This is a genomic window from Rhizobium changzhiense (assembly GCF_013087625.1).
Classification (GTDB): Bacteria; Pseudomonadota; Alphaproteobacteria; order Rhizobiales; family Rhizobiaceae; genus Rhizobium; species Rhizobium sophorae.
Map to the genome: position 1 here is coordinate 55,499 of NZ_JABFCQ010000010.1, position 55,914 is coordinate 111,412.

Here is a 55,914-nt window from a genome sequence, read left to right on the forward strand (position 1 = left end):
GCCACGGCACCGTAAAGGACGACGAGCCCGATCAGCAAAGCGGGGGACGTCGGGTGGAGCAGGAAGATCAGCAGGCCGGCAAGGGCGGCGATCCCCGACATGGCGGCGAGCACGTAACGCCGGTCGATGCGATCGGAAAGCCGGCCGGCCGGCAGCTGCATCACCGCCCCGGCGAAGATGGTAGCGCTCATCATGACGGCGATGCTGGCGTCGGAGAGGCCGGCGCCGGCGCCGAATACAGGGGCGAGCGTGCCGTAGGCACCGTTGGCGATGCCGACGAGCAGGATGCCGAGGCAGGAGACCGGCGAGTTGCGATAGAGCGCCGGCAGATCGAGGCGCACCGCCTTCAGCGGCTGCGGCGAAGCGGCGGTCGACAGCGTCGTCGGCAGCATCGCGATGCAATAGAAGATGCCGCAAATCATGAACAGCACCGGCGTGCGCACATCCTCGAGCGGGATCATCATCTGGCCGCCGACGACGCCGATGAGTGTGATGCCGATATAGAGCGAGAAGATCATGCCGCGGCTCTCGTTGCTGGCGCGCTCGTTCAGCCAGCTTTCAATGATCATCGACGTGCCGGCGGTGGAGAAGCCGGTGACGGCGCGCAGGACCACCCACCAGATCGGATCGATGATGATACCGCTGACCAGCGCGATGATGGCGATGATCGAGATGAAGCCGGAAAAGGCACGCACATGGCCGACGCGGCGCACGATCTTCGGTGCAACCAGGCAGCCGATGACGAAGCCCCCCGCCCAGGAGGTGCCGAGCAGGCCGAGCGTCGTCGTTGCGTAGCCTTCAAGATTGCCGCGCACGGGAAGCAGTATGCCCTGCAGGCCGTTGCCCATGAAAAGGAAGAGCGTGCCAAAAAGCAGCGCGGCGACGGACAGCAGATTTCTCTTCATTTCCCCAGACTCAGTCTTAGCGATTTGCAATGACATAAGGCAGGACCTGCGTCAGCCCAGCCTCAAGATGATTGATTGTGCCCCGGAATGTCTTTACGGCGTGTCGAGATCCTCTTGTTCGCGCGGAAAAATGTCCGTCCTGTGACATTCCGAAAAACGGAAAAAATAAAGCATGACAAAGCTGATAGCCTTGCTGCTCATCCTTGCCATGGCGATACAGGTGATCAAACCGCTCGGGCTTCCCGGCCTCAGACGGCGGATGGATTTCTGGAAGCTCGCGCTGATCGCTTTCGCCGTCTGGGCAGTGGCTCTGCTTTCGCGCGACTTCCTGATGTAATCCTTGGATTGCGGTCCGACCTGCGACCGTCAGTCTTGCAAGCCAATTTCGCCGCGCATGACGGAAACACAGCTTCCCGAAATGACGACATCGGTGACGATGCCGTTGGATTTCAGAACATCAAGGGTGATGACGCTGCGGCGGCCCATTTCGACGCCCTGTTCAATGGTGATGCGGACGTTCATATCGGCCTCCGGCGCAAGCGAGACGAGATAGGCGCCGAGCGCCGCCGAAGCGCTGCCCGTTGCCGGATCTTCGGGCACATTGTCGAGAGGCGCGAACATGCGGGCGCGAATATTCCATGGATTTTCGACTGTCCTCACATAAAGGAAGAGCGAGAAATCGTGGCCGCTGGTCGCCTGGCGGCCGGCAGCTGCCTGGAACCCGGCAAGGTTCGGGCGGGCGCCGGCCAGAGCTTCGAGCCCGTTCAGCTCTGCGATGGCGAAGTTCAGGCCGACGGATGCAAAGGCCGGGGCATGTGTGGTGTCGACGATGACGCCGGGGTCGAGCGAGACGCAGCCGGCGATGGTTTGCGCGGCTATGGTGTCGCCGATCGTCAGTGGCTGCGGCGCGCGGATGGCGGCAGCAGCAACCTTTCCGCCGCTGCGTTTCAGGCTGACTTCGACGATGCCGGCCTTTTCCTCGAAACGCAGCGTATCGCCGACCGGCTTGCCGAAAATCTCCGCCTGCTGGCCGAGCACATAGGCAGTGCCGACGTTCGGATGGCCGGCAAAGGGTATTTCCATCGTCGGGGTGAAGATTCGCACGCGGGCGGAATTTTGCGGGTCTTCCGGCGGCAGGACGAAGGTGACCTCGGAATAGTTGAACTCGGTGGCGATCTTTTGCATCGCCACATCGCTCAGACCGCGCGCATCGGAAATGACGGCAAGCGGATTGCCCTCGAAGCGGGTGGAGGTGAAGACATCGACGGTGACGTAGGAGAGGGTGTTCATGGCGGCTCCTGTTGTGACAGGGCGCTATGAGTAATCACGGTTTTTCGCGGAACGAAGCGGTTTCTTGTCGCCGTGACAATGAGAGGGATGTGCGCTGGGCTGATTTCCCCAGAGGCTCGTTGGCGGAGGAGAGCATCTCCCCGGACTCCTTCATTCCTGTGCCTGTCACAGGAATCCAGCCACCGCGCGTCTGCGCGGTGAATGAATCAATACTTCAGGGGAAAAGTCTTTCGCGCCCAAGGACTTGGGCGCACTGGATTCCTGTGACAAGCACAGGAATGAGGGAGGCGAAGGGATTTGGACAAGAGCGGCAACGTTGTGGTTGCCACTCCGCCCGGAATCCCGGAGCAAAAACTCAGGCGGCCTTTTCCAGGTCTTTCTTCCAGTTGCCCTTGGCGGCGAGGCTGTTCATCTCGGCGCGATGGGTGAACTCGCGTTGGCCGGCAGCGACGTTTTCCTGCTTGCCATTCCAGGCCCGGAGCGCGCTGTCCTGCAGGGCGCGGCCGTAGGAGAAGGTGACGAACCAGGGCAGGTCGCCGCTGGCATTGATCGCCGAAAGATGGGCTGTCGCTTCTTCGGTCGTCTGACCGCCGGAGAGGAAGGCGATGCCGGGAACGGCGGGCGGAACGGTCGCCTTCAGCACCTTGACGGTGCGCTCGGCAACTTCGGCGACCGAGGCCTTGCGGGCATTCTTGCCGTCGATCACCATGTTCGGCTTGAGGATCATGCCTTCGAGGTTGACGCGGGCCTCGGCCAGTTCCTCGAAAACGATGCGCAGCGTGGATTCGGTTACTTCGGCGCAGCGGTCGATATTGTGGTCGCCCGGTTTGCCGTCCATCAAGCATTCCGGCTCGACGATCGGAACGATCCCGGCTTCCTGGCAAAGTGCGGCATAACGAGCAAGCGCCTGAGCGTTGGCGCGGACGGAACCGCGGGTCGGCAAGGTCGGCGAGATGGCGATGACGCCGCGCCACTTGGCGAAGCGGGCGCCGGCTTCATAATATCTGGCAAGACGCTCGCCGAGGCCGTCGAGGCCTTCGGTGATGGTTTCAGCGGGATACTTGGCCATCGGCTTGGCGCCGGTATCGACCTTGATGCCGGGAATGGCGCCGGCTGCGCGGATGATGTCGACGAAAGGCGTGCCGTCCGCGGCCTTCTGGAACAGGGTCTCTTCGAAGAGGATGACGCCGGAGATATATTTCTTCATCGCCTCGTCGGAGCGGAAGAGCATTTCGCGATAGTCGCGCCGGCTGGTTTCGGTCGATTCGAGATTGATCGCGTCGAAACGCTTCTTGATGGTGGAGGTCGATTCATCGGCGGCGAGCAGTCCCCGGCCACCCGTAACCATCTGCACTGCAATGTCTTCCAGTCGTTCGCTCATTTTCGTTCTCTCCACAACAATAAACATCGGCACTTCAGGAATATAGAACGCGGATAACAGAAGTTTATAGCGAGGAAAATGGAAGGCTAAGTCATTGAAACGATTGAATTCAATTCAATCGTTTGAAAGTTGGGATTTTTTTCGTCCTCTGAGCAAAAGACCGCGGAAGCTGTTTTTCTTCCACGGTCTATCCACATGTAAAATCTGCGAAATCAGTCTTGTCGATTACCTTGCAGCGTTGAGGACGGCGACGCCGGGAAGCTCTTTGCCTTCCATCCATTCGAGGAAGGCGCCGCCGGCGGTCGAGACATAGGTGAAATCGTCGGCAACGCCGGCATGGTTGAGTGCCGAGACGGTGTCGCCGCCGCCGGCAACGGAGGTGAGCTTGCCGGCTACCGTGCGCCCAGCGGCGAATTTCGCAGCAGCGACCGTCGCAGCATCGAAGGGTGCGATCTCGAAAGCGCCGAGCGGGCCGTTCCAGACCAGGGTTGCGGCGCGCTCGATCCAGGCGTTGATGGCCTCGACGGATTTCGGGCCGACATCGAGCACCATGGCATCGGCAGGAATGGCGTTGATATCGACCGTCTCGTTGGCGGCACCCGCCTTGAACTCGCGGGCAATCACGCCATCCTCGGGCAGGATAATGGCGCAGCCGGCGGTCGCGGCCTCGATCATGATCTGCTTGGCGGTTTCGGCGAGATCATGTTCGCAAAGCGACTTGCCGACATTGGTGCCGCGGGCGGCGATGAAGGTATTGGCCATGCCGCCGCCGATGACGAGCGCATCGACCTTTTTCACGAGGTTCATCAAGAGGTCGATCTTGGTGGAGACCTTGGCGCCGCCGACGATCGCGACGACAGGGCGAGCGGGATCACCGAGGCCCTTCTCCAGCGCCTCCAGCTCGGCCTGCATGGTGCGGCCGGCATAGGCCGGCAGGTGGTGGGCAAGACCCTCGGTCGAGGCATGGGCGCGGTGGGCGGCCGAAAAGGCGTCGTTGACATAGATGTCGCCATTGGCGGCAAGCGCCTTGGTGAAGTCGGGGTCGTTGTTTTCCTCGCCCTTGTGGAAGCGGGTGTTTTCCAGAAGCAGGATATCGCCGTCATTCATCGCGGCAACCGCGGAGGCGGCGGCTTCACCGATGCAGTCGGAGGCCGTCAGCACGGCATGATCAAGGACTTCCTCGACGGAAGGGGCGATCAGCGACAGCGACAGCTCCGGCGAAGGGCCATCCTTCGGCCGGCCAAAATGGGCCAGCAGGATCACCTTGGCACCCTTTTCGGACAATTCCAGGATCGTCGGCGCCACACGCTCGATGCGCGTCACATCGGTGACCTTGCCGTCTTTCACCGGGACGTTGAGGTCGACGCGGACGAGAACGCGCTTGCCGCGGATGTCGGAAAGATCGTCGAGGGTCTTGAAAGAAGGCATGGGGAGGATCCTGTCGTGGTTGGCGAAAGTTGCGCCGAACATAGCAAGGATCATTCGAGACGCAAGGCGTTCAGCGGCCGTTTTCGCGTGTGCCTTCGTCGCGTCCGGCCGGCGGTTTCTGCGTGCTTTCGGAGGCTGCGGTTTCCCGGTTCCGGCGTCCGTTCAGTCGGTCGCGGATGCGCTGGATAATGTCCTTGAGATTGAGGAAGATCGGCAGCGTAATTGCCGGTTCGACTGCTTCGAGCGACATGCCGACGGAGGTGATGTGGTCGTGCTCATCGAGATCGCGGACGATGAGGATGATCGAGCCGAGGCGGACGCGGTCGGCATAATCGGCCTTGCCGCCGAGGCGCTGCCGCATCAATTCGGCGATCGTCAGGCCCTTTTCGGATTCGTTGAGCAGGCCGGGGCCATAGGCGGCGTCGAGATCCGCGGCAGGACGGGCGGGAGAGAGCGCGAAGGCCCCGAAGAATTCGGCATCGTCGTCATCGACCGGAGCACGGCTGGCGAAAAGCCGGTCGAGCAGGCGGGAATAACTCGGGACGATGAAGAGATAGACGAGATCGTGCTCGCGCAGCCGCCCGGCATATTGGTAGCGCATCGATTTGCCGTCGCGGATGACGAGGGAGGGTGTCGCCCAGCGCGGAATGCGCTCGCCGCGCAGCACCGGGCTGTCCTTGATGACGCGGTAGGAGAGCAGTTCGTGGTGGGCTGCGCCCGGCAGGTCGACCTCGACCTTGTCGACGGCACCGATGCGCGGTGGAATGATCAGCCCGAGCTTCTTGGCGACGGGTTTGATCGTCCAGCCTTGGACGAGCAGCGAGACCAGCACGATGATGAAAGCCGTATTGAAATAGATCTGGCCGTTCTCAAGCCCCCCGAGGATCGGCATGATGGCAAGCAGGATGGAGACGGCGCCGCGCAGGCCGACCCAGGCAACGAAGCCGATTTCCTGCTGCGTGTAATCGAAGGGAAGCAGCGACAGCCAGATCGCCAACGGCCGGGCGACGAAGATCAGGAAGAGGGCGAGCAGGATGGCCGGCACGATGATCGCAGGGAATTGCGACGGCGTGGCAAGCAGGCCGAGCACCAGGAACATGATGATCTGCGCCAGCCACGTCATGCCGTCCTGGAAACGCTTGATGGTGCCGATCGCGTGCATCTTGCGGTTTCCGGCATAGATACCGGCGACATAGACGGCGAGGAAGCCGCTGCCGCCGACAGCGCCGGTGAAGGAGAAGACGAGAAGGGCGAGCGCCAGCACGAAGATCGGCGTCAGGCCGCGATCGGTATCGAGCTTGCTGACGATCAACACGATCATCATTCCGCCGAGCAGGCCGAGGATGACGCCGAGGCCCATCTGCTGCACGAACATGGCGAGCATGCCGATATTGATGCCGGCATAACGTTCGCCGCTCGCCAGCACCTCGACGAGGGCGATGGTGAGGAAGATCGCCATCGGGTCGTTGGTGCCGGATTCGACTTCCAGCGTCGAGCGCACCTTGTCGCGGATGTTGATGCCGCCGATGCGCAGCAGGAAGAAGACGGCGGCGGCATCCGTCGACGCGACGATCGAGCCCAGCAGCAGTCCTTCCAGCCAGGTGAAGTTCAAAAGCCACATCGCGGCGAAAGCAAAGAGCGAGGCGGTGATCAGCACACCGACCGAGGCGAGCGCCAGAGAGGGCACGGCCGCGAGCCGGAAGGCCTGCATCGGCGTGCCGAAGCCGGAATCGAACAGGATGATGGCCAGGGCGATGGAGCCGAGAATATAGGCGAGATAATTGTTGCTGAACTCGATGCCGAGGCCATCGACGCCGGCAGCAAGGCCGATCATCAGGAAGAGCAGCAGCAGGGGGGCGCCGAAGCGGAAGGCGAGCAGGCTCGAAAAAGCGGCAAGAAGCACGAGCGCCGTCGAAACCAGCACCACGATATAGAACGCTTCCATGCCCACCCCTTTCCATCGACTGCTTCGCGAACACGGCCGCCCCGGCCGATCCGCCTTTATTCAACCCCCTCCGTCACGCGCGGCAATCCATCAGTAAACGGCAAAACGCCAGAGAAGGGTAGGCCTTGCGGCTTAACCTCGTCGCGATGCTGCTTCATGCTGCTGAACGGCTGCCGGACGGCCAACCGACACGGAATGCTACGGGAGAAAGTCTCTATAAAGAATGTATAGGAAAATCAGGCGAGAGCAGGGCAAAAGAGACAGGCACGGATTTTTCCTGCCGGTATCTGCGAATGGCAACAGCATAAGACACGCTCCTGCCACGCGGCGCGTTTGCCTTGTCCAATGACGGGAAGACTGGATTACACGCGCGGATGCGGAGAGCGAGGAAATCCACGCTGAGATTTTTCGATATCGGGTAGGAAAATGCCGGCCGAGAGCAGCCGGCTGTAGTCTTGTGTCAGAAGCGGCCGGCCGGCCCTTGCTCTGCTATCCCAACACTGCCTGAAGTATGACGACGGCGAGAAACGAGAGGCCAATGAACGCGGCAACCCAGATGACCAGACGATTAGCCTTTGCCAGCACGGCAGGTCTGACGTCCCGCTTGGGGTGAAACCGCTGCCGCCGTTTGAGGGTGGTGTGGGACAAGCGTTTTTGTGCCTCTGCCATTTATCACCTCTACTTGGCTCATTTTAGCCATTGTGCAGCGCTGTGCATGTCCTCAATCTAGCACGCTTGGCCAGCGGATTGCCAACTCGCTCAGTCTTGCGTGTCTTCGCCCTCGTCGGTCAGATCCGCGACCGGGACCAGGAAAACGACGAACTCGTCCTCGATCGTCCGTTCGGGATCGTCGTCGAATTCATAGGCGTGCTCGACTTCGCTTGCTTCCTCAGCCGTTGCCTTGCGCAAGCTCAGGGCCGCTTTGCGGTCCCAAAGAGGCTTGCCTTCGGATTCCAGGATGGTCAGATCGTCGCGAAAGTCTTCAGCCTCGAAGAAATGCGTCGCTTCCTCGTGATTTTCCGAGCGAAAACTGGCAACGGCGCGGCCGGCGATTTCAACGGTAAAGTAATCCATCCATCTCTCTTTATCTCCCCCAGACGACGATGCGGCTGCAGGGGTTATCGATGACGCCATAGCCGGCTTCGGAACCGAGGCGGTACTGGCAGTCTGTGCATGTCGAATGCCCAAGGCCGCCTATCCTACCAGATCCGGTGCTGGAGATGGGAAATCATGCGGCACGAGCGCGTATGACAAAACGGCCCGGTTTCCCGGGCCGCTTGCGATAGTCGATAGTCAGGCTCTTAGATCAGCTTGGCAAACGCGACGGCGGTGTCGGACATGCGGCTGGAGAAGCCCCACTCGTTGTCGTACCAGGACAGGACGCGCACGAAGTTGCCTTCCATGACCTTGGTCTGATCGGTTGCGAAGATCGAGGAGTGGCTGTCGTGGTTGAAGTCACGGGAGACGAGCGGCTCGTCGGTGTAGCCGAGGATGCCCTTCAGCTTGCCGTCTGCCGCAGCCTTGATGGCTTCGTTGATTTCGCCGACGCTGGTTGCCTTCTTGGCGACGAACTTGAAGTCGACGACGGAAACGTTCGGGGTCGGAACGCGGATCGAGGTGCCGTCGAGCTTGCCCTTGAGGTGCGGCATGACGAGGCCAACGGCCTTTGCAGCGCCCGTCGAGGTCGGGATCATCGAGAGGGCAGCAGCACGGGCGCGATACAGGTCCTTGTGCATCGTGTCGAGCGTCGGCTGGTCGCCGGTATAGGAGTGGATGGTCGTCATGAAACCGTGGTCGATGCCGACGGCGTCGTCGAGAACCTTCACGACCGGCACCAGGCAGTTGGTGGTGCAGGATGCGTTGGAGATGACCATGTGCTCCTTGGTGAGCTGGTCATGGTTGACGCCGAAGACGACCGTCAGGTCGGCACCATCGGCAGGCGCCGAGACGATGACGCGCTTGGCGCCGGCCGTCAGGTGGGCGGCAGCCTTGTCGCGGGCGGTGAAGATGCCGGTGCATTCCATGGCGATGTCGACGCCGAGTTCGCGGTGCGGCAGCGTTGCCGGATCCTTGATCGCCGTAACCTTGATCGGCTTGCCGTTGCCGACGATGATCGAGTCGCCTTCGACCTTCACGGTTGCCGGGAAACGGCCGTGGATCGAGTCGTAGCGCAGCAGGTGGGCGTTGGTTTCGACCGGGCCGAGGTCGTTGATGGCGACGACTTCGATGTCGGTGCGGCCGGATTCGACGATCGCGCGCAGGACGTTGCGGCCGATGCGGCCGAAACCGTTGATGGCAACCTTGACTGTCATGTTCATTCACTCCCGATAGAGTAGGGCCCGATAGTGAGGGCCTGGATTGAGGAGATGGAGAGCGCCTCAAGGCGCCCTCATTAAAGCTTTGCTTCCGCGGCCGCAACGACGGCGTCGGCGGTGATGCCGAAATGCTTGTAAACGTCCTTGACCGGGCCGGAAGCGCCGAAGCTCTTCATGCCGATGAAGGTGCCTTCCGGGCCGATGAACGCATCCCAGCCTTCGCGAACGGCGGCTTCGACGGCGATCTTGACCGGCGAGTTGCCGAGGATCTCCCTGCGATAGGCTTCCGGCTGCTCGAAGAAGAGTTCCGTGCAGGGAACCGATACGACGCGGACGGTGACACCCTTGGCTTCGAGTGCCGTACGGGCTGCAACGGCGATTTCGACTTCGGAGCCGGACGCGAAGATCGTCACCTTGGCGTCGGCATTGCCGGCCAGCGTGTAAGCACCCTGTTCGCACAGGTTCTTTTCGCTGTATTCGGTGCGGGCTGCAAGCAGGTTCTGGCGCGTCAGAGCAAGGCCTGAAGGACGGTTGTGCGTTTTGATGGCGATTTGCCAGCATTCCGCCGTTTCCGTGGCGTCGGCCGGACGGAAGACCATCAGGTTTGGGATGGCTCGCAGACCGGCGAGCTGTTCGACGGGCTGGTGCGTCGGGCCGTCTTCGCCGACGCCGATCGAGTCATGCGTCAGGACGTGAATGACGCGGATGCCCATCAGCGAAGCAAGGCGGATCGGCGGGCGGCAATAGTCCGAGAAGATCAGGAAGCCGCCGCTATAGGGGATGAGGCCGCCATGCAGCGCAATGCCGTTCATGGCAGACGCCATGCCATGCTCGCGGATGCCCCAATGCACGTAGCGACCGGCGAAATCCGTCGGCGTGATCGAGTGCATCTGGCTGGTCTTGGTGTTGTTCGACGGCGTCAGGTCGGCGGAGCCGCCGAGCGTTTCCGGCAGGAAGCCGTTGATGACCTCGAGCGCGTCTTCCGAAGCCTTGCGGGTCGCAACCGTCGGCTTGGTCTCGGCGAGCTTCTTCTTATATGCGCTGATCGCGGCGTCGAAGCCTTCCGGCAGCTCGCCTGCCATGCGGCGGGTAAATTCGGCCTTGGCGGCGGCTTTGGCGAGGGTTTCCTCCCACGCCTTGACGATATTGTCAGAGCGGGTGCCGGCCGCGCGCCATGCGTCCAGGACGTCGGAGGGGATGACGAAGGGCTCGTAATCCCAGTTCAGCGCCTTGCGGGTGGCGGCGATTTCCTCGGCGCCGAGCGGGTTGCCGTGGACCTTGTGGGTGCCCTGCTTGTTCGGGGCGCCGAAGCCGATGACGGTCTTGCAGGCGATGAAGGTCGGGCGGTCGGACTTGTGGGCGGCTTCGATCGCGTCAGCGATAGCGGCCTGATCGTGACCGTCGATCTCGATGGTGTTCCAGTGAACGGCCTTGAAGCGGGCGATCTGGTCAGTCGAGTCCGACAGCGAGACGGCGCCGTCGATGGTGATCGAATTGTTGTCCCAGAACAGGATCAGCTTGTTCAGCTTCAAGTGGCCGGCAAGCGCGATCGCCTCATGGCTGATGCCTTCCATCAGGCAGCCGTCGCCATTGATGACATAGGTGTAGTGGTCCTGCAGATCGGAGCCGAACTCCTCGCGCAGCTTGCGCTCGGCAATCGCCATGCCGACGGCATTGGCAATGCCCTGGCCGAGCGGGCCGGTCGTCGTTTCGATGCCGGTCGCGTGACCATATTCCGGATGGCCGGCGGTCTTCGAGCCGACCTGACGGAACTGCTTCAGATCTTCGACCGTCATGTCGGGGTAGCCGGTCAGATACAGCAGCGAATAGAGCAGCATCGAGCCATGGCCGGCCGACAGCACGAAGCGATCGCGGTTCGGCCAGTGCGGCTTCTTGGGATCGAAGCGCAGATATTTGGTGAACAGGACCGTTGCCACGTCAGCCATGCCCATCGGCATGCCCGGGTGGCCGGAGTTCGCCTTTTCGACGGCGTCCATGGCGAGAAAACGGATCGCATTCGCCATCCGGTCGTGTTGTTCGGGAGAGGTCATGGCTTTTCCGCAAGTTCCGGGTGTCGGGGGATGGCCTCGAGCCTCCAAGACCATCGAGTGAAAGCGGCAGAGACATAGCAGTTGGGACGGGCAAGTCAATAAATGGCAGGCCAAATCCGGGCAAGCAGCGGCGATTTTTGACATTTGATCGCGCGATTGTACAAATGACGAATCTGCTGTGACGAGCCTATGTAAAACGCTCATCCACAGGATAGGCCGGTGGGCAAGTGACAGGATTTATTGACGGGCCGTCGGCGAGCTGCATATCCTTTTGAAATCGCAGGATCGGCGCGGCGTGCCGATTCGCGGATCCTGCGCGGGAATCGGAAAGACATGATGCCCACAGGCAAAACCATGGAAGCAGCGCTCAACGAATTGAGACAGGCGATATCGAGCCTCGAAAACGCCGTCGACATGCGCGTCGAGCGGCAGCGCGAGCAGGGCGAGATCGAGGGCGAGGTGCGGCGTGTGCACGCCGACCGTTCGCGGCTGGCGCAGGAGCTCGACCAGGCCGAATTCCGCGCCAACCGGCTGGAAGAGGTCAATCGCGAGGTATCGCGGCGGCTGGTGACGGCGATGGAAACGATCCGCGCAGTTCTGGATCGCTGATGAGAGAGAGTTTGGCATGGCGCAGGTGACGGTAACGATCGACGGCAAGGCCTATCGTATGGCCTGCGAAGAAGGGCAGGAGGATCACCTGACCGATCTCGCCAACCGCTTCGACGGCTATGTCGGCCATCTCAAGGATCAGTTCGGCGAAATCGGCGATCTCAGGATCACCGTCATGGCCGGCATCATGGTTGTGGATGAAATTTCCGAACTCACGCGCCGCGTCGCTGGATTGGAATCCGAACTCGAGTCGCTGCGCGGCAACCGCGATACGGTGCTTGCAGCGACCGCCCGCACCGAGGAAAATCTTGCGGCGGCGCTGAGTGAAGTGTCGAGCCGCATTCGCGGCATCACCGACAAGCTGAACGGCCGGTCTGCCCCGGAACTCAATTGATCCCAAATAAATAGGGGCGGCCTTTCGTCACCACTGGCGCGTCAGCACAAACGACCTTATATACCGCCATGCGGTCTGCGCCTCTCGACAGGAACCACAATCCCTGGGGCCATACTCGATCCAAAGGGAGCTGTCCCTGGCCAGGCCCGTGGGCCTGGACACACGGCGCCCACCTACGTTTGTAGGCACCCAGGATCGTAAACATCCATCGGTGGTCGTGGATCGCACCTTTTCTTTTATCATCGCGATGACGACGAATGTCGGCTCGCGCGTTCGTCCGTTTCAGCACGTCCGCTATTTCTTCAGGCCTGGAAGGGTGACCTGGAACATGGTGTCGACGTCGGCACCGCCGTCTGCCTTGTAAGCTGCACCCACCTGGAAACCATCCTGCGTCAAGAAGTCGTTGTCATTGGAGACGAACAGGAAGTAGTCGTCCGGCAGGTTCGGGTCGAGAACGCTCACCAGACCCATGGCTTCCCATTTTTCCGATAGATTGTTCTGGTCGTTCGGTGCGCCGTTGCGCAGACCGAAGCGGGCGAGATCGGCCTTGTCGTTGAGGTCGATGAGGGCGTCAGCGTCGCCGGCGTCAGCGAGGGATCGACGACGCCCTTCGGCGCGATCGGCTTGCCCGTATTCGTCGCTGACGAACATGGTGCCATCAGCCTCACTGCTCTATCCGACTGGATAAGGCCCCTCGGCGAAGACCTCATCGTGGTAGCCCTTGGAGCCGACATTCAGCGCCAAAGGGCTTCGCCACTCCCTGTTGTCGCGCAGGCAATCGAGCACGAAACGGAAATCATATCGCGGCTGCCAGCCGAGTTCCCGTCTTGCGCGTTCGTTGACATAGACACGGTCGAGTGAAGGAAACATCTCCCATCCGCGGGATGCGTAAAGGGCGCCTGCACCCGGGAACAGTCGTTCGACGACGTGAGGCGCACCGCGCCGGATCGCGGCAAGATCATTTGCCGAAAACGGCGTTGTGGCGGAGATGATGTAGCGGCCAAAGCCGATTGCCGGCGCCTTTTCGAGCGCCTGCAGATGGGCACCGACCACGTCGGCGATATCGACGCGGCGGTGAAGAAGCTCATTGGCCTGGGCGTTCTCTGCCGAATAGCCGCTGCGAATGTCAGGATCGTCGTCGTTTTCAGGAAAGAAACGCGACGTCCTGAGAATGACCACCGGTAGGCCGGATTTGCGGGCGAAGAGTTCGCACAGACCTTCGGCAGCGAGTTTCGTCACGCCGTAGATGTTTTTCGCGACGGGAAGCACGTCCTCGGTCACCCATGCCGCCGGTTCGCCGGCAGCCGGCGTCAATGCCGCGCCGAAGGTGCTGGTGGTGCTGGTGAAGACGAAGCTTGCAACGCCTGCGGCGGCCGCTTCTTCGAGCAGGTTGAGTGTGCCGGCGATATTGGTGTCGAGGAAATCGCGATTGTCGTGGGTTGCCACATGCGGCTTGTGCAGCGTCGCGGCATGGATGACGTGGCTGATGCCAGACATCGCCTGCCGGACGAAGGCGCGATCACTGATCGAGCCGACCATGTCGGTGAAAGCCGAGGGCTTGATATCGATGCCGCGCACCCAGCGGCTTTCGGCCCTCAAGGTTCGCATCAGCGCCTCGCCGAGATGGCCAGCACTTCCCGTTACCAATATCGTCATCACATCGTCTCCTGACCGTTCGGCAGGGGACGCTATAAAGACTGACGTTTCCGGACAACGCATAAATTATGCATAGGCGTGCAGGAAAGCTTGAGGCTCAGCAGATGGTCGTAACAAGGCGGCCGGCGCTGCCGTCGGAAAGCATGATCCGTTCCCAGGTGACGCGGCCGGCGGCGATCGGCAGCAGCGCATTGCCGTTGGCGCCGGTATCGAGGGTCAGCGACGATAGCCTGCCCTCATGCCAGCCGCGCTCTTCGAGCGACTGCTCGGCGGCGGCGATTTCGGCGGAGGCGTAGGAGAACAGAGAACAGCCGAGAAAGGCGCCGAGCGGCGCCCGCCACTCCGCCTGCCGCCGGCGAGAGGCGGAGAGCAGCCGGTGGGTGCGGTCGCAGATCAGATGCACCGGCCGGACGGAATCCTCGACCAGCCGCTTTAGCGCCGCATCGACTGCCGTATGTCGCGGTGAGGCGAAAATCCGTTCCAGCTTGATTGCCTGTTCGGGCGAGAGGGCGAGCTGGTCGCGCTCCCAGCGCGAGACCGTCGCCTGGTTGACGCCGAGGAGTTCGGCGAGGTGTCCCTGCTTCATGCTGCGCAGCAGCCGCATGCGGCGTATGCCGGTCCCCGATATCGTCATCTGCCTGGTCCCATGATGTTTTGGCCAGCATAAGGCTTCGGCCGGCCGGGCAGCAAGCTGTTGGGCGGCCGGATCATTATTCGGGCTGGCCCTCGAGGTCGCCTTTCAGCCGGTCGAGAATCGACAGGGAATGGCCGGCATAGGCGCTGATCCAGCGGTCATAGATGTGCTTGATCGGCAGGCTGTTCAGGTGGTTCCAGCGCTCGCGGCCTTCCTTCCTGGCGATGACCAAGTCGGCCTCCTCCAGGACCTTCAGATGCTGCATTACCGTGCAGCGGTCCATCTGCGGAAACATCTCGCAAAGGGTCCCTGTCGTTCGGGGGGCATCCTTGAGCAGATCGAGGATTTCGCGGCGGCGATGATGCGCCAGCGCCTTGAAGACTGGGTCGTCGGTTGATTCGCTTGACATGTTATATTTTTATAACATAATGGCGCCAAGGACAATGGAACAGACACACTGGAGAAGAGGAGAAGTGTCATGTCTCTCGGAATCCGCGTTTCGGGCCGTGTCGGCCGCCCCGTTGCAGAGGTGTTCGATGCTGTCGTCAACCCAACGAAGCTCAGCAGCTATTTCACCACGATCGGCGGAGCGAGCGCACCGCTCGTGATGGGCACGACGGTGACTTGGTGGAAGGATGCGCCGGTCGAGGTCGTCGAACTCGTGCCGGAAAGCCGCATCGTGCTGCGCTGGGATGGCGGCACCGGCGAAGACAAGACGACCTATAAGACGCTGGTGGAGATGAACTTCAAGCCGCTGGAAGATGGCGGCACGCTGGTGACCATCGCCGAGACCGGCTGGCGCGAGGACGAGGCCGGCCGGCGCGGCACCTATCTCAACTGCGAAGGCTGGACGCAGATGCTTTGCTGCATGAAGGCTTTCGTCGAATACGGCATCAATCTGCGCGAAGGCATGTTCCTAAGCGAAATGAAGGGTGAGCCGGCCAGCGCGCCTGATGTTTGAACGCGTGCGGCGGTGTCAAGAAGATCGGCGGCGCAATCGTCGCATTCGCCAATATCACCGAGACTTCGCTTGCCTGTCACACTGCGGGTGCTAATTTCCGGATTCGATACTTCATTTCGGTTTCCAGGAGATTCATTATGCAGCTTGGCATGGTTGGTTTGGGCCGCATGGGCAATTATATGGTCCAGCGCTTGATGCGAGGCGGTCACGAATGCGTCGTCTACGACGCCAGACCGGAAAGCGTTGCCGCGCTCGCAGGCCTCGGCGCGACCGGCAGTGCCTCGCTCGAGGAGTTCGTCTCGAAGCTCGCCCATCCGCGCGCGATCTGGCTGATGCTGCCGGCAGCGATCGTCGACAAGGTACTGGCGAGCCTGGTGCCGCTGCTTGAGAATGGCGATATCGTCATCGACGGTGGAAACTCCTATTATCATGACGACATCCGCCGCGGCGCCGACCTCATCACCAAGGGCATCCACTATGTCGATGTCGGCACAAGTGGCGGCGTCTTTGGCCTCGAGCGCGGTTATTGCCTGATGATCGGCGGCGAGAAAGGCATCGTCGAACACCTTTCCCCGATCTTCGCGACGCTGGCGCCCGGCGTCGGCAAGACGGAAGCCTCGCCGAACCGGAGCGCCGAGGCGGCTGCTGCCAGCACTGCGGAGCAGGGTTACCTGCATTGCGGTCCACATGGCGCCGGACATTTCGTCAAGATGGTACATAACGGCATCGAATACGGCCTGATGGCTGCCTATGCCGAAGGTATCAATATTCTGAAACACGCCAATATCGGCGCTGCCTCGCACGTGGCCGATGCGGAGACTGCGCCGCTCGCCCATCCGGAACATTTCCAGTATGATTTCAACCTGCAGGATGTCGCCGAAGTCTGGCGCCGCGGCAGCGTCATCACCTCCTGGCTGCTCGATCTCACGGCCGATGCGCTGCATGCCGATCCCGCACTTTCGAAATATGCCGGCCGCGTCTCGGACAGCGGCGAAGGCCGCTGGACGATCATGGCGGCAATCGACGAGAGCGTGCCGACGCCGGTGCTGAGCGCTGCGCTCTACGGTCGCTTCTCCTCGCGCGACAATGACGAATTCGCCAACAAGGTGCTGTCGGCGATGCGCGCGGGCTTCGGCGGCCACGTGGAAAAGCCAGCCGCGAAATCCTGAACCAATGAAAGTGCTACAGCGCCCTGCGGCTCTCGAAAAGACGCGTGGCGCCGTAGCGCGCGCCGTCATAGCCGACGCCGTCAGGCGGCGCAGATGGCGGGCTTGCATCTCGCGCCGCGCCTCATCCCGGCATTGATCTTCGCGGCGGCAACGGTACTGACACTTCTCAGCCTCAGCTGGCCACCGCTCAGCCAGAGCATCGCGATCGTCTGCGTCGTCGCGCTCCTCGTCCGGCGCTTTACGATCTGCTTCGGCGGCGTGCTGGTCGTCGATCTCATCGGGCTGCCGAGGGTGGAGGAAGAACGGCAGGTATCACCGCTGCGATCATGGCCGGGCCGACGGTCGCATTGTTCTGGTACCGGCGCTGTGCGACTTTCGTCTTCTTTCACTTTCGGCTGGGCGATAATTCAGTCGATGATGACGAAGCCCGGCGAGCAATTCGTCATACGCCGCAATGCGCTGGCGGTGATCCGCAATGCCTTCCAGGAAAACGGCATCGAATTCGCCGTGCCGACCGTGCAGGTGGCGGGGCGATCGCGACGCGGAGGTTGATGCTGCCGTGGCGCGCTATGCCGCGCATGCACGGGCGGGCAGCGAGCCGGCGGCGTAAACCCTCACATCGCGCCGGCGGCTGCGATCAGCAGACCGCCAATGATCGCCATGTTGGTTTTCCAGGTATTGATTGCGCTGTCGCGCGCCGTTCCCTGCATATCCCAGAAATTCAGCAGCATGACGGTGGCGGCCAGCGTGAAGATGATGAGACCGAATGCCGCTGCCGTGACGAAAAGTCCCAGCATCAACAGGAGGCCGGCCGCGATCTGGAACAGGCTGCCCGAGAGCAGCACCCATTTCGCGAAAGGAATGCCGCGGGCTTCGATCGCCTCGGTCAGCGGCACGATGACGAAAAAATGATGAATGCCGCCAGCGACATAGATGCCGCCTAGCAGCAGGCGGCCGAGGACAAGCATTATGAAGGCCGGACCATCCTGCATATCGAATTGTTCTCCCGGATCTCAAATCCCATCGCAGGGCCAAGTTCTTTCGAAGCTTACGAAAATGCAATGCACCGTGACGCCCGCCTGCGCAAATTCGCCCCAATTGAGGATAATTGAGGCGCAACGGGCGGGGCGGGTAGCGGCGGCATGGCTTCATAGAGCTTCCATGCCTCCTATGTTACGCCTTTCAAAAATGATTCCCGCCACGCTAGCAGTTGCGACAGGTACGAGATGTCGGGTCACGGCAATTTGGAAAATATGGAAGAATCGGGCGGATTTTCTTTTGGCGGGCTATTCAGACGGTACAGAACTCCGCTGCTGGCAGCCGCGTCACTGGTGGTTTTCTGCCTCGTCGGTTACGCGATCATGCAGCTCACCAACGAGGTGCGCTATGACGACGTCGTCGGTGCGCTGGCCGCGACCAGGCCGAGCGCGATCCTCCTTGCGTTGTTCTTCACGGCGCTCAGTTTCCTCGCGCTGATCTTCTACGATCTCAACGCCATAGAATATATCGGCAAGAAGCTGCCCTTTCCGCATGTGGCGCTGACGGCGTTCAGTGCCTATGCCGTCGGCAATACCGCCGGTTTCGGCGCGCTTTCGGGGGGTGCCATCCGCTACCGCGCCTATACGCGCCTCGGGCTCTCGCCGGAGGATATCGGCCGCATCGTCGCCTTCGTCACGCTGTCCTTCGGATTGGGGCTTGCCGGCGTCGCGGCGATCGCCCTCATCGTCATCGCCGACGAGATCGGCCCGCTCGTCGGCGTGAGCCCCTTCCTTCTGCGGCTGATCGCCGGTTCGATCGTCGCCATGCTGGGCGCGGTGATGATCATCGGCCGCGATGGGCGCGTGCTCGATCTCGGGCCCGTGGCAATCCGCCTGCCGGATTCGCGTACCTGGTCGCGGCAGTTCCTCGTCACAGCCTTCGATATCGCAGCCTCGGCATCAGTACTCTATGTGCTGCTGCCGCAGACGGCCATCGGCTGGCCGGTCTTCCTCGCCGTCTATGCGATCGCCGTCGGTCTCGGCGTGCTCAGTCACGTTCCGGCCGGCCTCGGCGTGTTTGAGACCGTGATCATCGCGTCGCTCGGCAGCGCGGTGAACATCGATGCGGTGCTCGGATCACTGGTGCTCTACCGGCTGGTTTACCATGTGCTGCCGCTGCTGATCGCGGTGCTCGCGGTCTCGGCGGCGGAGCTGCGTCGTTTCGTCGACCATCCGGCCGCCTCCAGCATGCGGCGCATCGGCGGACGGCTGATGCCGCAGCTGCTGTCCGCTCTCGCGCTGCTGCTCGGCGTCATGCTGGTGTTTTCGAGCGTCACGCCGACGCCGGACCAGAACCTCGAATTCCTCTCCAACTATCTGCCACTGCCGATGGTCGAAGGGGCGCATTTCCTCTCCAGCCTGTTGGGGCTGGCACTCGTCGTCGCCGCCCGCGGCCTCGGCCAGCGGCTCGACGGCGCCTGGTGGGTGGCCGTGTTCTCGGCGCTTGCCGCCTTGACTTTATCACTGTTGAAGGCGATCGCGCTCGTCGAAGCCGCGTTTCTTGCCTTCCTCATCTTCGGGCTCTTCGTCAGCCGCCGGCTCTTTACCCGCCAAGCCTCGCTGCTCAACCAGGCGTTGACGGCGTCCTGGCTGATGGCGATCGCCGTGATCGTCGTCGGCGCCGTCGTCATCCTGCTCTTCGTCTATCGCGACGTCGAATACAGCAACCAGCTCTGGTGGCAGTTCGAATTCACGGCCGAGGCGCCGCGGGGCTTACGCGCCGTTCTCGGCATCACCATCATCTCCTCGGCGATCGCCGTCTTCAGCCTGCTCCGGCCGGCAAGCTTCCGGCCTGAGCAGGCGACGGACGAGGCGCTGGCGCGTGCCGTCGAGATCGTCATGAAGCAGGGCAATGCCGACGCCAATCTGGTGCGCATGGGCGACAAGAGCATCATGTTCTCGGAAAACGGCGACGCTTTCATCATGTATGGCCGGCAGGGCCGCTCCTGGATCGCGCTGTTCGATCCGGTCGGCGACCATCGCGCCGTGCAGGAACTTGTCTGGCGTTTCGTCGAAGCGGCGCGCGCCGCCGGCTGCCGGGCCGTGTTCTACCAGATATCGCCGGCGCTGCTGTCGCATTGCGCCGATGCTGGCCTGCGCGCCTTCAAGCTCGGCGAACTGGCGGTGGCCGATCTCAGGACCTTCGAGATGAAGGGCGGCAAATGGGCGAACCTTCGCCAGACGGCAAGCCGCGCCCAGCGCGACGGGTTGGAATTTGCCGTCGTCGAACCGCAGGACGTGTCTTCGGTCATTGATGACCTTGCCGCCGTTTCGACGGCCTGGCTCGAGCATCACAATGCCAAGGAAAAGGGCTTCTCGCTCGGCGCCTTCGATTCCGATTATGTCTCCTCGCAGCCAGTCGGCATCCTGAAAAAGGACGGCAGGATCGTCGCCTTTGCCAATATCCTCGTGACCGAATCCAGACAGGAAGGCACGATCGATCTCATGCGCTTCTCGCCGGACGCGCCGAAGGGCTCGATGGACTTTCTCTTCGTGCAGATCATGGAATATCTGCGCGGGCAGGGTTTCACCCACTTCAATCTCGGCATGGCGCCCCTCTCCGGCATGTCGAAACGCGAGGCGGCGCCCGTCTGGGACCGCATCGGCAGCACCGTCTTCGAACACGGCGAGCGCTTCTATAACTTCAAAGGCCTTCGGGCATTCAAATCCAAGTTTCATCCGCACTGGCAACCGCGCTATCTTGCGGTCTCCGGAGGGGGCAATCCGATGATCGCGTTGATGGACGCGACATTTCTGATCGGGGGCGGATTGAAAGGGGTAGTGAGAAAATGATCAGGACAATCCTTCTTGCCACGGCATGCGCCTGCATGCTCGCGGCCGCACCGGCTGATGCTGCCGAAGAGACCACACAGAGCTTCGAAGCCGGACTCATCCCGTCGCCGCACATCTTCCTGCCGGAAGGGGAGGTGAAGGGCACGGTGATGCTGATCTCGGATGCGGCCGGCTGGGGCGACTATGAGAAGGCCGAAGCCGACAGGCTGGTCGCCGAAGGCGCCGTCGTCATCGGCGTCGACTTCCCCTCCTATATCCAGGCGCTCAACCGGTACGACGTCAGCCTCAATGACGGCTGCGTCTACATGGTCTCGGACATCGAATCGCTGAGCCAGCAGGTGCAGCGCGCGACCGGCAACAGTGCCTATCACCTGCCGATCGTCGCCGGCATCGGCGAGGGCGGGGCCTTAGCGCTGGCGATTGCCGCGCAGACGCCGGATGCGACGATCGGCCAGACGCTTGCTGTCGATCCGAAGGCCGGCATTCCACTCGCCCAGGGACTTTGCACGCCGGCTTCCAAGCAGGTCGTTGGCCAACGCACCATGTATGGCCTCAGCGACGGCGCTCTGCCGGATCCGATCGTCGCCGTCTTTACGCCCAATGCCGACAAGGATGGCAGGGCGCATGCCGAAGCGCTGAAGAAGGCCCATGCCGAGATCGAGATCCGCGAATCCACCGACGATGCGCAGACGGTATTTGCCGATACGCTCGACGATCTCGTCACCGCCTCCGGCGCCTTCGGCAATCCGCTCGGCCTGCCGCTGGCGGTGCTCGAGACAACGCCGGCCTTCGATACGATGGCGGTGATCTATTCCGGCGACGGCGGTTGGCGCGACATCGACAAGGAGGTCGGCGGCACGCTGCAGAAGGAAGGCATTCCGGTCGTGGGCGTCGATTCGCTCCACTATTTCTGGTCGGAGCGCAAGCCGGAGGAGACCGCGGCCGATCTTTCGAAGATCATCGATTTCTACCGCAAGCAGTGGAAGGTGAAGCATGTGCTGCTCGTCGGCTATTCCTTCGGCGCCGATGTCGTGCCGGCCACCTATCAGCTCCTCAAGCCGGCTGAAAAGTCGGCGGTGGTGCAATTGTCGCTGCTGTCGCTGTCACACGAAGTCGACTACGTCATCTCCGTTCTCGGTTGGCTCGGCCAGAAAACGGATGGGGCCGGAGGCGATCCCGTCAGCGATCTGAAGAACATCGATCCGAAGCTCGTGCAATGCATCTACGGCAAGGACGACGATGACGATGTCGCCTGTCCGGCGGTAAAGGAGAGCGGTGCCGAAGTGATCGAACTGCCCGGCGACCATCATTTCGACGAGAATTACGACCTTCTTACCAAGACGATCATCGACGGGCTGAAGAGGCGGCTGCAGAATTAGAGCCCGCCAATCGCCTTTTCCCTGACGAAAACCTGCTCCGGCAGAATGCTTCAATCTAACCCGGAAAGGCTCTAAAGCGTCGCGCGTCCGGTAGGACGCTTAAGCGCGCTTTACCATGAAATCAGCACATCAGCTTCTCTTCACTCCAGCCGAAGTCTGCAAGTTCGCTGCTGCGAAACCGTGCATCGTCGGCGACGATGAATTCGTCGAGCTGCGGCGGGGCGACGCTGGTGCCGGAGAGCATCGCATGCACCTGGCCGCGATGATGGGTCTGATGCTGGAAGAGATGCCCGAGCACGTCCTCCATCCGCTCCTGCTGGATGCGGGCGCCGCGATGGAGGCTGACGGTCGAGGCGAGCCTGTCCGGCGTCAGGGCCTCGCAAAGCGCCACCAGGCGCTGATCGACCTTCGCCTGCGCTTGCGCCAGCGAGGAGACGTCATCGAATGGTTCGTCGATCTCGAAGGCCTTGAGCCCGAGCGTGCCGCCTTCCAGGCCGTCGACATAGAACCAGTCGACCGTGATGATATGGTTCAAGGTTTCCTTGATCGAGGGGAAGAAGCTGGTGCGTGGCGCTTCGAATTCTCCAGGCTTCAATGTCGCGCAGGCCTGCAGCAGCCGGCGGTTGGCAAGGGCGTTGTTATAGGCAAGTTTGCGGAATGGCCTGACAGGATCGAAGGTCGGCATTGGCGCATCTCCTCTTTAAGCGCTTTTGGCTACAGCGCCCGGGCGCCTTTTGAGGCGCGCAAGGACGCTGTAACATTTTCAACTGCTTGCATCAGTCTTTGCCGTCGAGATCGCCGTCCCGCCAGACGAGATGACGTGGCGCAACGGGTAGGGCCTCGATTTCATCGGCGATGAAATAGGGCGGGATGTCGAGTGCGGTCAGGGCACTACGCGTTGCCGGCACCCATTTGAACTCGAGATGGTTGTCGCCGTCCTCGACCCGATGGATGATCTCGCCGGACAAAAAGGGGAATTCCGGCGGGAGGTCCATCAGGTAATAGAGACCGAGTTCATGCCAGTCGCGCCGTTCGTAGCGGAAAAAATTCTCGACAATCCACAGTAGCCGATGGACGGTCACCTCAACGCCCAGTTCCTCCACCATCTCCCGTTTGAGCGTTTCCTCCGACGTCTCGCCGATTTCCGCCCTGCCGCCTGGAAAGGTCCAGAAGGGCTCATGCACGGCGCGATGGACGAGCACGTGGCCGTCGCGAAAGCCGAGGCCGGCGATGCGATAGTTGAAACGCTCAGCGCCCGCATTCAGGCGGATGAGAGTGCGCTTGGCCATGCCATTCTTATCCAAGATCGATCACGACAATTTCCGGCGGCACGCCGAAGCGGACCGGTGCAATGGAGCAGCCGAGGCCACCGGACACGATGATATTACGCCCCTCCTCGAACATATGGCCATAGGCGTAGCGGTTGCCGTAACGCGAGGGGACGATCGGCGAACGGCCGAGGAGGCGGATCTGTCCGCCATGCGTGTGGCCCGAAAGCGTCAGCGAGACACGTTCGGGCACGCGCGGAAAGATATCGGGCTCATGGGCGAGCAGGATGACGGGCGCATCGTCCGTAACCTGAGCCATCGTTCCCTCGAGATCATCGAGGCCGAGCATATGCGTGCGGCCCCACTTCCGGCCCGGCAGCAGCGCCAGCTGATCTTCGAGGCCTGCGAGCCAAAAGCCGCGGCCATCTTTTTCGAGCCGAACGGCGCGGTTGCCATAGACCGGGATGCCGACGTCGGCGAGGGCTCGGTGTCCGAATGTCTCCATCCCGCCGTTCTTCTGGGCGGTCCTGTCCTCCCACCAATCATGGTTGCCCATGACCGCATGGACGCCGAGAGGGGCCTGCAAAGTGGCGAGCGCCTTCGACCATTGGCTCGAATGCACGTACTGCGTCACCATGTTCATGCCGGCGGCATAATCGCCGAGCAGGACGGTGACGTCGCCCTCCAGTTCATTCGCCCTGTGGCAGATCGCGGCAATGCGGCTTGCCGACATCCAGGGTTCGCAGGCATGGAGATCGGCGAGCGCAACGACGCGGAGCTTGAGCCCCGGCGTCCATCCGGGCGGCGTCAGCTGGTAGCGGGTGATGGCAAGCCGCGCGAGCGGTTCATAGGCGAAGGCGTAACCACCGAGCGACATGACGCCTGCGACACCGCCGCCCAGAACCTTGAAAAATCCGCGGCGGGTGATCACTCAGTTGTCCTCCTGGAACAGCCGGAACTGTGCAGCCTCCATATCCTTGGGCGGTTGCATTCCCAGATGTTTCCATGCGATTGCGGTCAGAACACGGCCGCGTGGTGTGCGCTGAATGAAACCCTGCTGGATCATGTAGGGCTCGATGATGTCCTCGATCGCGTCGCGCGGCTCGGAAAGGCCGGCGGCGATGGTTTCGATGCCGACCGGGCCGCCGCCGAAATTGACGGCGATCATGTTGAGGTAACGTTTGTCGAGCTGGTCGAAGCCGACATTGTCGACCAGCAGGCGGGTCAGCGCCTCGTCGGCGATTTCGCGGGTGACGGCTTCCGCCCTTGCCACCTCGGCGAAGTCGCGCACGCGCCGCAGCAGCCGGCCGGCGATGCGCGGGGTGCCGCGGGCGCGTCTTGCGATCTCGCGGGCGCCTTCCTCGGTGATCGGCAGGTTCATCAGCCGGGCGCCACGGCGCACGATCAGTTCCAGCTCCTCGACGGTGTAGAAGCTCAGGCGCACCGGAATGCCAAAGCGGTCGCGCAGCGGCGTCGTCAACAGGCCGAGGCGGGTGGTGGCCGCCACCAGCGTGAATTTCGACAGGTCGATCTTCACCGAGCGAGCGGCAGGGCCTTCCCCGATGATGAGGTCAAGCTGGAAATCTTCCATGGCCGGATAGAGGATTTCCTCGACGGCGGGATTGAGCCGATGGATTTCGTCGATGAAGAGCACGTCGCGCTCCTCGAGATTGGTCAGCAGGGCAGCGAGATCGCCGGCCTTGGCGATCACCGGGCCCGACGTCGAGCGAAAGTTGACGCCGAGTTCTTTGGCCATGATCTGCGCCAGCGTAGTCTTGCCGAGGCCGGGCGGACCGACGAAGAGCACATGGTCCAGCGCTTCGCCGCGGTTTTTCGCCGCCTCGATAAAGACCTTGAGATTGGCGCGCGCTTCCGCTTGGCCGGTGAACTCATCCAGCGATTGCGGGCGCAACGTGATATCAAGGTCTTCGCCCCGCTTTTCCGGCGATATCAGGCGGGCGGATTCGCTCATGAAAGAAGCTCCATACCTGGCACGGTCTTGAACGCGTGCCGGTCAAATGTCTTGGTCGCCGGGCATCCCTCATCCGCGGCGCGGTAGCCGATCAAGGCATCGGCAAAATCGGCGTTTCGCGTTTCCACGGCCCTCAGGGCCTTGATAACGAGGGTCTGGTTCTCGATGTCCAATCCCCTGACGCGTGTCAACTTGCCGATTGCCTCGACAACGTCCTTTTTCTTGAAGCCGAACCGTGCGCGCAGCGCCCAATCCAGTTCCAAGAGGTTCAGAAGCGAGAGAAATCCACGATAATCCCTGCCGATGCCTTCACCGAATTTCAGGGCGGCCGCCCTTTGCTCCGGATCATCGTCGACGATGAGCCTCAGCAGGACGTTTGTATCCAAGCCATAGGCAATCATGCCGCTACATCCGATTTCGATCGCGTGGCTTCGTTGACGACATCGCTGCCCGCAGCGTCGGTGACGGTAGCGTCGATCTCTTCCAGGGAAGCACGACCATTTGGAGGCGATCCCAGAAGGCCTGCAAGATCATTGAAGTTGATCGATTTCGGTGTAATCACGACTTCTCCGTCGATCATCGAGAAAACAAGCTGATCGCCAGGCTGAAGGCCGAGCGTGTCCCGCAACTCTTTCGGAAACGTTATCTGGCCTTTCGGTGAAAGGGTAAATTCTCCCCGCATGGATCAGCAGTCCTATCTATGTGCGTTGGTCGGAAAATTTGTCAATCGGCAGAAAAATGACATTCCATCCTACTCTATCGCGCTAGCTCCTTCAATCCCAGCCTGATCAGCTTGGCACTGTCGGCGCCGTCGCCTGCCGTCTTCATTGCCGTGGCAATCGCGTTCGCCGCCTGGTCGCGGGAATAGCCGAGGTTGGTCAGCGCAGATACCGCGTCGGCGACCGGGGCGGCCGCGACCCCTTCGCCGAGTTCCTGCTTGAGGGCGATATTGATCGCTTCGCCGGCAAAGGCCGGCGCCCGGTTCTTGAGCTCGGTGACGAGACGCATCGCCACTTTCGGACCGACGCCCGGCGCACGCGAGACGGCGGCGCGATCCTGCAGGGCAATCGCATTGGCGAGTTCGCCTGGTGTCAGCGTCGAGAGCACGGCGAGCGCCACCTTGGCGCCGACGCCCTGAACGCTCTGGAGCAGGTTGAACCATTCCCGCTCCAGCGCGGTCATGAAGCCGAAGAGCCTTAGCTGGTCCTCGCGCACATAGGTTTCGATGAACAGCACGCACGCCTCGCCGGCTGAGCCGAGCTTGGACAGGGTGCGGGCCGAGCAATGGGCGACGTAGCAGACGCCGTGCACATCGACGAGCACATAATCTTCGCCGATCTCGTCTATGGTGCCTTTCAGCTTGCCGATCATGGGTCGCGGTCTCTCAAGGATGCGTTTCGGGGGTTATAAGGTCAACGGAGGGGAAATAGGAGCGGTATCCGCTGGGATCGCGGGTCAAAATTCTGTAGCCCCTTATCGCCGCATGCGCGCCGATGAAGAAATCGGGCAATATCCGTTCGCGCCCACCGCCGGCGCGACGGTAAAGCCGGAAGGCCGCAGCAGCGGCGAATGCAGCCGGCCAAGGCAGGTTCTCGCGGCGGAATTCATCCTGCGGCAGCAGTCGATCGACTTCGTCCACGTCGTCGTACCGAACGGAAAATTCGGAATAGATGATCGGGTTTATGAGGACAGGTCCGTCTTTGAAGACGTCAAGCATCTTTCGACGCGACCACCCGTGCCAGTCCGAACCGACTACGGCCAGATCGACAAGTATGTTCGTGTCGACAAGTGTGGCCATCAGCGATCACGGGTCATCGACATAAGGTCTTCGGCATCGATCTCCTGATCGCCAGTGCCCTCGAGACGACGGAGCGTCTGTATGAAACGATCCAGGCGGCCCCGATCCTCGATCTCCTGCTTGCCGTTCTTCGGCGAGAGAACGAGCTTGCCGCCCTCTATCGAGAAAATGACCTCGCTATTGGCCTCGATACCGACAAGTTCCCTGAGATCGCGAGGAATAGTGACCTGCCCTTTGGACGTGACACGCATCTTGTTGCTCCTTCAGAGTAAGAATTATCCTTACCAATGGAACAAGTCAAGAACAAGCTATCCGGCCAGCGCCTGTCGCATCCGGTTGCTGCCGCGATTATGCGCATGGCAGATGGCGATCGCCAGGGCGTCGGCGGCGTCGTTGCCCTTGAATTCGACCTTCGGCATCAGAATCTTCAACATCATGTGGATCTGCTGCTTTTCGCCGTGGCCGACGCCGATGACGGCCTTCTTCACGGCGTTCGGGGCATATTCGGAGACCGGCAGCCCGGCGCGCGCCGGCACCAGCATGGCAATGCCGCGGGCCTGGCCAAGCTTCAGGGTCGCCACCGCATCCTTGTTGACGAAGGTCTGTTCGACGGCGGCTTCATCCGGCTTATAGCTGTGGACGATCTCCGCCAGGCCGTCGTGCAATTGGCAAAGGCGGGAGGCAAGGTCCATGTCGCCATCGGAAGTCACTGTTCCAGATGCGACAAACCGCAGGGAATTGCCCAGCGTGTCGATGATTCCCCAGCCGGTGCGGCGAAGTCCAGGATCAATACCGACGATGCGAATCGTATTTTGCATGGTTCAACCTATAGCGATCGCGAAATAAGTGCCATCGATATGTGAACAAAACAAAAACACTCCCGGATTTAGGGCCCGACATTTACCGCGAATTAAAACAGATGCCTGAATTCTAGTCGTCAATACGAGAGGGGCTTCTTTTCGCGAAGATTAAGCCTCCGATGTTCTGTTTACAGGTCGGTCGATCAGGCATGCGCTGCATGCCCGGCTGGCAAGCGCGTTCAGAAGGGGTTCGTCGTACATGGCACAGAGATTTCAATCCCTGTCCTTCAAGGTCATCGTCACATTCATTCTGCTGACCGTGCTGTCGATCGCGGTCATCGACGTGCTGGCCTATTTTGCCAGCAGCCGCATCTCCGACGAGCAGGCGCTGAAGGCCAAGGAAAGCGTGCTGATCTTCCGCGGCGACATGCTGCAGGACCAGCTGGCGCAGCTTGAAAACCAGGCCAACTCGATTGCGCGCATCGAGGCGCTGCAAATGTCGATCACCAGCCTGAAGAGCGGCTGGAAAACCATCGAGAAAACCTCGGGCGACGCTCGTGCCGAGCTGAAGAAGGTTTTCATATCGAACAATCCCAACCCGGCCGACCAGCGCGAGAAGCTCATGAAGCCGGAAGGGCCGAGCGGTTTTTATTATTCGAACCATGAGAAGACGCAGGGCGAAGTCGCCCGCGACCTCGAGGATACCGCCTTCAGCGACCTGCTGATCGCCGATCTCGAGGGCACGGTCCTCTATTCTTATAAGAAGCAGGACGATTTCGCTGAGAACCTGAAGTCGGACGCCTGGAAGACAACCGGCGCCGGCATCGCTTTCGCCAAGGCGATCGACAATACCGCCAAGGCGACCGATGACGCCGCGCCGACAGGCTTCTCCGGCCTTCGAGTCGATGCCGGCAGCGGCAAATCGGCGATCTTCTATGCCGTGCCGATTATCAAGCTTGGAGCGGCCAAGGGCATCATCCTCTTCAAGGTGCGCGACGACATCGTCACCGGCATCCTCGCCAAGGGCATCGTTCAGGGCAGCACGGCGCGGGCGGCGATCGTCTCCGGCGATGGCTCCGCCGTCGGCCTCGACCGAAGCGGCAAGCTTGCTACGCTCGATGCGACGCCCTTCACCTTCATCAAGAGCGCGCTTGCCAGTTCGGCGATGACGGTTGCCGATTTCGACCGGGCGGACGGTACGGCTCGTGCCTATGTCCGCGGCATCGACTATCGCGGCGACCGCTTCCTAGTGGTCGAGAGTGTGCTCTTGAGCGAGCTCAATGCCGGCTCGATCGAGATCGCTACCTTGCTGACGATGATCGGCATCGGCGTGCTCGTGGTCATGGCGGTCACGACCGGGCTCGTCACCAATCTGCTGTTTTCGCCGCTTGCGCGGCTTGCCGGCGTTACCCGCGATGTCGCCGACGGCAAGCTCGACAGCGAGATCGGCAGCCTGAACCGCAAGGACGAGATCGGCACGATGGCCAACGCGCTCGACCGCTTCCGGCAGTCGCTCATCGAAAGCCGCGAGCTCGAAGCCGCCAGTGAAGAGACGCGCCTGCGGGCCGAGCAGGACCGCCAGCAGAACCTGACCGAGCGTGAGGCCGAGGCGAAGACGCTGCAGCAGGTGGTCGAGGCGATTGACGAGGGCCTGCATCATCTGGCGAGCGGCGATCTTGCTTATCAGATCGATACCCGTTTCCCGAACGAGCTTGAAAGCCTGCGCGTCAATTTCAACGAGGCGCTGGCGACGCTCAGCGAAACTATGACGGCAATCGGCCGCAACTCGATGGCGGTACGCGCCGGCTCCGAGGAGATGCGCACCGGCGCCGACGAACTTGCCGGTCGCACCGAGCGCCAGGCCGGCTCGATCACCGAGACGGCTAATGCGATCAGCGCCATCACACAGTCGGTCCGCCGGCAGATCGAGCGAGCCGAGCAGGCCGAGCGCATCGCCCGCGACGCCAAGAAGGAGACGACAGGCTCCGGCCAGATCATGCGCGAGACGATCGCGGCGATGGAGGCAATCCAGGCCTCCTCGCGCCAGATCAACACGATCATCTCAGTCATCGACGACATCGCCTTCCAGACCAACCTCCTGGCGCTCAATGCCGGTGTCGAAGCGGCGCGCGCCGGTGAATCCGGCAAGGGCTTCGCCGTCGTCGCCATGGAAGTGCGCGAGCTGGCGCAGCGCTCATCAAGTGCGGCCAAGGAGATCTCCAGCCTGCTGCAGAAATCGACGCATGAGGTCGAAAGCGGCGTTACGCTTGTGGAAAAAGCGGGCGTTGCGCTGACGGGCATCGGCGCCCATGTCGAGGCGATCAACGGCCAGATCAACGAGATCATGGGTGCGACCCGCGAGGAGGCCAACACGCTGCGTGAGATCAATAGCGCTGTCGCCGAACTCGACACGATGACGCAACAGAACGCCTCGATGGTCGAGGAGACGACGGCGGCGATCCACCGGCTGGCGACGGAAGCCCTGGAAATGGACCGCCAGCTCGGCAATTTCACGCTGCCGCCCGGCCACCACCAGCCGAGCGCTGAGGTGCATGTGCTGCGCCGTCACCGATAAACGATCGCTTCTGACATTGCAGAAGGGTCGCGCTCGCGCGGCCTTTTTGTTTGCGCGCGTGGTTTGGAATGGTGCGGGCGCGAACCTACATAGACGGCATCGTTCAACCGCCCGGCAGGTTTCCCATGGTTCCCTTCTCCATACTCGACCTTTCCCCCGTTGCCGAAGGCAGCACCGTGCGCCAGTCCCTCGAGGGTTCGGCGCGGATGGCTGTGAAGGCCGAGGAATTCGGCTACAAGCGCTTCTGGCTTGCCGAACATCACGGCATGCCGGGGATCGCCAGCGCTGCCACCGCCGTCGTCATCAGCCATGTCGGGGCTGCGACAAAGCACATCCGCATCGGCTCCGGCGGCATCATGCTGCCCAATCATTCGCCGCTCGTCATCGCCGAGCAGTTCGGCACGCTGGAGGCGCTCTTCCCCGGCCGGATCGATCTCGGCCTCGGGCGCGCGCCGGGAACGGACATGCGCACGGCACAGGCGCTGCGGCGCAATCTCGAGGCCGGCGCAAACAGCTTCCCGAACGACGTGGTGGAACTGCAGCAACTCCTCGGCACACCGGTCGAGAACCAGGCAATTCTTGCCGTGCCGGGCAACAGTTCGCACATCCCGATCTGGCTGCTCGGCTCCAGCCTCTACAGTGCCCAGCTCGCCGGCATGCTCGGCCTTCCCTATGCCTTCGCCTCGCATTTCGCGCCCGACATGCTGCTCGATGCGATCGCGATCTACCGCGACCGCTTCCAGCCTTCGGCGACGCTGGACAAGCCCTACGTGATGGTCGGCGTCATGGGCGCGGTGGCGGCGACTGATGAGGAGGCGCGGTACCATTTCACCTCCGCTGAGCAGCAGTTCGTCAATCTGCGCCGCAATGTCCGCGGCCCGTTCCCGCGTCCGGTGGCTGACATGGACGCTTTCTGGTCGCCGATGGAAAAGATGAATGTCGAACACACGCTGCGTTATGCCGTTGTGGGCTCGCCGAAGACGGCGGAAGCGAAACTGTCGGAGTTTCTGCGGGAAACACAGGCCGACGAGGTGATCATCTCGATGCCGATCCACGATATCGAGGCGCGGCTGAAATCCTTGGAGTTTTTTGCAGGGCTCGGAAATTTCATGCGGGCCGCCGCATAGGGTTTTCAAGCGGCGCCTCGGGCATCTTGGCAGTAAAAAACCCGGCATCGCAGCCGGGTTTTCTATTGACGATCGTCAGAGGAAATTCAGGCCGAGAGCTTCGCCAGAACCTCTTCCGAGACTTCGAAGTTGGAATAGACGTTCTGCACGTCGTCGTCGTCTTCCAGGCTGTCAATGAGCTTCATCAACGACTGGGCCTTTTCCTCGTCGACCGGCACGTTGTTCTGGGCGCGCCAGACGGCCTTGACGGTTTCGGCTTCGCCGAGGCTCGATTCCAGCGCTTTTGCCACTTCGCCAAGGGCTTCGAAGGCGCAGGTGATGTAGTGGCCGTCTTCGTCGGACTCGACGTCGTCGGCGCCGGCTTCGATCGCGGCTTCCATCACCTTGTCGGCATCGCCGACGGAAAGCTTGTAGGTGATTTCGCCGACATGGTCGAAGGAGAAGGAAACGGAGCCGGTTTCGCCGAGAGCGCCGCCGGCCTTGGTGAAGCTCGAGCGGACGTTGGAGGCGGTGCGGTTGCGGTTGTCGGTCAGCGCCTCGACGATGATCGCCGTGCCGCCGGGGCCATAACCTTCATAGCGGACTTCATCATAATTTTCGCCGTCGGCGCCGGCTGCCTTCTTGATGGCGCGGTCGATATTGTCCTTCGGCATAGACTGAGCCTTGGCGTTCTGGATCGCCAGGCGAAGACGGGCGTTCATCGTCGGGTCGGGCAGGCCGGCCTTGGCGGCAACGGTGATTTCGCGCGCAAGCTTGGAGAACATTTTCGACCGCACGGCATCCTGACGGCCTTTGCGGTGCATGATGTTTTTAAACTGTGAATGGCCAGCCATGGCACCCCTGTTCACGTCTCATTGTTCGGAATGGGCCGCCTTATAAGAGCGAAACGGCACCCGTTCAAGGAAAAAGCAGTTCGGAACAAAGGCGAGGGGATGACGTTTCAACCGAACTCCCATCCAACGGAAAGGAACGGTCATGGCAAGTCTCAGCGAGGCGCAGGAACATCCAGCACGTCAGCTCTGGGATCAGGTCAACGGCGTTCATGCCGGTATGCTCGGAATTTCCGGACTGGACATGCACATGCAGCCGATGGCGCCGCATGCCGATCCCACCACCAACACCATCTGGTTCTACACCAAGACCGACGCCGACATCGTGCGCGCCATCAAACCCGGCAGCCGCGCGCATTTCTGCGTTATCGGCAAGGATCACGACTATCACGCCTGCCTCGCCGGTGTGATCGAGGTGCATCCTGACCCCTCCAAGATCGAGGAATATTGGAGCTCGATCGTCGCGGCCTGGTATGACGGCGGCAAGAAGGACCCCAAGCTCACCATGCTGTCGCTCCATGTCGACGATGCCGAGATCTGGGTTTCCACAGGCAACAAGCTGAAATTCGGCTGGGAGATCGCCAAGGCCAATCTTGACGACGACAAGATGCCGGATGTCGGCATCAAGCGCCATCTACAGTTCGCCTGATGCAGGAATTCAAAGCGCTACAGCGTCTTTTGCGCGTCTGAATAGACGCGCGGCGCCGTAGAAGGGAAACCGCCGGGCCTTTTTTACTGCACACCCTTCATGACATAGATCAGCGGCTTTTTCGGCAGGGTACGCATCGAGACGGTGATACTGTCATCGGGCGCATTGGCGACGTCGAAATCCTTTCCGAACATCGAAACGAAGGCTTCGACCGGCGGGCCGCGCCGGTGCATCGGCAGGATCAACGACGAGCACAGCCGCTTGATGACGCGGCTCATGCTGTCGGCGCCCATGGTCAGGCCGCCATCGACGGGGACCATGACGACGTCGAGGCGGCCGATCTCGGTATAATGGGTATCCGTCAGCTCGTAATGCAGGTGGCCGAGATGTCCGATGCAGAGGCCGGCGATCTCGAAGATGAAGATGGAATTACCGTTTTCGTGCGAGCCGCCGAGGCCATAGCTGAAGCGAATATCCGTCGTGACGTTGCGGATATAGGCATCGCCGACGACGAGATTGACATTGGCCTTCTCGTCCGGAACATCGCTCCACCCGTGCAGTACGTGCTTGATGCCCGGATCGGGCGCCAAGGTGAAGTGGGTCGAGTGGGCCTTGTTCATCGTCACGACGTCAGGCATCGTCGCCGGCCTGTACCAGCCATTATAGTCTGTCGCGATGACGATTCCGCCCGGGGTCTCGATCGCGAAGGTGGAGTGGCCGAGGAAGGTGAGTTTGACGTCCTCGCCCTCGGAGACGGCAGGCATCAGCGGCGGAGCGCCGGAAAAGCTTGCGAAGGTCACCTTGGGGATGGTTTGCGCGATCGCCTGGCACTGGCTGACCGGTGGCCGCTGCTCTTGTGCTCCGGCAAGACTAGGCGCGGCGAAGGCCGCAAGGTATGCGATAGCGAGGACAAGATATCGCGGCTTCATGCCACCCCTCCGGCGCTCTATCACCCTTTAATCGGCGCATAATCCTTTCAGAAAATCGATTCCGATTTTCGGGGGTATGCGCGAGTGGCGGGAGGATGCGGCATGAGGCCGCAGGGGTCCAGACGGCGGATGCTCACAATTGCGTGTTGGATGGCCGCTCGTCGGCCGTTACCGCCAGAACTCCGGTACAGTCTCAGCCAACCGCGGTCCGAGCCGGAGCGGCGCGATCTTTTCGGCAAGTCCCGTCGTATCCGAGATTTCCACGCCGACGCCGCAGATCGTCGCGGGGCCGTTCGCTGCCTCCATGCGACCCTTCGGCATCTTGGAGATGAAGCGGTTGAGCGGCTCCTCCTTGTCCATGCCGAGGGAGGAGTCGTAGTCGCCGCACATGCCGGCATCCGACATATAGGCGGTGCCGCCGTTCAGGATCTGTGCGTCGGCCGTCGGCACATGCGTGTGGGTGCCGACGACGAAACTGGCACGGCCGTCGACGAAATGGCCGAAGCACTGCTTCTCGCTGGTCGCCTCGGCATGGAAATCGAAGATGATCGCATCGGCCTGCTCCTTCAGCGGGCAGGCGGCGAGGATGACCTCCGCCGATTTGAAGGGGTCGTCGAGTTCGGGATGCATGAAGACCCGGCCCATGACATTGGCGACGAGCACGCGCGCGCCGTTCCTGGCATAGAAAAGGCCGGAGCCGCGGCCGGGCGTGCCTTGCGGATAGTTGGCCGGCCGCAGGAATTGATCGTGCCGCCCGGCAAAGGCGACGGCTTCCTTCTGATCCCAGACGTGATTGCCCGTCGTCACCACATCGGCGCCGGCATTGATCGTTTCCAGAAAGATGTCCTCGGTGATGCCGAAGCCGCCGGCGGCATTCTCGCCGTTGACGATGACGAAATCGAGCTTGAGGTCGGAAACGAGGCCGGGGAGGCGGTCCCACACCGCCGTGCGTCCCGTCTTGCCGACCATGTCACCCAGAAAAAGCAGCCGCATTCCCTATCCAATCCAAGAGGAAAAAAAGCGAAGGCCGCTTTCTGTCAGGATGGCATCCAGGCTTATGTCATGCGGCTCGTCGGGCACATGTGCCACTTCCTGGCAGTCGAATGCAATGCCGATCAGCTTCGGATGCAGGCCTTTTTGCCTTAGCCGGCTGATGGCTCGATCGTAGTGGCCGGCGCCGTAGCCGATACGGTGGCCGCGGGCATCGAAGGCCGAAAGCGGCACCAGCATGATCTCTGGATCAAGAATGGCGGCATCCGCGCTGGGGCCGACCGTGCCGAAACCGGTATCGACGAGGGGCGCGCCTTCCGCCAGCTCGCGAAAGACGATGGTCTGCCGGTCAAGGATCGCCGGCACGCAGAGCCGTGCACCGCGCACGGCAAAGCGCGCCATCAGCGGCCGGAGATCGGCTTCCGAACGGATCGGCAGGAAGCCGGAGACGATCGTATCCAGCGCAAAACCAACGGCCTCGCCGGCATGGTCGGCCATTGCGAGGCTTTTGGAGGCGCGTTTCTCAGCGGGGATGGCGTCGCGCGCGGACAGCCGTTCGTTGCGCAGCTGCGCTTTCAATTCTCTAGCGGTCATTCGATCTGCCGGTTTTGTGAGATTCGAGCGAGCATAGACGGCCGGATGTCCGATGCAAATGCCAGATGCGACGGCATCACCCTCGTTTCACGCCTCGTCCGCCGGCGGCAGCGGTCGTCAGACGACGATGCTTGTCGGTATTGTCGCCGTGGCGATGGAGAAGCCGGCCATATTGGCCCCGGCCTGCTGCCGCAACTCGCGCATCGCCTTTTCGAGCACTTGCTTGAGTTCACGCACCACCGCCTTGAACTCTTCCATTGTTTCGCGATCATCGGCCGAAATGCCTGAGAATTTCGGGGCATCTTCGGCGACGCTCGCATAGGCGTTGCGGGCGTTGGCGGCGGCGTCCGGTTCCTGCGAGCCGGTCTCGCCGGCCGCAGTTTCTCCTGAAGTATCCGTCAGCGCAGCCGCGGCCCCGCTCGTTGTGACGGCCGCAGCGCCTGTGGTTGCATCCATCGAAACAGCCGCTGCCGGGCTGCCGGTCGCGACTGACGATGCGAATTCGGAGGCGGCGGTGCCAACCTTGCGCGCCAGTTCGGCGGCCAGCCGGGCGACCACCTCAGGAGCCATGTTGGAGCTGCGCAGCATCTCCAGCTGCTGTTTCGCCTCTTCGAGCTTGCGTTGTGCCTTCGCCTTGGCCTCGTCTCCCGAGTTCGCCAAGGTCTGGCGCATCTGCTGCAGCGCCTGGGTGGCGCGCTGCAACTTCAGCACACCTTGATCGGTCTCGCTTCCGGCGGTTGAAATGGCTGCGGTCGAAGACGCGCCGCGCAAGATGATGGAGGCAGACGTGGTTGCGACCTGCATGGAATATTCCCCGATTTTTAATTCGCGCCCCCGATTGCAATTCGGGCGCATTCTGCAACGTCAGACTTGCGTGGACCTGTGCCTTGGGGATTCGGGAAGTGCAACGGCCAGCCGCTGCACCGTCTCCTCGAACAGAGGTGCTCCGCCTGGCGCCCAGCCGAGCGCGCGGATTTTCGCCGTGCTCATGGGGTTGAGTGCTGCGCTATCGGCAGGGGCTGGCAACGCGTGCCGACAGCCCGTCTCGCGGCGGATGGCTGAAAGGATATCGCGCGTGTCGACTGACATGTCCGAGACGTTGAAGACCTCACCGGAGATGCGGGTGCTTTCCGTCTCCAGCATCAGTCTCACCGCCCGACCGAGGTCGCGGCCGTGAACTTCCGTTCCCAGACGGGCGGCAACCGGCCGGCCGGCGAGGTAATCGGCGATGATGCCGTCCCATTTGTTCGGCGAGAGATCGCCATAGACGCCGGTCGCCCTCAGGCTTACGCCGGCAAAGCCCGGCGTGGAGAGGTGGGTAAGCGCGCGTTCGGCATCGAGCTTCACCTGACCGTAGAGTGTTTCGGGCTTGGCCAGCATCGTCTCCGTCAGTTCGGTTCCCGGCGGGTGTTCGCCGTAGGCGGCGCGGCTGGACAGGAAGACGCAGCGGCGCGTGCCGGCGCGTTTGGCGGCTTCGAAAAGCCGGACGGTGCCGTCGAGGTTCAACCTGTGGAAGGTCTTCGGATCGTCGCCCTCGCCGCCGCGATATTTGCCCGGAACATGGCTGAAGGCGGCGTGGACGAAGAAATAGGCGTCGTCGAAGACGTCGATCTGATCCTTGTCGGGATCGAGCGAAAGTGCTGCGAATTCGACCGGGCGGGAGAAGAGGCGGGGCAGCGGCGCGCGACGCCCGCCGACGATCACCTGATATCCGGCGGCCAGCAGTTCCTCGACGACATACCGGCCGACGAGACCCGTTCCACCCGACACCAGTACCTTCATGCTACCCCTTCCGGATTGTTCAGCGCGGTGATCTCAGGCATATCGCCGCCATCGTGGAAACGGTGCCACAGATCGATCAAAGGTTGTAGTCGCGCTGCCTTGGGATGATCCTTTTCCCACGGTTTTTCATACTGGTAATGCAGGATCGAAATGCTCTTCCAGTCCCAAAGCTCCGGCATGGTGAACCATACATATTGCAGCATGTTGAAATAAACCGGCAGGCCGTGCCAATCCGGGAAGAACGTCTCGAGAAAGGTCTGATCGGTTCGCCGCCAGAACGCGTCCGGCCTGTCGAGCCTTTCGAGCATGTGCCGGAACGTGTCATGCGAAGGCGTGGCGACGAAGACGCCGGAATTCATGCGGCGGAAATCGGCGAGGTTTTCGTAGACATTCGGGGCGGCGGAAAATTCCGGATAGAGGAAAAGTTTGTCGACGTTCTTCAGCACGAGGGCATCGGCATCGATGAAGACGCAGCGCTCGTATTCGACAAGCTGCCAGAGCCTGAGCTTGCAGAAATTGTCGAGCGGCGAATGGAAATCCGGTTTGCGACCCTTAGTGAAAGGGGCTGTCGAATGGAGCTGCCCACGCGCATGGCGTTCGGTGAAGGCCGCAGACAGTGGCAGGTGCTCGACCTCGATCAGGCGGCAGTCGAGCGCTTCGATGGGTGCGAGAATGGTTTTGTCGACACCGCCGGTATGGAGAATGACGATGTCGGCCCCAGTGCCGGTTCGGCGTAGGGAGCGGGCAAGCGCGGTCGCGCCCATGGCGTAATCGGCATTGGTGACGAGTGTGACGTAGGCGAAGACGGACGAGCGGTTCATCGGATTCCGCTGCCTCGGTATATCTGGCTACGGCGAAGGAGAGACGGCAAGGCGTTGCTACATGTCTCTTCTCCCCAGCGGGGAGAAGGTGCCGGCAGGCGGATGAGGGGGCGAGCGACGATAGGAGCGAGTGCGCTGAGCGCGAGCGAAGGGCAATGAAGGGCGTGCCGTGTGGCCCCCTCATCCGACCCTACGGGCCACCTTCTCCCCGCTGGGGAGAAGAGGGAGCAAGCCGCGGCCTTCCTAGCCTTCGTCATCTCTCAGCACTCATGAAACCGACTTCAGCCGCTTGCCTTCCGGATCGTGATTGATCGTCGCGGCGATGTCCTTGGTCCAGGCGGAGACGGCCGGCACGCGCGCGCGGTCGACGCGATAGGCGAATTTCTTCGCGACGTCGACGATCTCGCCGAGCAGGCCCGCTTCCAGCGTGATCGGTTCAAGGCCGAGATCGCGGAATTTTTCGTTCCGGACGATCAGCTCGTTCTCTGCGGCTTCCTTGCGCGGGTTGGGCAGCCAGGCAATTTTGGCGCCGCTCATCCTGGCGATCATCTCGGCAAGGTCGCGCACCCGGTGGGTTTCGGTCATCTGGTTGAAGATCTCGACGCGGGCGCCGCGGGCCGGCGGGTTTTTCAGCGCCAGTTCGATGCAGCGGACCGAATCCTGGATGTGGATGAAGGCGCGGGTCTGGCCGCCGGTGCCGTGCACCGTCAGCGGATAACCGATCGCCGCCTGGATGAGGAAGCGGTTCAGCACCGTGCCATAATCGCCGTCATAGTCGAAACGGTTGATCAGCTGCGCGTGGCGGCGCGTCTGCTCGGTGTGTGTGCCCCAGACGATGCCCTGGTGCAGATCGGTGATCCTCAGGCCATCATTTCTGGCGTAGAACTGGAAGAGGAGCTGATCCAGGCACTTGGTCATGTGATAGATCGAGCCGGGATTGGAGGGATAGAGGATCTCCTGGCTGACCGTCTCGCCGCCGGCGGTTTCGATGCCGACCGGCAGGTAACCTTCTGGGATCGCCGCCCCGACCGTCGAATAGCCGTAGACGCCCATGGTGCCGAGATGGATGAGATGGGCATCGAGGTTAAGTTCCGTCAGCGCGTTCAGCAGATTGTGCGTGGCGCTGACATTGTTGTTGACAGTGTAGTTCTTGTGGCGGTCGCTCTTCATCGAATAGGGCGCGGCCCGCTGCTCGGCGAAGTGGATGACGGCATCCGGGCGGTGTTCGGAAAGCCAGTTCTTCAGGAGTTCGTAATCTTTGGCGAGATCGATCAGATTGAAGTGGATGCGGCGCCCGGTTTCGGCGTGCCAGATGCGGGTGCGCTCCTGGATCGAATCCATTGGGGTCAGCGACTGAACGCCAAGTTCGGTGTCGATCCAGCGGCGCGAGAGATTGTCGAGGATATGGATGTCGTGCCCGGCATCGGAGAGATGCAGCGACGTTGGCCAACCAATGAAACCGTCTCCACCCATAACCGCAATCTTCATCGCATCGTCTCCTGATTGGTCGCTCATTATCGGGAATAGTTAGGAATTGTGACAATCATTCAATGCCTGCCGGCCGGGCATTCAATGCTTGCCTGTCCGGAAGCGTTGCGCCAAACAGGGCACCTGAGTTTGGAGAAAATTATGACGGAACGCCCTTTTTCCATTTCGGGAGAGCTGACGGAGGCCGGACACCGCCTCGTGCAGCGGGTCTATTATGAAGACACGGACTTCTCCGGCCTGGTTTATCACGCCCGCTACCTGCATTTCCTGGAGCGCGGCCGCACCGATTATCTGCGCTGCCTCGGCGTCGAGCAGCGCGAACTCGTCAGTGCCGACGAGGAGGGGCTGGTTTTCGTCGTCCACCGCATGGAGATCGACTTCAAGAGCCCGGCGCGCATGGACGATGTGCTGACGATCCTGACGCATACGGAAAAAGCCGGCGGCGCCAAGATGGTGCTCAATCAGCAGATCCGTTCGGGCGAGACGCTGCTGATCGCCGCCAGGGTGATCATCGCCGTCATCAACGCTCGGGGGCGGCCGAGGCGGCTGCCGGAAACGCTGGCGGCGAAATTCCTGGAAGGCAGTCAGCCATTGTAGTCAGAATCGCTTGAAATTCAGCTCTTGTCAGAACTTGAGTTTTATGTGAAGGAATTCCCGCGCCGCAGGATGAGCGCTCTTTCGGCAGCCGGACCTTGCTCCGGTCAAGTAATCCATGGAACGAAATCTTCCAAACACAGGCTTACTGTCACAGTCCGGCACTAACGATCTATTAACCATAATAGTGTCTTACTGGGAAAGTCGGAGTTTGTGCGGTGCACGCCTTCCTTTGACCAAATTTGACGGCAAGAAGGCGGAAGATGAGCTTGGAAGTTTGACCAGGGCTTTGGGCGGCGGCCGCCGGACACTTCTTGCGAGATCAGTTTGTGCCGCCCGGTCCAGCACCGGGCGTTTGGATTCGGGGATTTTGGACCAATGGAACAAGTAGGATTGGCAGCAGCAACGACGGACGTCAGCCTCTGGTCGCTTTTCTTGCAGGCCGGCATCGTCGTCAAGCTCGTCATGCTCGGGCTCATCGCGGCCTCGGTGTGGACGTGGGCGATCGTCATCGACAAATACCTGGCCTATGGCCGCGCACGGCGCCAGTTCGACAAGTTCGAACAGGTGTTCTGGTCGGGCCAGTCGCTGGAAGAACTCTACCGCTCGCTGTCGGAACGCAACAATACCGGGCTGGCGGCAATCTTCGTGGCCGCGATGCGCGAGTGGAAGAAATCCTTCGAACGCGGCGCCCGCTCGCCGATCGGCCTGCAGATGCGTATCGACCGCGCGATGGACGTGACACTCGCCCGTGAAACAGAATTTCTCGGCGCCCGCCTTGGATCGCTGGCGACCATCGGCTCGGCCGGTCCGTTCATCGGTCTCTTCGGCACGGTCGTCGGCATCATGACTTCGTTCCAGGCGATCGCCGGTTCGAAATCGACCAACCTTGCGGTCGTCGCGCCCGGTATCGCCGAAGCGCTGCTTGCCACCGCGATCGGTCTCGTCGCGGCTATCCCCGCAGTTATCGCCTACAACAAGTTCTCTGCCGATGCCGGCAAGCTCTCGGGCCGCATGGAAGGTTTCGCGGATGAATTCTCCGCCATACTTTCGCGCCAGATCGACGAGAAACTGCAGCCGCGCGCTGCCGCTCAGTAACCAACGGAGTATTCTGACATGGGTATGGCTGTTGGAGGCAATGGCGGCGGGGGCGGCGGACGCCGCCGTCGCGGCGGTCGGAACAGGGCCGTGATTTCCGAAATCAACGTGACGCCGCTCGTCGACGTCATGCTGGTGCTTTTGATCATCTTCATGGTCGCGGCACCGATGATGACTGTCGGCGTGCCGATCGACCTGCCGGAAACGCAGGCCAAGGCGCTCAATTCCGAGACGCAGCCGATCACCATCTCCGTCAAGAATGACGGCGAAGTGTTCCTGCAGGAAACGCCGATCCCGGCCGCGGAAATCGCCGCCAAGCTCGAGGCGATCGCGACGACCGGGTACAACGAACGTATCTTCGTGCGCGGTGACGCGACAGCGCCCTACGGCGTCATCGCCGATGTCATGGCCCGTATTCAGGGCGCAGGCTTCAAGAATATCGGCCTGGTGACGCAGCAGAAGAAGGACCAATAGCGCTCAAAATGAAGGCCAGTGTCATCACATCTGCTGTTTTGCACGGCCTGGTGCTCACCTGGGCGATGGTGTCGCTCGGCGCCCCGGAATCCTTCAAGGTGGAGGATTTCGAGGCGATGCCGGTTGATCTCGTACCGGTGGAATCCATTACCCAGATGCAGCAAGGCGACAAGAAGGCTCCGAAGAAGGAGACTTCGGCGCCCGTGCCGACGACACGGCCGCCGATCGCACAGCCGGCCGAGAATGCCGGCGACAACAATGTCGACCTGAAAACGCCGCCGGTCCCGAACGCCAAACCCAGCAATAGCGAAGCGGCCGCGGCGAATTCGAGCGATAAGCCGATGCCGAAGATCGATCCTAAGCCGAATGACGTCAAGGAGATCGTCAAGGAGGAAACGGAAGTCGAGCAGCCGAAGGAGGTCGCTTCAATTCCGCCGCCGAAGCCGGTCGAAGTGACGCCGCCGAAGCCTGAGGAAAAGCCGCCGGAAGAGCAGGCCAAGCCGGAGGAGCCGCCGAAGCCGGATGCCGAGGCGCTGCCTGACAATGTGCCGACGCCGGTTGCCAAGCCGCAGGTAAAGCCGCCTGAGCCGCAAAAGCCCGCCGAAAAGCCGCCGGAAAAGACAGCCGACCAGCCGAAGGCTGCCGAGAAGCCGACCGAAAAGAAGAAGGCCGATCAGAAGCAGGAGACTGCGAAATCTGCCTCATCGATGAAGAGCGATTTCAATGCCGATGAGGTTGCGGCGTTGCTGAACAAGACCGATCCTTCAGCAGGTGGTGCTAAGCGCTCGACGCAGGAGGCATCGCTCGGAGCGAAGAAGAGCAATGGCGGCTCCAAGCTTTCGATGAGCGAGATGGATGCGCTGAAAAGCGCCATCGCCGGCAATTGGTCTGTCATTCCCGGCATGGAAGGCGTGAGCGATGTTCGCATCAAGGTGCATATGAATCTCGATCAGGACGGCAATATCGTCGGCGAACCGGAAGTCGAGGCGGTTGGTGGCGATAACGAATCTACTCGTCGGGCACTCGCCGGCGGCGCTTATCGCGCCATCATGAAATCGGCTCCTTTCTCGTCGCTTCCAAAAGACAAATACGATGCCTGGAGCGAAGTCGTCGTCAACTTCGATCCAAGCGATCTGGGAATTTAAATGCTGAAGAGCCTGTATTATTTCGCGAAGTCTTTCGGGATACGCGCGGTGCTGGTGGGAATCGCGATTGGCTTGGCGTTGCCGCTCGAAGCAAATGCGGAGACGGTTGATCGGGGAAATGGCGGTAAGGAAGTATCCGCTATCAGTTCGGCTACCGCTGTCGCGATGCGAGATGCAATCCAGAGGCAGTTCAATATCGATACCAGTCTGAAAGACATCGGCAGCGTGCGTATGACGATTCACGTAAAGCTTGATAGAGATGGCCAGATCGTAGGCGTTCCTGACGTGGAGGCCAGTGGTGGTAGTGAGAGCACGCGAAAAAGCATTACCAATGCCGGCGTTCGCGCAGTTCGTCGCGCAGCTCCTTTTACGATGCTTACAAAAGATAAATACGATGCCTGGAAGGAAGTTATTTTGAACTTCGACACCAGCGCTCTTACGCAATAAGATGCTGAAAGGCTTGTTTGATATGGTCAAGTGTTCCCTCATCCGCGCGCTCGTCGTCGCCGTCGGCATGGCTGCCGCCGCTCTTGTTGCATCGCCTGCGAACGCGCTCGTGGAGATCAACATCAACAAAGGTAACGTTCAGCCACTGCCGATTGCGGTAACCGACTTCCTGCAGGGCGATATGGGTGCGCAGGTCTCGCAAGTGATTGCCGCGGACCTGCAGCGTTCCGGATTGTTTGCGCCCATCAACAAGTCCGCTTTCATCGAGAAGATTTCCAACCCGGACGCTTCGCCGCGATTCGAGGACTGGAAGGTTATTAACGCGCAGGCGCTGGTTACTGGCCGGGTTACGCAGGAAGCGGATGGTCGTCTTCGTGCCGAGTTCCGTCTCTGGGATACTTTTGCCGGACAGCAAATGACTGGCCAGCAGTTCTACACGCAACCGGAGAACTGGCGGCGTGTTGCCCACATCATTGCTGATGCGATCTACAAGCAGATCACCGGCGAGGAAGGCTATTTCGACACCCGCGTCGTCTTCGTCTCCGAATCCGGCACCAAGCAGCAGCGCAAGCGTCAGCTGGCGATCATGGACCAGGACGGCTTCAACATCCGCATGCTGACGGATGGTAGCGATCTCGTGCTGACGCCCCGCTTCTCGCCGAGCCGGCAGGAAGTGACCTACATGTCCTTTGCCAACCAGCAGCCGCGGGTCTATCTGCTGCAGCTCGAAACCGGGCAGCGCGAGGTCGTCGGTAACTTCCCCGGCATGACCTTCTCGCCGCGCTTCTCGCCGGATGGGCAGAAGGTGATCATGAGCCTGCAGCAGGAAGGCAATTCCAACATCTATACGATGGACCTGCGATCGCGCACGACGACGCGGTTGACCTCGACGGCGGCGATCGACACCTCGCCCTCCTATTCGCCTGACGGCGCACGCGTCAGCTTCGAAAGCGACCGCGGCGGCAAGCCGCAGATCTACGTGATGAATGCCGATGGCTCCGGCCAGACCCGCATTTCCTTCGGCGACGGTTCCTATTCGACGCCGGTCTGGTCGCCGCGCGGAGATCTCATCGCCTTCACCAAGCAGGCCGGCGGCAAGTTCTCGATCGGGGTGATGAAGCCGGATGGTTCCGGCGAACGCATCCTGACGACGGGCTTCCACAATGAGGGCCCGACCTGGGCGCCGAACGGCCGCGTGCTGATGTTCTTCCGCCAGGCGGCAGGGTCGGGTGGTCCGCAGCTCTATTCGATCGATCTGACCGGTTACAACGAGCAGCTTGTGAAGACGCCGACCTACGGCTCCGACCCGGCTTGGTCGCCACTTCTGGAGTAGGCGATGCGTTGCTGCCTTTATGTCGCCCCAAAGTCATGGAACCGAGCGACCAAGGGACAAATCAGTAAATCGTTAACCATAATCTTTGAGGGGCGGTTAACCGAGTGCGGTTACTGTCCGGAAACCCTGATGAAATCGCAAGGAGACCGGCCATGAGCCGAATTCATACCCCGGCAATGAGCCGCATGCAGAATTTCGCCCGCAACCCCGTCATGATCGCGCTTATCGCCGGCCTCGCGCTCGCAAGCTGCGCCAAGAAGCCGCCGAACAGCGCCGGCGACCTCGGCCTCGGCAGCGGTGCTGGCGCCGCAACGCCGGGCTCTGCCCAGGACTTCACGGTCAATGTCGGCGACCGTATCTTCTTCGATACCGACTCCTCGTCGATCCGCGCCGATGCCTCGCAGACGCTTGACCGTCAGGCGCAGTGGCTCGCCCGTTACCCGAACTACCAGATCACCGTCGAAGGCCATGCCGACGAACGTGGCACGCGCGAATATAACCTCGCGCTCGGCGCCCGCCGTGCTGCTGCCGCCAAGGACTATCTCGCTTCGCGCGGCGTCCCGGCGCAGCGCCTGAAGACGATCTCCTACGGCAAGGAACGTCCGGTCGCCGTCTGCGACGATATTTCCTGCTGGTCGCAGAATCGTCGCGCGGTTACCGTGCTTGGCGGCGCCGGCATGTAATTGCCGAGCAACAATTCGCTTTTTCGGCAGGCGGTCCCATCCGGGGCCGCCTTTTCTTTTTGACCACACTTTGGCCAGACTCCGTTGCTTTTTGAAAGCAATTGGAAAAGTCTCCTGTTCGTGCCATCGAGGTGCGAAGAATCACTGGGACAGGACGATACATATGAAGAAACTTGTCGTGGCAGGCATGCTGTGCCTCGCGGCTGTGACCGGAAGCGAACGGGCGGCCTATTCGGCCTCGTTCTTCGGGCTACATCTCGGCGGCCGAACCGCGGAAAACCAGGCGCCGCCGCCCGTCGTCAAGGTGCAGAGCGGCGACGCGGAGGTCCGCGTGCAGCAGCTCGAAGAGCAGTTGCGGCAGCTGAACGGCCGGATCGAGGAGATGAGCTTTCAGCTTCTGCAGATGCAGGAGACGATCCGCAAGCAGCAGGAAGACAATGAATTCCGCTTCCAGCAGCTCGAAAAGACCGGTGCCGGCGGCGGCGGCGCCAAGGCCCCTGTCAAGAAGAGCGAGACCGATGCCGCTCCGGCCGCCTCCGGCGGCGACGATATTGCCAAGGTGATCCAAGCACCGCAGGGAGCCGAAACGGCTCCCTCCACCAGCGTGCCGGAGAATAGCGGTCTCGGCCAACCACCGAAGGAACTCGGCTCGATCGATTTCGATCAGAACGGCAATCCGATCGGCGGAAGCGTCGACGAAAATGCCACGATCGGTTCCGGGCCGATTCCCGATGCCAGCCCAAAAACACCGCAGCAGACCGCCTCGCTCGGCAGCGAGGCCGACCAGTACAAGGCCGCCTATGGCCACGTGCTATCCGGCGACTACAGCACGGCCGAACAGGAATTCACGCAGTATATCACCCGCTACCCGAGCAGCGCGCGGGCGGCGGACGCCAATTTCTGGCTCGGCGAAGCGCTCTATTCGCAGGGCAAGTACAATGAGGCGGCCAAGACCTTCCTCAATGCGCATCAGAAATACGGCACATCGGAAAAGGCGCCGGAAATGCTGCTGAAGCTCGGCATGTCGCTTGCGGCCCTCGACAATAACGAGACTGCCTGTGCGACGCTGCGCGAAGTGTCGAAGCGTTATCCAAAGGCTTCGCGTGCCGTTATAAGCAAGGTTGCGAGCGAACAGAAGCGCCTCTCCTGCTAAGGTCTTCCGGAATGTCTCCGGAAGCCGCATCGCCTCAACTGGCGATCCTCCAGTTTCTCACGTCGCTTCAAAGCCCCGCGCGCATTCTCGTCGCGATCTCGGGCGGCAGCGATTCCACCGGCCTGCTTCTTCTGCTCGATGAAGCCCTGAAGGCCGCGCCCCATCTCAAGATTTCCCTTTGCGCCGCAACCGTCGATCATGCGTTGCGCCCAGGCTCCGCAGACGAGGCGCGTGAAGTCGCCGCCCTCTGCGCATCGCTCGGCATTCCCCACACCATTCTGACTTGGCAGGGCGACAAGCCGAAAACCGGCATCATGGCGGCTGCCCGCCAGGCACGCTACGGCCTGCTTGCGGCTGCCGCCGAAAGTTTCGAGGCCGATCTCATCGTCACCGGCCATACGTTCGACGACCAGCGCGAAACGGTTGCCATGCGTGGGATGCGAACGGAGCAGCTTTCGACCGGTATTGCCGATGCGGTGCTCTTCGACCGGCGTTTCTGGATTTTACGGCCGCTTCTTTTTTCCACCCGGGTAGATATCCGCGCGTTCCTGAAGGAGCGGGGCGTGCCGTGGATCGACGATCCCAGCAACGAGGATACCAATTACGAGCGCGTGCGGACGCGCCGGCAGCTTTCGGCCGATACCGGTGCTGAGGGGAATATCCGCGCAGCCTGGGAAGAGCGGCTGGCTCTTTCAACCAAGGGTGCAGAGTGGCTGGATCGTTACTTCACGCTTCACGGCGGTCTGCTCGGACAGGTGATGCTTGACGGCTTGAGGCAGGATCGGGCCGTCCTCGATTATGCGCTTGGGCGCCTGACGGCCGTTTTCGGCGGGCAACCGTTTGCGCCGGGGAGGGCGCATATGGAGCGTATCCTTGCATTTGCCACCGGCAGTGAACCGGGACGGATGACCGCTGGCAGGGTGGTTTTTGATCTCAGGCGTGACGGGCTTTATCTGACGCGAGAGAGCCGGGGGATGGTGCCGCTGGTATTGCCGCCGGGAGAGGCTGGGGTTTGGGATGGCCGTTTCGAGGTTGCAAACGCCTCCGCGTCCGGCGTCAGGATCGAGGCGGTAGGGGTAGGGACGAAACCTCGCTCCTCCCTCATTCCTGTGCTTGTCACAGGAATCCAGCCACCGCGCGTCGGCGCGGTGAATGACTTAACAATGCGTGAAGAGTCTTCCGCGCCCAAGGACTTGGGCGCGCTGGATTCCTGTGACATCCCTCGGGTTAAACCCGAGGAAGGGAATGAGGGAGGGTGGGGCAGGGGCCTTCCCAAGGCGGCGGCGAAACGCGCGATGGCGGCATCGCCGATCGCCTTACCCTTCGAAGAGAGCGTACCGACGGCGAAATCGGAAGGCTATGTGCGCCTCATGCCCTATTTCGCACCCTTCGACCGCTTTTTGACACGATTTGACTTCATCTTTGCCAACAGGCTTTCGGCGGTTTTCGCGACGGCGCCCTATGCGAGGCTGCCTTTAAGAAGTATTGACGGAAAAACCATCTGACTTGGGGGATCGCCTTGGCAATCGCACGGCGCAACCCTATGTTAGAAACGAATAAGACGGTCGCCATGAGGCGGCTGTTCCATGCTGGGGAGTTCAATGAACCCTAACTTACGCAATTTCGCCTTGTGGGCGATCATAGCGCTTCTGCTGATCGCCCTTTTCAGTATGTTTCAGACGGCGCCGGCGCAGACGGGCTCCCGCGAAATCCCTTATTCGCAGTTTCTGCGTGAGGTCGATGCGGGCCGTGTGAAGGACGTCGTGGTCACGGGCAACCGTCTCTCTGGAAGCTATGTTGAAAATGGCACCACCTTCCAGACCTATTCGCCTGTGATCGACGACAGTCTGCTCGATCGCCTGCAGTCGAAGAATGTCCTGGTTTCCGCCCGTCCTGAAACGGACGGCTCTTCGGGTTTCCTCAGCTATCTCGGCACGCTTTTGCCGATGCTTCTGATCCTTGGCGTCTGGCTGTTCTTCATGCGGCAGATGCAGGGCGGCTCGCGCGGGGCGATGGGCTTCGGCAAGTCCAAGGCCAAGCTGCTCACCGAAGCGCATGGCCGCGTGACGTTTGAAGACGTTGCCGGTGTCGACGAGGCCAAGCAGGATCTCGAAGAAATCGTCGAATTCCTGCGTGATCCGCAGAAGTTCCAGCGTCTCGGCGGCAAGATCCCGCGCGGCGTGCTGCTCGTCGGCCCTCCGGGCACCGGCAAGACGCTGCTCGCCCGCTCGGTTGCCGGCGAAGCCAATGTGCCCTTCTTCACCATTTCAGGTTCCGACTTCGTCGAAATGTTCGTCGGCGTCGGTGCAAGCCGTGTGCGCGATATGTTCGAGCAGGCGAAGAAGAATGCGCCCTGCATCATCTTCATCGACGAAATCGATGCCGTCGGCCGTCATCGCGGTGCCGGTCTCGGCGGCGGTAATGACGAACGCGAGCAGACGCTGAACCAGCTGCTGGTCGAAATGGACGGCTTTGAGGCGAATGAAGGCGTGATCCTGATCGCCGCCACCAACCGTCCCGACGTTCTCGATCCGGCGCTGCTGCGTCCCGGCCGTTTCGACCGTCAGGTCGTCGTGCCGAACCCAGACATCGTCGGCCGCGAGCGCATTCTCAAGGTGCATGCCCGCAACGTCCCGCTGGCGCCGAATGTCGATCTCAAGATCCTCGCCCGCGGTACGCCCGGTTTTTCCGGCGCCGACCTGATGAACCTCGTCAACGAAGCCGCCCTCATGGCCGCCCGCCGCAACAAGCGCGTCGTCACCATGCAGGAATTCGAGGACGCCAAAGACAAGATCATGATGGGCGCCGAGCGCCGTTCCTCGGCAATGACCGAGGCGGAAAAGAAGCTCACCGCATACCATGAAGCCGGACACGCCATCACCGCGCTCAATGTCGCCGTCGCCGATCCGCTGCACAAGGCGACGATCATTCCGCGCGGCCGTGCGCTCGGCATGGTCATGCAGCTTCCCGAGGGCGACCGCTACTCGATGAGCTACAAGTGGATGGTCTCGCGCCTCTGCATCATGATGGGCGGCCGCGTCGCCGAAGAGCTGACCTTCGGCAAGGAGAACATCACTTCGGGTGCTTCTTCCGACATCGAACAGGCCACCAAGCTTGCCCGCGCCATGGTCACGCAGTGGGGCTTCTCCGATCAGCTTGGTCAGGTCGCCTATGGCGAGAACCAGCAGGAAGTCTTCCTCGGCCACTCGGTTTCGCAATCGAAGAATGTTTCGGAAGCAACCGCGCAGAAGATCGACAATGAAGTGCGCCGCCTGATCGACGAAGCCTATACCCAGGCCCGCACGATCCTGACGGAAAAGCACGACGAGTTCGTCGCCCTTGCCGAAGGTCTGCTCGAATACGAGACGCTGACCGGTGAAGAGATCAAGGCGCTGATCCGCGGCGAAAAGCCTTCCCGCGATCTCGGCGATGATTCGCCGCCGAGCCGCGGCTCGGCTGTTCCGAAGGCCGGCGCACGGCCTGCCACTAAGGGCGACGAGCCCGAAGGCGGCCTCGAACCGCAGCCGCATTGAACAGCGGCACTACCCTGAACAAGGCCGGATTTCTGAAGTGGGAGATTCGGCCTTTTCTATTGGTAACGGGATATAATCATTTTTCTTGCTAATTTACGTGCCGTTCGCCGCATTTTGTGGCATTCCGCTGAATTGAGGCAAGCATGAATCACGCTCCTGGATTGACGACAATCCACCGAAGCCGGATTCGCTTGGAACGGTGCGCTGCCTTGAATGGCGCGCGGAAAGCGCAGGAGTGCAGATGAAAAGACGCTATTTCGGTACGGACGGCATTCGCGGCCAATCCAACGTCTTCCCGATGACGCCGGATCTCGCCATGCGGGTCGGCATTGCCGCCGGCACGATCTTCCGCCGCGGCAATCACCGCCATCGCGTCGTCATCGGCAAGGATACGCGCCTTTCCGGCTATATGCTGGAGAACGCCATGGTCGCGGGCTTCACGGCCGCGGGCCTCGACGCATTTATTCTCGGCCCGATCCCGACACCTGCTGTCGCCATGCTGACGCGCTCGCTGCGCGCCGATATTGGCGTGATGATCTCTGCGTCGCACAATCCTTACGAGGATAACGGCATCAAGCTTTTCGGCCCCGACGGTTACAAGCTTTCAGACGACATTGAGGCAGAGATCGAGGATCTGCTCGAAAAGGACCTGAATGCGCAGCTCGCGAAATCCGACGATATCGGCCGCGCCAAGCGCGTCGACGGCGTGCATGACCGTTATATCGAACATGCCAAGCGCACCCTACCGCGCGATGTGACGCTGCAGGGCCTTAGGATCGCGATCGACTGCGCCAATGGCGCCGCCTACAAGGTGGCGCCCGCCGTGCTCTGGGAGCTCGGCGCCGATGTCGTCACCATCGGCAATGAGCCGAACGGCACCAACATCAATCTCAATTGCGGCTCCACCAGCCCCGTCGCGCTGCAGAAGAAGGTCGACGAGGTACGCGCCGATATCGGCATCGCGCTCGACGGCGACGCGGACCGCGTCATCATCGTCGACGAGAACGGTTCGATCGTCGATGGCGACCAGCTGATGGCCGTCATTGCCGAGAGCTGGGCCGAGAGCCAGCAGCTGCGCGGCAATGGTATCGTTGCGACCGTCATGTCCAATCTCGGCCTCGAGCGTTTCCTCGAGGACAAGGGCCTCGGCCTTGCCCGGACGAAGGTTGGTGACCGTTATGTCGTCGAGCATATGCGCCAGCACAATTACAATGTCGGCGGCGAGCAGTCCGGCCACATCGTGCTTTCGGACTACGGCACGACCGGCGACGGTCTCGTTGCGGCCTTGCAGATCTTGGCCGCGGTCAAGCGCACCGGCCGGACCGTCAGCGAGGTCTGCCGCCGCTTCGAGCCGGTGCCGCAGCTTCTGCGCAATGTCCGCATCAGCGGCGGCAAGCCGCTGGAGGATATGCAGGTACAGAAGGCGATCGCCGACGCCGAAGCCGAGCTTGCCAGGAACGGCCGCCTCGTCATCCGCCCCTCAGGCACCGAGCCGCTGATCCGCGTTATGGCCGAGGGTGACGACCGCGCCCAGATCGAACGCATCGTCAACGAGCTGATCGGCACGATCTCGAACGTCCGGACCGCTGCCTGATTTTTTCGGACGAAATGTCAAAAGCCGGTATGCAAGTGCCGGCTTTTTCGTCATTGGCGCCTTCGGTTCGAAGATCCACGCCGGATGGACGACCACATATCAGTGACTTGCCAGCTTGGCTTCCGTAGGGCGTCGGCAGCCGCACCATGTCGGGCGCGGTGAGCACCGATACAGCGCCCATGGAAATTTGCCGATGTCTTGGTGACGGCGCTGTCAACCTCCACATGCGGATGTTACACGGCGGCGTTTGCATTCAAAGGAAATATCATGAAAAAATTGGTGCGCCTGCTGCTGACGATCGCTCTCGCATTCGTCGTCTTCACCGGTTTCCGCTGGTACCGCTACGTTACCAACACCGACAGCCCTTATGATGAAATCGGCATCACGCTCAACAACGCCATGCCAGGCCCGATCAATGCCTGGGGCTGTGCCAAGCTCAAAACGACCTTTGGCAGCTCCTTGCCCCCTTATGGCTGCGCCGCCGAAAACGCGACGCAATGGAAGTAACGGGAGGATTTGCCGATTGAAGCAGCCGATGGATCTGACTGCCCGGCGGCTGCCGGCCTCAGCCTACTCCACCACCATATCGAGGAATTTGCCGCCAATCTCTCTCTTAACGTTTCTTCCTATTTATAGTTAAGCAGCTTTTAACGTTTCCAATTCATTATCCATACGAAGCGTACCAGATTGGCGGCGATCGAGCCTGCCGACGTAACGGGATTTTGGAGTGGGATCCATGAAAAGAAGCTTGTCCGGCGTTTTCGCCGCATTGTTGATCGCGACAAACGCTTATTCCGCGGACTTCGCTCCTGCCGAGCCTATTCCTGAGCAGCCGCCTGAAGTGACGGTCACCGAAGCGACCGGCTGGTATCTGCGCGGCGACGTCGGTTATGCCTTCACCGATTTGCGCGGCGCGCGCTACTTCCAGGGCAGTAACGCCACGGAAGTCGATTTCGACGACGCCGACCTCGACGACGCATGGACGATCGGCGGCGGTGTCGGCTATCAGATCAACAGCTATCTGCGCACCGATCTGACCTTCGACTATCTCACCCAGGCGGATTTCAAGGGCTCGACGGTTGGGCAGTGCGGCTTTCCGCTGGTGGACTGCACCTCGAGCGACCGCTCTTCGCTGACAGCCTATACACTGCTCGCCAACGCCTATGTCGATCTCGGCACCTACGGCTACGTCACGCCTTATGTCGGCGCCGGTATCGGCGGTTCCTACGTGAAGTGGAAGAACCTGCGCAACGTTGCCTGCGCCGATGACGGCAGCTTCTGCGACGACCAGGTCACCCATGGCGGCAAGGGCAACTGGCGCTTCACCTACGCGCTCATGGCCGGCGCCTCGATCGACGTGACCTGCAACGTCAAGGCCGACGTCGGTTACCGTTACCTGCATATCGACGGCGGCAACATGTTCGGTTATGCCGATAATGGCGGCCCGGGCCGCGACAAGGGCCTCAGCGTCCACGAAGCCCGCGTCGGCGCCCGTTATCTCTTCGGCGGTTGCGCCCAGGCGAGCTATGAACCGCCGCCGGAAATCCCGCTGCAGCAGCCTGTCTACAAGTAAGTCCAATTCCCAGACATCTGAAAGCCGCCCCCAACCGGGCGGCTTTTCGTATTGCGGCCCTACCGCCCTGAGTCAAAATATGTTCCGCCCGCGACACTTCGATCTTGACTATGACGCGCCGGATCCATACACACGGCGGCGGGACACCCTTCCCCAACGAAGGGCTTTCTATCTGAGAGGATAGCATCATGGCGAAGACCGCAAAGCCGGACATCCGTCCGCACAATACCCATTTTTCTTCTGGCCCCTGCTCGAAGCGCCCCGGTTGGTCGCTCGAAGCCCTTTCCGACGCGGCCCTTGGCCGTTCGCACCGCGCGAAGGTCGGCAAGGCCAAGCTCAAGCAGGCCATCGACCTTACCCGTGAAATTCTCGAAGTGCCGGCGGATTACCGCATCGGCATCGTTCCGGCGTCCGACACCGGCGCCGTCGAAATGGCGCTCTGGTCGCTGCTCGGCGAACGCGGCGTCGATATGCTCGCCTGGGAAAGCTTCGGCGCCGGCTGGGTCACCGATGTCGTCAAGCAGCTGAAGCTCAAGGATGTGCGCAAGCTCGAAGCCGGTTACGGCGAGCTTCCCGATCTCTCCGCCGTCGATTTCGACCGCGACGTCGTCTTCACCTGGAACGGTACCACCTCAGGCGTGCGCGTGCCGAATGCCGATTTCATCCCTGATAACCGCAAGGGCCTGACGATCTGCGACGCCACCTCGGCCGCTTTCGCGCAGGCACTCGATTTCGCCAAGCTCGACGTCGTCACCTTCTCCTGGCAGAAGGTTCTGGGCGGCGAGGGCGCCCACGGGGTCATCATTCTTTCGCCGCGCGCCGTCGAGCGTCTGGTCACTTACACGCCGGCCTGGCCGCTGCCGAAGATCTTCCGTATGACCTCGGGCGGCAAGCTGACGGAAGGCATCTTCCAGGGCGAGACGATCAACACACCGTCGATGCTCTGCGTCGAGGACTATATCGATGCGCTTGTCTGGGCCAAGGGCCTCGGCGGCCTCAAGGGGCTGATCGCGCGTGCCGACGCCAATGCCAAGGTCATCCACGATTTCGTCGCGGCTAACGACTGGATCGCCAATCTCGCCGTCAAGGCGGAAACCGCCTCCAACACCTCCGTCTGCCTGAAGATCGTCGACAAGGACATCGCAGCGCTTGACGACGACGGCCAGGCGAATTTCGCCAAGGGTCTGGTCAGCCTCCTGGAAAAGGAAGGCGTCGCCTATGACGTCGGCCACTACCGTGACGCGCCGTCCGGCCTGCGTATCTGGGCCGGCGCCACGATCGAGGCATCCGATATGCAGAAGCTGATGCCTTGGCTTTCCTGGGCTTTCGAAACCCAGAAGGCGCAGCTCGCTCAGGCTGCCGCCTGACCCGATCACATTCGGCTCCGCCACAGGGCGGAGCAGCATTCCTGATTCATTCATCGCTGAACACTTTTGAAGGAGGCCCTCATGGCACCTCGCGTTCTCGTATCCGACGAATTGTCGGAAACCGCCGTCCAGATTTTTCGCGACCGCGGCGTCGAAGTCGATTTCGAACCGCAGCTCGGCAAAGACAAAGACCGTCTGCTCGAAGTCATCGGCAAGTATGATGGCCTAGCCATCCGCTCCGCCACCAAGGTGACGGAAAAGATCATCGAGGGGGCGACGAACCTCAAGGTCGTCGGCCGTGCCGGCATCGGCGTCGACAATGTCGATATCCCGGCCGCCTCGCGCCGTGGCATCATCGTCATGAACACGCCCTTCGGCAACTCGATCACGACGGCCGAACATGCGATCGCGCTGATGTTCGCCGTCGCCCGCCAGCTTCCGGCAGCCGATACCTCGACGCAGGCCGGCAAGTGGGAGAAGTCGAAGTTCATGGGCGTCGAGATCACCGGCAAGACGCTTGGCGTCATCGGCGCCGGCAATATCGGTTCGATCGTCTGTGCCCGGGCCATCGGCCTGAAGATGCACGTCGTCGCCTACGATCCGTTCCTCTCCAAGGAGCGCGCCGAAGAGATGGGCGTCACCAAGGTCGAGCTGGAAGAGCTTTTCGCCCGGGCCGATTTCATCACGCTGCATGTGCCGATGACCGACAAGACGCGCGGTATCCTCAACAAGGAAGCACTGGCAAAGACCAAGCCCGGCGTGCGCATCATCAATTGCGCACGCGGCGGCCTGGTCGATGAGGCAGCGCTTGCCGAGGCCATCAAGACGGGGCATGTCGCGGGTGCCGCCTTCGACGTGTTCGAGGTCGAGCCCGCCAAGGAAAGCCCGCTCTTCGGCTTGCCGAACGTCGTCTGCACGCCGCATCTTGGCGCCTCGACGACCGAGGCTCAGGAAAACGTCGCTTTGCAGGTCGCCGAACAGATGGCGGATTACCTTGTCAATGGTGCGGTCTCCAACGCCATCAACATGCCGTCGATCACGGCTGAGGAAGCGCCGATCCTGAAGCCCTTCATCCGTCTTGCCGACGTTCTCGGCGCCTTCGTCGGCCAGGTCACCGAAGAGCCGATCAAGGAAATCGAAATCCTCTATGACGGCATCACCGCCAAGATGAATACGCGAGCGCTGACCAGCGCTGTGCTCGCCGGTCTCATCCGCCCGCAGGTTGCCGACGTCAACATGGTTTCGGCGCCGATCATGATCAAGGAAAAGGGCATCGTGCTTTCCGAGGTCAAGCGCGACAAGACAGGCGTCTTCGACGGCTATATCAAGCTGACGGTGACGACGGAAAGC

General features: G+C 61.5%; 56 protein-coding genes, 1 other RNA gene and 2 pseudogenes (2 of these 59 only partly in view). 27 read left to right on the top strand and 32 right to left on the bottom strand.

Translation table 11 applies throughout. From position 1 onward, the window contains the following. Positions 1–905, bottom strand: the 5' portion of a protein-coding gene (locus G9X68_RS30625) for an MFS transporter (RefSeq protein ID WP_171605577.1). It extends 394 nt beyond the left edge of the window; 905 of the gene's 1,299 nt are visible here — the first part of the coding sequence; its start codon is at positions 903–905; its stop codon lies beyond the left edge, outside the window. A 172-nt stretch (positions 906–1,077) separates the two neighbouring features. On the opposite strand from G9X68_RS30625, the gene G9X68_RS30630 reads away from it, so the two are divergent. Further along, complete coding sequence (locus G9X68_RS30630) at positions 1,078–1,242, top strand: hypothetical protein (protein WP_003542801.1); 165 nt, start codon at positions 1,078–1,080, stop codon at positions 1,240–1,242. Positions 1,243–1,271: 29 nt separating this feature from the next. Here the strand turns inward: G9X68_RS30630 and G9X68_RS30635 are convergent, their stop codons facing one another. The 8 genes from G9X68_RS30635 to tkt all read right to left on the bottom strand — a co-directional run bounded on the left by G9X68_RS30635 (position 1,272) and on the right by tkt (position 11,315). Further along, positions 1,272–2,195, bottom strand: coding sequence for a PhzF family phenazine biosynthesis protein (locus G9X68_RS30635; protein WP_171605578.1), 924 nt, complete (start codon positions 2,193–2,195; stop codon positions 1,272–1,274). A gap of 355 nt (positions 2,196–2,550) precedes the next feature. Continuing rightward, complete coding sequence (locus tag G9X68_RS30640) at positions 2,551–3,576, bottom strand: class I fructose-bisphosphate aldolase (protein ID WP_171605579.1); 1,026 nt, start codon at positions 3,574–3,576, stop codon at positions 2,551–2,553. A gap of 225 nt (positions 3,577–3,801) precedes the next feature. Then, positions 3,802–5,004, bottom strand: coding sequence for a phosphoglycerate kinase (locus G9X68_RS30645; protein WP_171605580.1), 1,203 nt, complete (start codon positions 5,002–5,004; stop codon positions 3,802–3,804). Positions 5,005–5,074: 70 nt separating this feature from the next. After that, positions 5,075–6,949: a potassium/proton antiporter gene (locus G9X68_RS30650; protein ID WP_171605581.1), complete on the bottom strand. Its 1,875-nt coding sequence runs from the start codon at positions 6,947–6,949 to the stop codon at positions 5,075–5,077. A gap of 489 nt (positions 6,950–7,438) precedes the next feature. Beyond that, positions 7,439–7,618 (bottom strand): hypothetical protein, encoded by a 180-nt coding sequence (locus G9X68_RS30655; protein WP_171605582.1) that lies wholly within the window; start codon positions 7,616–7,618, stop codon positions 7,439–7,441. Positions 7,619–7,708: 90 nt separating this feature from the next. Beyond that, complete coding sequence (locus tag G9X68_RS30660; protein WP_171605583.1) at positions 7,709–8,023, bottom strand: hypothetical protein; 315 nt, start codon at positions 8,021–8,023, stop codon at positions 7,709–7,711. Positions 8,024–8,250: 227 nt separating this feature from the next. Continuing rightward, positions 8,251–9,261 (bottom strand): type I glyceraldehyde-3-phosphate dehydrogenase, encoded by a 1,011-nt coding sequence (gene gap, locus G9X68_RS30665; RefSeq protein ID WP_171605584.1) that lies wholly within the window; start codon positions 9,259–9,261, stop codon positions 8,251–8,253. An 80-nt stretch (positions 9,262–9,341) separates the two neighbouring features. Further along, positions 9,342–11,315, bottom strand: a complete 1,974-nt coding sequence (tkt, locus tag G9X68_RS30670; protein ID WP_171605585.1) for a transketolase — start codon at positions 11,313–11,315, stop codon at positions 9,342–9,344. A gap of 333 nt (positions 11,316–11,648) precedes the next feature. Here tkt and G9X68_RS30675 point away from each other — a divergent pair, with 333 nt between their 5' ends. The 3 genes from G9X68_RS30675 (at position 11,649) to ssrS (ending at position 12,546) form a co-directional block, all read left to right on the top strand. Continuing rightward, positions 11,649–11,924, top strand: coding sequence for a DUF4164 domain-containing protein (locus tag G9X68_RS30675; RefSeq protein WP_012758879.1), 276 nt, complete (start codon positions 11,649–11,651; stop codon positions 11,922–11,924). A 16-nt stretch (positions 11,925–11,940) separates the two neighbouring features. Beyond that, positions 11,941–12,318 carry a cell division protein ZapA gene (locus G9X68_RS30680; RefSeq protein WP_027668249.1) on the top strand — a complete coding sequence of 126 codons (378 nt, stop codon included), beginning with the start codon at positions 11,941–11,943 and terminating at the stop codon, positions 12,316–12,318. A gap of 69 nt (positions 12,319–12,387) precedes the next feature. Further along, a non-coding RNA gene (gene ssrS / locus G9X68_RS30685) (6S RNA) lies at positions 12,388–12,546 on the top strand. 66 nt (positions 12,547–12,612) lie between these two features. Here the strand turns inward: ssrS and G9X68_RS30690 are convergent. The 4 genes and pseudogenes from G9X68_RS30690 to G9X68_RS30705 form a co-directional block, all read right to left on the bottom strand. Continuing rightward, a pseudogene (locus G9X68_RS30690) lies at positions 12,613–12,953 on the bottom strand (esterase-like activity of phytase family protein); the annotation flags it as partial. 37 nt (positions 12,954–12,990) lie between these two features. Further along, a complete protein-coding gene (locus G9X68_RS30695) occupies positions 12,991–13,974 on the bottom strand; it encodes an NAD-dependent epimerase/dehydratase family protein (RefSeq protein ID WP_171605586.1) in 984 nt (327 codons plus the stop codon). Positions 13,975–14,071: 97 nt separating this feature from the next. Next, the gene (locus G9X68_RS30700) at positions 14,072–14,608 is read right to left on the bottom strand and encodes a helix-turn-helix transcriptional regulator (protein ID WP_171605587.1); all 537 of its coding nucleotides are present in this window, start codon (positions 14,606–14,608) and stop codon (positions 14,072–14,074) included. Positions 14,609–14,684: 76 nt separating this feature from the next. Then, positions 14,685–15,017, bottom strand: coding sequence for an ArsR/SmtB family transcription factor (locus G9X68_RS30705; RefSeq protein WP_171605588.1), 333 nt, complete (start codon positions 15,015–15,017; stop codon positions 14,685–14,687). A gap of 69 nt (positions 15,018–15,086) precedes the next feature. Here G9X68_RS30705 and G9X68_RS30710 point away from each other — a divergent pair, with 69 nt between their 5' ends. From G9X68_RS30710 to G9X68_RS32445, 3 genes and pseudogenes are all read left to right on the top strand, one after another. Next, positions 15,087–15,569 (top strand): SRPBCC domain-containing protein, encoded by a 483-nt coding sequence (locus tag G9X68_RS30710; RefSeq protein ID WP_171605589.1) that lies wholly within the window; start codon positions 15,087–15,089, stop codon positions 15,567–15,569. A gap of 137 nt (positions 15,570–15,706) precedes the next feature. Continuing rightward, entirely contained in the window at positions 15,707–16,738 is a 1,032-nt protein-coding gene (gene gnd / locus G9X68_RS30715; RefSeq protein ID WP_171605590.1) for a phosphogluconate dehydrogenase (NAD(+)-dependent, decarboxylating), read from the top strand. 72 nt (positions 16,739–16,810) lie between these two features. Beyond that, positions 16,811–17,348: pseudogene (locus G9X68_RS32445) on the top strand (hypothetical protein); the annotation flags it as partial. A gap of 4 nt (positions 17,349–17,352) precedes the next feature. Here the strand turns inward: G9X68_RS32445 and G9X68_RS30725 are convergent. After that, complete coding sequence (locus G9X68_RS30725) at positions 17,353–17,730, bottom strand: DoxX family membrane protein (protein ID WP_171605591.1); 378 nt, start codon at positions 17,728–17,730, stop codon at positions 17,353–17,355. A gap of 234 nt (positions 17,731–17,964) precedes the next feature. Here G9X68_RS30725 and mprF point away from each other — a divergent pair, with 234 nt between their 5' ends. Together mprF and G9X68_RS30735 are read left to right on the top strand one after the other, a co-directional pair. Then, positions 17,965–20,568: a bifunctional lysylphosphatidylglycerol flippase/synthetase MprF gene (gene mprF / locus G9X68_RS30730; protein ID WP_171605592.1), complete on the top strand. Its 2,604-nt coding sequence runs from the start codon at positions 17,965–17,967 to the stop codon at positions 20,566–20,568. After that, entirely contained in the window at positions 20,565–21,947 is a 1,383-nt protein-coding gene (locus G9X68_RS30735; protein WP_171605593.1) for a virulence factor family protein, read from the top strand. Before mprF ends, G9X68_RS30735 begins: the two co-directional genes overlap by 4 nt. A gap of 121 nt (positions 21,948–22,068) precedes the next feature. Here the strand turns inward: G9X68_RS30735 and G9X68_RS30740 are convergent, their stop codons facing one another. From G9X68_RS30740 to ruvC, 10 genes are all read right to left on the bottom strand, one after another. Further along, positions 22,069–22,632, bottom strand: a complete 564-nt coding sequence (locus tag G9X68_RS30740) for a DinB family protein (protein ID WP_171605594.1) — start codon at positions 22,630–22,632, stop codon at positions 22,069–22,071. A gap of 91 nt (positions 22,633–22,723) precedes the next feature. Further along, entirely contained in the window at positions 22,724–23,236 is a 513-nt protein-coding gene (locus G9X68_RS30745) for an NUDIX hydrolase (protein ID WP_171605595.1), read from the bottom strand. Positions 23,237–23,243: 7 nt separating this feature from the next. Further along, positions 23,244–24,146: a metallophosphoesterase gene (locus G9X68_RS30750; RefSeq protein ID WP_171605596.1), complete on the bottom strand. Its 903-nt coding sequence runs from the start codon at positions 24,144–24,146 to the stop codon at positions 23,244–23,246. Then, positions 24,147–25,187 carry a Holliday junction branch migration DNA helicase RuvB gene (gene ruvB / locus G9X68_RS30755; RefSeq protein WP_017968121.1) on the bottom strand — a complete coding sequence of 347 codons (1,041 nt, stop codon included), beginning with the start codon at positions 25,185–25,187 and terminating at the stop codon, positions 24,147–24,149. Beyond that, the gene (locus tag G9X68_RS30760) at positions 25,184–25,588 is read right to left on the bottom strand and encodes a type II toxin-antitoxin system VapC family toxin (protein WP_171605597.1); all 405 of its coding nucleotides are present in this window, start codon (positions 25,586–25,588) and stop codon (positions 25,184–25,186) included. Before G9X68_RS30760 ends, ruvB begins: the two co-directional genes overlap by 4 nt. Continuing rightward, positions 25,585–25,869 carry an AbrB/MazE/SpoVT family DNA-binding domain-containing protein gene (locus G9X68_RS30765; RefSeq protein ID WP_064651256.1) on the bottom strand — a complete coding sequence of 95 codons (285 nt, stop codon included), beginning with the start codon at positions 25,867–25,869 and terminating at the stop codon, positions 25,585–25,587. Before G9X68_RS30765 ends, G9X68_RS30760 begins: the two co-directional genes overlap by 4 nt. Before the next feature lie 74 nt (positions 25,870–25,943). Further along, positions 25,944–26,558 (bottom strand): Holliday junction branch migration protein RuvA, encoded by a 615-nt coding sequence (ruvA, locus tag G9X68_RS30770; protein WP_129419536.1) that lies wholly within the window; start codon positions 26,556–26,558, stop codon positions 25,944–25,946. A 13-nt stretch (positions 26,559–26,571) separates the two neighbouring features. After that, positions 26,572–26,985, bottom strand: a complete 414-nt coding sequence (locus tag G9X68_RS30775; protein WP_129419535.1) for a type II toxin-antitoxin system VapC family toxin — start codon at positions 26,983–26,985, stop codon at positions 26,572–26,574. Further along, positions 26,985–27,236 (bottom strand): AbrB/MazE/SpoVT family DNA-binding domain-containing protein, encoded by a 252-nt coding sequence (locus G9X68_RS30780; protein WP_171605598.1) that lies wholly within the window; start codon positions 27,234–27,236, stop codon positions 26,985–26,987. The genes G9X68_RS30775 and G9X68_RS30780 overlap by 1 nt, the downstream gene beginning before the upstream one ends. Before the next feature lie 57 nt (positions 27,237–27,293). Beyond that, a complete protein-coding gene (ruvC, locus tag G9X68_RS30785) occupies positions 27,294–27,803 on the bottom strand; it encodes a crossover junction endodeoxyribonuclease RuvC (RefSeq protein WP_129419534.1) in 510 nt (169 codons plus the stop codon). Positions 27,804–28,044: 241 nt separating this feature from the next. Between ruvC and G9X68_RS30790 the strand changes: the two genes are divergently transcribed. Both G9X68_RS30790 and G9X68_RS30795 read left to right on the top strand, forming a co-directional pair. Further along, positions 28,045–30,360: a methyl-accepting chemotaxis protein gene (locus tag G9X68_RS30790; protein ID WP_171605599.1), complete on the top strand. Its 2,316-nt coding sequence runs from the start codon at positions 28,045–28,047 to the stop codon at positions 30,358–30,360. 125 nt (positions 30,361–30,485) lie between these two features. Further along, positions 30,486–31,487: an LLM class flavin-dependent oxidoreductase gene (locus G9X68_RS30795; RefSeq protein ID WP_171605600.1), complete on the top strand. Its 1,002-nt coding sequence runs from the start codon at positions 30,486–30,488 to the stop codon at positions 31,485–31,487. An 86-nt stretch (positions 31,488–31,573) separates the two neighbouring features. Here the strand turns inward: G9X68_RS30795 and G9X68_RS30800 are convergent, their stop codons facing one another. Next, positions 31,574–32,320, bottom strand: coding sequence for a YebC/PmpR family DNA-binding transcriptional regulator (locus G9X68_RS30800; protein ID WP_171605601.1), 747 nt, complete (start codon positions 32,318–32,320; stop codon positions 31,574–31,576). A gap of 142 nt (positions 32,321–32,462) precedes the next feature. Between G9X68_RS30800 and G9X68_RS30805 the strand changes: the two genes are divergently transcribed. Beyond that, on the top strand, positions 32,463–32,966 hold the full coding sequence (locus tag G9X68_RS30805) for a pyridoxamine 5'-phosphate oxidase family protein (RefSeq protein WP_029871965.1): 504 nt from the start codon (positions 32,463–32,465) through the stop codon (positions 32,964–32,966). A gap of 83 nt (positions 32,967–33,049) precedes the next feature. Here the strand turns inward: G9X68_RS30805 and G9X68_RS30810 are convergent, their stop codons facing one another. The 7 genes from G9X68_RS30810 to G9X68_RS30840 all read right to left on the bottom strand — a co-directional run bounded on the left by G9X68_RS30810 (position 33,050) and on the right by G9X68_RS30840 (position 39,570). Next, complete coding sequence (locus tag G9X68_RS30810; protein WP_171605602.1) at positions 33,050–33,895, bottom strand: MBL fold metallo-hydrolase; 846 nt, start codon at positions 33,893–33,895, stop codon at positions 33,050–33,052. A gap of 168 nt (positions 33,896–34,063) precedes the next feature. Then, the gene (locus G9X68_RS30815; protein ID WP_003552528.1) at positions 34,064–34,888 is read right to left on the bottom strand and encodes a TIGR00282 family metallophosphoesterase; all 825 of its coding nucleotides are present in this window, start codon (positions 34,886–34,888) and stop codon (positions 34,064–34,066) included. 3 nt (positions 34,889–34,891) lie between these two features. After that, positions 34,892–35,479, bottom strand: a complete 588-nt coding sequence (locus G9X68_RS30820; RefSeq protein WP_171605603.1) for a 5-formyltetrahydrofolate cyclo-ligase — start codon at positions 35,477–35,479, stop codon at positions 34,892–34,894. 117 nt (positions 35,480–35,596) lie between these two features. Continuing rightward, a complete protein-coding gene (locus G9X68_RS30825; RefSeq protein WP_171605604.1) occupies positions 35,597–36,283 on the bottom strand; it encodes a hypothetical protein in 687 nt (228 codons plus the stop codon). A 60-nt stretch (positions 36,284–36,343) separates the two neighbouring features. Beyond that, positions 36,344–37,261 (bottom strand): NAD-dependent epimerase/dehydratase family protein, encoded by a 918-nt coding sequence (locus tag G9X68_RS30830; RefSeq protein WP_171605605.1) that lies wholly within the window; start codon positions 37,259–37,261, stop codon positions 36,344–36,346. Then, positions 37,258–38,082, bottom strand: a complete 825-nt coding sequence (locus tag G9X68_RS30835) for a glycosyltransferase (protein ID WP_171605606.1) — start codon at positions 38,080–38,082, stop codon at positions 37,258–37,260. The genes G9X68_RS30830 and G9X68_RS30835 overlap by 4 nt, the downstream gene beginning before the upstream one ends. 267 nt (positions 38,083–38,349) lie before the next feature. After that, a complete protein-coding gene (locus G9X68_RS30840) occupies positions 38,350–39,570 on the bottom strand; it encodes an NAD-dependent epimerase/dehydratase family protein (protein ID WP_062941471.1) in 1,221 nt (406 codons plus the stop codon). A 141-nt stretch (positions 39,571–39,711) separates the two neighbouring features. Between G9X68_RS30840 and ybgC the strand changes: the two genes are divergently transcribed. The 15 genes from ybgC to serA all read left to right on the top strand — a co-directional run. Then, positions 39,712–40,167, top strand: a complete 456-nt coding sequence (gene ybgC, locus G9X68_RS30845) for a tol-pal system-associated acyl-CoA thioesterase (protein WP_171605607.1) — start codon at positions 39,712–39,714, stop codon at positions 40,165–40,167. Positions 40,168–40,542: 375 nt separating this feature from the next. Further along, complete coding sequence (tolQ, locus tag G9X68_RS30850) at positions 40,543–41,262, top strand: protein TolQ (protein ID WP_171605608.1); 720 nt, start codon at positions 40,543–40,545, stop codon at positions 41,260–41,262. Positions 41,263–41,280: 18 nt separating this feature from the next. After that, a complete protein-coding gene (gene tolR, locus G9X68_RS30855) occupies positions 41,281–41,736 on the top strand; it encodes a protein TolR (protein WP_003542730.1) in 456 nt (151 codons plus the stop codon). Positions 41,737–41,744: 8 nt separating this feature from the next. Beyond that, positions 41,745–42,881, top strand: coding sequence for a hypothetical protein (locus G9X68_RS30860; protein WP_171605609.1), 1,137 nt, complete (start codon positions 41,745–41,747; stop codon positions 42,879–42,881). Then, positions 42,882–43,328 carry a cell envelope integrity TolA family protein gene (locus G9X68_RS30865; RefSeq protein ID WP_171605610.1) on the top strand — a complete coding sequence of 149 codons (447 nt, stop codon included), beginning with the start codon at positions 42,882–42,884 and terminating at the stop codon, positions 43,326–43,328. A 22-nt stretch (positions 43,329–43,350) separates the two neighbouring features. Then, entirely contained in the window at positions 43,351–44,661 is a 1,311-nt protein-coding gene (gene tolB, locus G9X68_RS30870) for a Tol-Pal system beta propeller repeat protein TolB (protein ID WP_171605611.1), read from the top strand. 152 nt (positions 44,662–44,813) lie between these two features. After that, positions 44,814–45,344 carry a peptidoglycan-associated lipoprotein Pal gene (pal, locus tag G9X68_RS30875; protein WP_171605612.1) on the top strand — a complete coding sequence of 177 codons (531 nt, stop codon included), beginning with the start codon at positions 44,814–44,816 and terminating at the stop codon, positions 45,342–45,344. 163 nt (positions 45,345–45,507) lie between these two features. Next, complete coding sequence (gene ybgF / locus G9X68_RS30880; protein ID WP_171605613.1) at positions 45,508–46,497, top strand: tol-pal system protein YbgF; 990 nt, start codon at positions 45,508–45,510, stop codon at positions 46,495–46,497. Positions 46,498–46,508: 11 nt separating this feature from the next. After that, on the top strand, positions 46,509–48,002 hold the full coding sequence (gene tilS, locus G9X68_RS30885; RefSeq protein WP_171605614.1) for a tRNA lysidine(34) synthetase TilS: 1,494 nt from the start codon (positions 46,509–46,511) through the stop codon (positions 48,000–48,002). Between the two features lie 96 nt (positions 48,003–48,098). After that, entirely contained in the window at positions 48,099–50,030 is a 1,932-nt protein-coding gene (gene ftsH / locus G9X68_RS30890) for an ATP-dependent zinc metalloprotease FtsH (protein WP_017989342.1), read from the top strand. 241 nt (positions 50,031–50,271) lie between these two features. After that, the gene (gene glmM, locus G9X68_RS30895) at positions 50,272–51,624 is read left to right on the top strand and encodes a phosphoglucosamine mutase (RefSeq protein ID WP_168308464.1); all 1,353 of its coding nucleotides are present in this window, start codon (positions 50,272–50,274) and stop codon (positions 51,622–51,624) included. A 267-nt stretch (positions 51,625–51,891) separates the two neighbouring features. Further along, positions 51,892–52,131 (top strand): hypothetical protein, encoded by a 240-nt coding sequence (locus tag G9X68_RS30900; protein WP_171605615.1) that lies wholly within the window; start codon positions 51,892–51,894, stop codon positions 52,129–52,131. A gap of 229 nt (positions 52,132–52,360) precedes the next feature. After that, entirely contained in the window at positions 52,361–53,197 is an 837-nt protein-coding gene (locus G9X68_RS30905; RefSeq protein WP_171605616.1) for an outer membrane protein, read from the top strand. Positions 53,198–53,385: 188 nt separating this feature from the next. Continuing rightward, complete coding sequence (locus tag G9X68_RS30910; RefSeq protein ID WP_171605617.1) at positions 53,386–54,564, top strand: phosphoserine transaminase; 1,179 nt, start codon at positions 53,386–53,388, stop codon at positions 54,562–54,564. A gap of 81 nt (positions 54,565–54,645) precedes the next feature. Further along, a protein-coding gene (serA, locus tag G9X68_RS30915) for a phosphoglycerate dehydrogenase (protein WP_171605618.1) crosses the window boundary here: on the top strand, positions 54,646–55,914 show its 5' portion. 327 nt of this gene lie beyond the right edge of the window; 1,269 of the gene's 1,596 nt are visible here — the first part of the coding sequence; its start codon is at positions 54,646–54,648; the stop codon falls past the right edge of the window.

Coding starts and splice junctions, on each gene's coding strand:
- G9X68_RS30630 (WP_003542801.1), top strand. CDS start 1,078: ATGACAAAGCTGATAGCCTTGCTGCTCATCCTTGCCATGGCGATACAG.
- G9X68_RS30635 (WP_171605578.1), bottom strand. CDS start 2,195: ATGAACACCCTCTCCTACGTCACCGTCGATGTCTTCACCTCCACCCGC.
- G9X68_RS30640 (WP_171605579.1), bottom strand. CDS start 3,576: ATGAGCGAACGACTGGAAGACATTGCAGTGCAGATGGTTACGGGTGGC.
- G9X68_RS30645 (WP_171605580.1), bottom strand. CDS start 5,004: ATGCCTTCTTTCAAGACCCTCGACGATCTTTCCGACATCCGCGGCAAG.
- G9X68_RS30650 (WP_171605581.1), bottom strand. CDS start 6,949: ATGGAAGCGTTCTATATCGTGGTGCTGGTTTCGACGGCGCTCGTGCTT.
- G9X68_RS30655 (WP_171605582.1), bottom strand. CDS start 7,618: ATGGCAGAGGCACAAAAACGCTTGTCCCACACCACCCTCAAACGGCGG.
- G9X68_RS30660 (WP_171605583.1), bottom strand. CDS start 8,023: ATGGATTACTTTACCGTTGAAATCGCCGGCCGCGCCGTTGCCAGTTTT.
- gap (WP_171605584.1), bottom strand. CDS start 9,261: ATGACAGTCAAGGTTGCCATCAACGGTTTCGGCCGCATCGGCCGCAAC.
- tkt (WP_171605585.1), bottom strand. CDS start 11,315: ATGACCTCTCCCGAACAACACGACCGGATGGCGAATGCGATCCGTTTT.
- G9X68_RS30675 (WP_012758879.1), top strand. CDS start 11,649: ATGATGCCCACAGGCAAAACCATGGAAGCAGCGCTCAACGAATTGAGA.
- G9X68_RS30680 (WP_027668249.1), top strand. CDS start 11,941: ATGGCGCAGGTGACGGTAACGATCGACGGCAAGGCCTATCGTATGGCC.
- G9X68_RS30695 (WP_171605586.1), bottom strand. CDS start 13,974: ATGACGATATTGGTAACGGGAAGTGCTGGCCATCTCGGCGAGGCGCTG.
- G9X68_RS30700 (WP_171605587.1), bottom strand. CDS start 14,608: ATGACGATATCGGGGACCGGCATACGCCGCATGCGGCTGCTGCGCAGC.
- G9X68_RS30705 (WP_171605588.1), bottom strand. CDS start 15,017: ATGTCAAGCGAATCAACCGACGACCCAGTCTTCAAGGCGCTGGCGCAT.
- G9X68_RS30710 (WP_171605589.1), top strand. CDS start 15,087: ATGTCTCTCGGAATCCGCGTTTCGGGCCGTGTCGGCCGCCCCGTTGCA.
- gnd (WP_171605590.1), top strand. CDS start 15,707: ATGCAGCTTGGCATGGTTGGTTTGGGCCGCATGGGCAATTATATGGTC.
- G9X68_RS30725 (WP_171605591.1), bottom strand. CDS start 17,730: ATGCAGGATGGTCCGGCCTTCATAATGCTTGTCCTCGGCCGCCTGCTG.
- mprF (WP_171605592.1), top strand. CDS start 17,965: ATGTCGGGTCACGGCAATTTGGAAAATATGGAAGAATCGGGCGGATTT.
- G9X68_RS30735 (WP_171605593.1), top strand. CDS start 20,565: ATGATCAGGACAATCCTTCTTGCCACGGCATGCGCCTGCATGCTCGCG.
- G9X68_RS30740 (WP_171605594.1), bottom strand. CDS start 22,632: ATGCCGACCTTCGATCCTGTCAGGCCATTCCGCAAACTTGCCTATAAC.
- G9X68_RS30745 (WP_171605595.1), bottom strand. CDS start 23,236: ATGGCCAAGCGCACTCTCATCCGCCTGAATGCGGGCGCTGAGCGTTTC.
- ruvB (WP_017968121.1), bottom strand. CDS start 25,187: ATGAGCGAATCCGCCCGCCTGATATCGCCGGAAAAGCGGGGCGAAGAC.
- G9X68_RS30760 (WP_171605597.1), bottom strand. CDS start 25,588: ATGATTGCCTATGGCTTGGATACAAACGTCCTGCTGAGGCTCATCGTC.
- G9X68_RS30765 (WP_064651256.1), bottom strand. CDS start 25,869: ATGCGGGGAGAATTTACCCTTTCACCGAAAGGCCAGATAACGTTTCCG.
- ruvA (WP_129419536.1), bottom strand. CDS start 26,558: ATGATCGGCAAGCTGAAAGGCACCATAGACGAGATCGGCGAAGATTAT.
- G9X68_RS30775 (WP_129419535.1), bottom strand. CDS start 26,985: ATGGCCACACTTGTCGACACGAACATACTTGTCGATCTGGCCGTAGTC.
- G9X68_RS30780 (WP_171605598.1), bottom strand. CDS start 27,236: ATGCGTGTCACGTCCAAAGGGCAGGTCACTATTCCTCGCGATCTCAGG.
- ruvC (WP_129419534.1), bottom strand. CDS start 27,803: ATGCAAAATACGATTCGCATCGTCGGTATTGATCCTGGACTTCGCCGC.
- G9X68_RS30790 (WP_171605599.1), top strand. CDS start 28,045: ATGGCACAGAGATTTCAATCCCTGTCCTTCAAGGTCATCGTCACATTC.
- G9X68_RS30795 (WP_171605600.1), top strand. CDS start 30,486: ATGGTTCCCTTCTCCATACTCGACCTTTCCCCCGTTGCCGAAGGCAGC.
- G9X68_RS30800 (WP_171605601.1), bottom strand. CDS start 32,320: ATGGCTGGCCATTCACAGTTTAAAAACATCATGCACCGCAAAGGCCGT.
- G9X68_RS30805 (WP_029871965.1), top strand. CDS start 32,463: ATGGCAAGTCTCAGCGAGGCGCAGGAACATCCAGCACGTCAGCTCTGG.
- G9X68_RS30810 (WP_171605602.1), bottom strand. CDS start 33,895: ATGAAGCCGCGATATCTTGTCCTCGCTATCGCATACCTTGCGGCCTTC.
- G9X68_RS30815 (WP_003552528.1), bottom strand. CDS start 34,888: ATGCGGCTGCTTTTTCTGGGTGACATGGTCGGCAAGACGGGACGCACG.
- G9X68_RS30820 (WP_171605603.1), bottom strand. CDS start 35,479: ATGACCGCTAGAGAATTGAAAGCGCAGCTGCGCAACGAACGGCTGTCC.
- G9X68_RS30825 (WP_171605604.1), bottom strand. CDS start 36,283: ATGCAGGTCGCAACCACGTCTGCCTCCATCATCTTGCGCGGCGCGTCT.
- G9X68_RS30830 (WP_171605605.1), bottom strand. CDS start 37,261: ATGAAGGTACTGGTGTCGGGTGGAACGGGTCTCGTCGGCCGGTATGTC.
- G9X68_RS30835 (WP_171605606.1), bottom strand. CDS start 38,082: ATGAACCGCTCGTCCGTCTTCGCCTACGTCACACTCGTCACCAATGCC.
- G9X68_RS30840 (WP_062941471.1), bottom strand. CDS start 39,570: ATGAAGATTGCGGTTATGGGTGGAGACGGTTTCATTGGTTGGCCAACG.
- ybgC (WP_171605607.1), top strand. CDS start 39,712: ATGACGGAACGCCCTTTTTCCATTTCGGGAGAGCTGACGGAGGCCGGA.
- tolQ (WP_171605608.1), top strand. CDS start 40,543: ATGGAACAAGTAGGATTGGCAGCAGCAACGACGGACGTCAGCCTCTGG.
- tolR (WP_003542730.1), top strand. CDS start 41,281: ATGGGTATGGCTGTTGGAGGCAATGGCGGCGGGGGCGGCGGACGCCGC.
- G9X68_RS30860 (WP_171605609.1), top strand. CDS start 41,745: ATGAAGGCCAGTGTCATCACATCTGCTGTTTTGCACGGCCTGGTGCTC.
- G9X68_RS30865 (WP_171605610.1), top strand. CDS start 42,882: ATGCTGAAGAGCCTGTATTATTTCGCGAAGTCTTTCGGGATACGCGCG.
- tolB (WP_171605611.1), top strand. CDS start 43,351: ATGGTCAAGTGTTCCCTCATCCGCGCGCTCGTCGTCGCCGTCGGCATG.
- pal (WP_171605612.1), top strand. CDS start 44,814: ATGAGCCGAATTCATACCCCGGCAATGAGCCGCATGCAGAATTTCGCC.
- ybgF (WP_171605613.1), top strand. CDS start 45,508: ATGAAGAAACTTGTCGTGGCAGGCATGCTGTGCCTCGCGGCTGTGACC.
- tilS (WP_171605614.1), top strand. CDS start 46,509: ATGTCTCCGGAAGCCGCATCGCCTCAACTGGCGATCCTCCAGTTTCTC.
- ftsH (WP_017989342.1), top strand. CDS start 48,099: ATGAACCCTAACTTACGCAATTTCGCCTTGTGGGCGATCATAGCGCTT.
- glmM (WP_168308464.1), top strand. CDS start 50,272: ATGAAAAGACGCTATTTCGGTACGGACGGCATTCGCGGCCAATCCAAC.
- G9X68_RS30900 (WP_171605615.1), top strand. CDS start 51,892: ATGAAAAAATTGGTGCGCCTGCTGCTGACGATCGCTCTCGCATTCGTC.
- G9X68_RS30905 (WP_171605616.1), top strand. CDS start 52,361: ATGAAAAGAAGCTTGTCCGGCGTTTTCGCCGCATTGTTGATCGCGACA.
- G9X68_RS30910 (WP_171605617.1), top strand. CDS start 53,386: ATGGCGAAGACCGCAAAGCCGGACATCCGTCCGCACAATACCCATTTT.